Source organism: Faecalibacterium gallinarum, from assembly GCF_022180365.1.
In the GTDB taxonomy this organism is placed as follows: domain Bacteria; phylum Bacillota; class Clostridia; order Oscillospirales; family Ruminococcaceae; genus Faecalibacterium; species Faecalibacterium gallinarum.
The window spans coordinates 169493-225932 of record NZ_BQKV01000098.1 but is presented as its reverse complement, the minus strand read 5'-3'; the positions used below and the strand labels follow the sequence as shown (position 1 = coordinate 225932).

Below are 56440 nucleotides of genomic sequence, written 5' to 3'. Positions count from 1 at the left end.
TTTTCCGGGCCGCCCGCTCCCAACACAGGCCGCCGCCAACCCCAGATTACTCCGTTGATTTTGTACCCTCCTTTCCCATGATTCCGGGCCCGACCAGCAAGACCGCGCCCAGCCGCTCCATTTTGCGAGGCAGGTTTCGCCCTCATGCAGTCCGCACAAGCGCCCCGAATACCACTCCGGCCCCCGTAAGCAAAACCCTTTGTGATCCCACGGGCACGCATACATTTTGACCGGAGCCGCCTCCAATTAAGCAGCCTTTTTCTTCTATATTATAGAAATTGCAAGAAAAAGTCTCGGGTTTTCCTGCTTGAAACATAGTAAATCTTGCTGTGTAATCGACCTATGACCAAGAAAAAGAGGTAGATTTTGTTGAAACCTGACAAAGATAACTTTCATCTCACTTATTTTTCCGACCAATTGCCCACATCCCTGGATTTCCATTGGGGCGACGCTTTCAGCGTATTTTTTCTGATATCCGGCCGGGCCTCCTACACCATGGAAAAGTACACGAGGCGGCTGCACCCCGGAGAGCTTTGGCTGATCAGCAGCCATTACAGACCGCCTCAGCCCATATCATTTGGCTGTCAGCCGCCCTGCAAAGGGTACCTGCTCCAGATCGGCCCCGAGTTTCTTCACCGCGCTGCGCCCCTGATCGCCGACCTGACTTCCTGTTTTTCCAGCGGTGAACGGGGCTGCGTTCTGGTCCAGCCCGACGCCCCTACCCTATCCTGCCTGGAAGAGATCTGCGGCAAGATCCTCCTGTGCCAAAAGGAAGAGGCTTTCGGCAGCAATGCATTGTCTCACATCTACCTGCTGGAATTTCTGATCTATCTGAACCGGGCTTATTTTTCCCGGCCCAGCATGTTCCACAAAGAGTATCTGGAAAATGAAAAAGTCAACGAGGTGCTCGCCTACATTGACGAAAACCTTTCCAGCGACCTGACCTTGGAACGGTTGGCTGACCTGTGTTTTATCAGCAAGTATCACCTGGCCCACCAGTTTAAAGCCTGCACCGGTATGCCGGTTTATCGCTATATCATCAAGCAGCGGGTCACTGCCGCCCGAAACCTGATCTGCTCCGGCCTCTCTGCCACCGAAGCCTGCATGCAATGCGGCTTTAACGATTATTCCAACTTCCTTAAAGCCTTCAAGCGGGAATTCGGCTGCACCCCCAAAGCATTTCAAAAGCAGCGCTGAGTCCCTGCCGCCGGCCCCGGGAACCTATTTCCCGCAAAATAAAGCCCCCGGCCGTGAGCCCTGGCAAAACCGGGCCCCAGCCTGGGGGCTTTTCTATCAGCGCCTTTGCCGGAGGCCGCGCCGCGTTATTTTGTGGCAAAGCGGTTCATAAAGAAGTCGGTAAACGCCGCCAGCTCTTCCTCCTGGGAAACATAGACATATAGACTCTCTTCGTCGATCCAGTCAGAGGCGTTGATGGCAATATAGCCCTTCTTGTCCGGATAGATCACAAAGGCGTCGGTGGGGTATTTGTTCCGGTAGGCTTTCAGAATTTCGGCCCGCCGGTAGTAAACCGGCTCCCCGCAGGCAGAGAGATCGGGCACTGTGGGCACCACCACAATGGTCTGGGGTTCCTCCTTCCACCCCACCAAAAGGTTCCCGATTTGGGTTTTGCTGCCGTGGACAAAACCGTAGTTGAAACGGCTGACATCTTCGGTGTAGCCGAAAATCAGCCGATAGCCGGCCCCATTTTCCACGGCCTGGTCAAACAGGGCCCGCATCTTTTTGGCATTGGCGTCGCTTTTTTTCCGATCGACCTCGGGTCCCTTAAAAATTTTGCTGAAAAAGCCCATGGTTGTTTCCTCCTTTATCGATCAATCTTTATTTTTCCCCTGCGCTCCTGCACCAAAAAACAGGACCGCCGGGTCAATCCGCTCTCAAAATAAAAACGATTTTCTGTTTTTGTATTTATTCAAGGCCTAAAAAACCGCCCGAAGCGGGTACCGAACCCTATTGTTCGGGCGGAACGTACTATCCGTTTACGGGGCCGCTGAATCTTCCCGCCGAAACCCTTCCAACAGGTCTACAATCCCCCGGATTTGACAGGCAACGCTCTCGTCGGCGGCCTCCGGAACAAAAAAGGGCAGTGTTTCAGGGATGGCCCGCCGGATAATCAAAACCGTCAGACACAGATTGGTGAACAAAGCCACCCGGCGCTGATTTGGGTTTACCCCGAAGCATTCCAGCAAGCTCCCAAACAGCCGGATCTGCCGCTCCCGAAAGGCGCGGGCACTCTCCGGCGAAAGGCGGCGGAAAATTCTCTGCTGGTCCTCAATGGAGAGAACCGCAATACCGCTTTTCTCCCCGTAGCAGCAGGCATTTAAAAACTGGGTGATCCCCTGCCGCCAGCCGAGGGCCGGGTCGGACATCAGGCGGCGGGCCAACGCCAGCACCCGCGGCTGCTGAAAATAGAGGGTCTCTACCACCAAATCCTCTTTGGTGGGGAAAAAGGAATAGAAAAAGCTGCGGGAGATCCCCACTTCCTGGTAGATTTGTTCCACCGTGGTGTGCTGGATGCCCTGGCTGGATATCCGCTCCAGAGCGGCGAGGATCAGCCTCTCCCGGATTTTTTCCCGGTCTTCCTCCGAATAAGCGACCTTCGGCATCACGGCCCCTCCCCAATAAATACATCTTTAATAAATTGTATTTATTTTATCACACTGCCCCGTCAAACACAACAGAAAAATGTGACCCGAACGCCTTATGCCGGCTCCGGGTCACATTCTTTTTATCTATGGTTTTCTATTCCAGAAATTCAGGCCTGGGCCAGGTAGCCGCCCAGCAGATAGCCTTCGGTCAGGGTGCGGCCCACGGCCACGCCCACAATGTACTCGGGATAGTTATGGGCAAAGAAGCCGCCGCTGCAATCGCCCGCAGCGTACAGGCCCTCAATGGGCTCGCCCACCGTGTTCAGAACCTGCATCCGGGTATTGATCCGCAGACCGTCCAGGGTGCACAGCAGGCTTGCGCCCTGGCGGCAGCCATAGTAGGGCGGGTTCTGCAGGGGCAGCATTCGGCTGCTCTCCTTGCCGAAGTCCTCGTCCACCCCCTTGGCGCACAGCTCATTGTACCGCTGCACCGTGGCCACAAAGGCATCCACCGGCAGATTCAGCTTTTCGGCCAGCCCTTCCAGAGTATCCGACGACTGAATAAAACCTGCGGCCTCCATCCCTGCCAGCAGCCCCTGCTCAGCCTCCAGGCTGAAAATTTGCAGCTTGCCGCCGCTCTTGCTGGGGATGATCCGGGCACAGCCAATCTGCTGGAACTGCTCGATCTGCTCCGCCCAGCTGCTGTCGTAGATGGTGTTATAGAGGTGGTGGGGCTCCATATAGGCTGCATGCAGGATAAAATCGTAGGGCACACTCTCGTTGCAGAACCGTTCGCCGTTCAGGTTCACTTTCAGCCAGGGCTGGCTGCCCAGATGGAAGTAGCCGCTCTTGTCCCAGTTGCCGTCCGAGAGCTGGTCCGGGGCGATCACGCCGCGGTCAAAGAGCATGGCGGTGGGGTCCGGGTCTTTGTCGGCACCGATCCACATAGCGGCTTTGATTCCGTCGCCGGTGTTCAGGCTGGATGCGTCTGCCTCCACGGTGCTGATATAGGCGTCGGGGTTGAGAGTTGCCAGCATCTGTTTATTATAGGCATAACCGCCGCAGCACAGAGCCACGCCCTTGCTGGCCTCGATCCGGAGATAGCTGCCGTCTGCTGCCTTGGCGATGGCGCCGGTGACCCGGGCGCCGTCGTATTCCAGTTTCACCAGGGTCGTCTCATACATCACCTGGCCGTTGTTGTCCGTAAGCAGCTGGGTCAGGCTGGACAAGCCATAGGAACTGGTGGCCTCGCTGTAATCGTGCTCGGGGATGTCGTCCTGGAAGTTGTGCATGGTGGCGGGGACATAGTAGGTATCGTGGCCGCCCTCACCCACATCCCATTCCATGTGCAGCTTAACGTCGGGGTGATACTTCTGGACCTGCTCGGCGTACCAGTCGATGGCCTCGCCGCTGTTGTCCGCCCACAGCCGGATCAGCCGCTCATCGCAGCGATGGCTGGCATAACGGCACAGCTCGGCCACCAGTTTGTTTTTGTCCACTTCCACCCCGGCCTCTTTGGCGGCTTTGGTCCCGACCGCGCCCAGCCAGTGGCGCTCGTTCATGCTGCTGATGCCCTTTTCAATCACCAGAACTTCTGCGCCCAGAGCGGCGGCGTGGGCGGCGGTCATCAGGCCCGCATTGCCTGCACCCACCACAAGAATTTCAGTCTGGAGGGTCTGGGCAATTTCCGACTCGGCAATCTCCGGCGCCTGGCCCAGCCAGTCGGTGTTGCCGCCCACCGTGATTTCCTCCTGAACGCTGACGTCGCCCCCTTCAACGATGGCGCCGCCGCTGGCCTGAGAAATACAGTCGGCCACTGCGGCCTTCACGGCTTTGCTGGTGTTGGTGGCGCCGGTCACGCCGTCGATGGCGCTGCTCTGGGCGCTGAGAACCTGCTCCGCCAGTTTGTCGGCCGCTGCTGCGCCGACATTTGCGGTCTCTCCGCTGGAATCCACTACCACATTGGTGATGCGGGTCTCGTCAAAGGTCACGGTGACCGTCACCTCGCTGTCATACCCCTTGGCGGAAGCAGTATAGGTGCCCGGCGTATAAATGGCCTCCGCAGTGCTGGACGCCCCGGTGGAAGTGCTGCCGGCATTGCTGCACCCGGCCAGCGCCACCGCGGCGCCAGTCCCCAGGGCGCCCGCGACTGCCTTTTTCAAAAAGCTGCGGCGATCAATCTTGCTCATAGTTTGCTCTCCTTTTCTTCCTGGTTTGAAAATCCCGGGCAGCGTCTCCAAAACGCCGTCCGCTCTATTTGACAACAATATAACAAATTTTCCCTTGAAAATATAATACAAATAGGCTATTATTGATCAAGAAAAGTTATCAACTGGAGGGAGTTTCCGTGACGTTACAACAGCTGCGGTGTTTTACCGCCGTCGCCAAAAACCTCAACTTCCGTCGGGCCGCCGAGCAGCTGTATATCTCCCAGCCCGCCGTCACCCGCCAGGTTCAGCTGCTGGAAGCAGAGCTGGGCGTTCCCCTGTTTCAGCGGGTCCAGCGGCATATCGTCCTGACCGACGCCGGGCGCAACTTTTACAGTGATGCGGTGGACATCCTGGACCGGGTGGAATTTGCCCGGCAGCGGGCAAAGCAGGCCGCAGTCTCCGGGCCCACCCTCCACATCGGCTGTGAAAGCAGCATCCAGATCTACCGCCTGCCCCAAATCTATGCCCTCTACCGGCAGGCCTGCCCCGAGGTCTTTATCAGCAACACTGAGGTAACCCATACGGAACGGCGGGAGCTGCTGGCCAGCGGCCAGCTGGACGCCGCTTTTATGTCGCGGATCTGTGTTTCCGACACGGTGGGTCTGTCTTATGCCTCCTTATTCCACGGGCACTTTTGCTGCGTGGTACCGGTGGGCCACCGGCTGGCAGAATATCCCACTCTCTCTTCCCGGGATCTGGAAGGCGAGGTGCTGATCCTTCTGGATGCTGTCCACTGCCCGCCCGAAATGGACGCCATCCAGGCCCAGCTGCTCCGGGAGTGCCGGAACGTCACCCTGAATTTCAGCGGTTCCTCCCTTTACACCGTCCCCATGATCGAGGGCGGGCTGGGGATCGCCGTCATGCCCAACTTCGTCTGCCCGGCCTCTGATAAAATTCGCCTGATCCCCTTTGAAACGGAAAGTGATATCGAATATGGCATTGCCTGGCATTCCGGCGACCCCTCCGACAAAGTCCGAAAGTTCATCCATGCCGCCCGCACTGCCTATGGCACACTGTGAGAATCCATCCCAAAACAACAGAAAGCCCCCGGCCTTTTCAGCCGGGGGCGGGTTTGTTTATGCGATTTTAAATGATTTAATCTTCCTCCACCGCGAAACAGAGCCCCGAATAAGGGGCCAGGGTGAGCTCCACCCTCCCCTCCTCATCCAGCAGAACCGGGTCCAGGTCCTCCGGTTCGCTGCCGTTGAAGGGCTCCCAGTCGGTATAGAGCAGGGGCCAGAGGGCCCGGCAGTGTTCCACCTGCACCGGGCAGTCCTCCAGAGCCTGATTGGAGAAATTAAAGAGGAATACCAGCCGCTGTTTTTCGCACCGGCGCTCAAAGGCAAAATAACATTGCTCCTCCTGCCCACAGTCCAGCCAGGCAAAACCCTCGGGCTGATAATCCGCCTGCCAGAGAGCCGGGCAGCGCAGATAGAGGTGGTTCAGCTCCCGCATAAAATGGAAGAGCGCGTCGTGGATGGGGTATTCCAGCAGGTTCCAGTCCTGCTGGCGGCTCTCGTCCCACTCCCGGAACTGGCCGATCTCGTTGCCCATAAAGTTCAGCTTTTTGCCCGGGTGGGCCATCATATACAGGTAAAGGGCACGAACCTGGGGGAACTTTTCCTCATAGTCGCCGTGCATCTTCTGGAGGATGGTGGCCTTGCCGTGGACCACCTCATCGTGGGAGAGGGGCAGCAGATACCGCTCGTTGGGGAAGTAGTGCATGGAGAAGGTCAGCTGGTGGGCCAGCCCCGGCCGGGTTTCCGGCGAGCTCTGGAAATAGGAGAGGGTATCGTGCATCCATCCCAAATCCCACTTGTAGTCAAACCCCAGTCCCCCCTCGTTGGCCGCCCTGGTCACCCCCGGGAAAGTGGTGGAGTCCTCTGCAATCAGAATCGCATGGGGTTCCAGATGCTTGAGGCCGCTGTTCATGGTCTGCAAAAACTGGATAGCCCCTTTGTTCTCCCCCCGGGCGGGGTCGCCCTGCCAGTAGATCAGGTTGCTGACGGCATCCATCCGCAGCCCGTCGATGTGGAACTCCCGCAGCCAATAGAGGGCCGCCGACTGCAAAAAGCTGCGCACCTCCCCCCGGGAATGCATAAAGTTGCAGCTGCCCCACTCGCTGCGGCCCACGGCCGTATTGGGGTATTCGTAGAGAGCCGTCCCGTCGTAGTTCCAGAGGGCGTAATCATCCACCGCAAAATGGACCGGCACAAAATCCATAATCACGCCGATCTGGTTTTGGTGGCACTGGTCGATAAAATAACGCAGTTCGTCCGGCGAACCATACCGGGCGGTAGGGCTGAAAAACCCGGTGCTCTGGTAGCCCCAGGATTCATCGCAGGGGTGCTCCGCCAGAGGCATCAATTCCAGATAGTTGTAACCGTTCTCCTTCAAATACGGGATCAGCTGTTCGGCCATTTCGGCGTAGCTGTACCAGTCGTCCGGCTCATCGGACCGCCGCACCCAAGAACCAAAATGAACCTCGTAGATGTTCATGGGCCGGCCCAGGGTATCACCCCGGCTGCGTATCCACTTGTCATCCCCGAAGCAGTAATTTTCCAGCGGGCAGAGGACCGAGGCGGTAGCGGGGCGTTTTTCGCTGCCGAAGCCATAGGGGTCGCAATGGTCCAGGGTTTTGCCCCCTTTGCCGGTGATCCGGTATTTATACCGCATCCCAGGCTGGGCGCCCTCCACCCGGCACTCCCAGAAGTTGCCGTCGTAGACCCGCTCCATCTCCTGTTCCTGCCAGTCGTTGAAATCACCGATCAGAGCGATCCGCTCTGCTTCCGGCGCAAAGGTGCGGAACACTGTTTGGCCGTCCATCTCCGGGTGCGCGCCCAAATATTTGTAGGCTTCAAACTCCTGGCCGGTATAAAACCCGTAAAAATCCATCTATATTTCCCTCTTTTTCTGGACATCAGTTGGTTTTCAGACTATAATGCAAGTATAAAAACAGTTCTTTTATTTGTACACCGGCATTTTTCGTCACTCGTCGGAAAAACAACTCTTTTCTAAAATTGTCGAAGGAGGGCTTGGCCATGGATCCGCGGATTAAAAAAACGCGGCGCAGCATCATCAATGCTTTTCTGGAGCTGCGTGCCCGAAAGCCATTGGAAAAAATCACCGTTAAGGAGCTGTGCGAAAAAGCGGAGATCAACAAATCCACCTTTTACACCCATTTCACCGATGTGTTTGATCTCTCCAACCAACTGGAAAGCGACGTGATCCGCCAGATTGTGGAGAATCTCCCCCATCCCAACTATGTGGTGGAGCAGCCCAAGGTATTCACCGAGGAGCTTTTCGCCGCCTTCCGCTCCCAGGCATCCATCACCGGCACGTTGTTTTCGGGCAGTCAAAGCGGCCATCTGATTGTTCAGCTGAACGCCGCCCTGCGGGAGCTGATCTTTCAGGCCTACCCCCAATACCAGGACGATCCTTTCTTCAACATCTACCTGAGTTATGCCATCTTTGGGGGGTACTACGCCATGCGGGAGAGCCGCGCCTACGATGAGCGAACCATCATTTCCGCCATCAGCCGGATCACCGAAAGCAGTTCAAAGATTCTGTTTGAAGAAGCGGCAGGCGCCCGCCCTGCCGAACACCCATAAGACGAAAAACAGGCCGTTCTCCCCTGCGCTCTATGCAGAGGGAACGGCCCTTTTCTTTATAAACGCCTGTGGCGGAAAGTTCACTCTTCCTGCCGAACCGGCAGTGTTTTGACGCCAAAAATGAAATAGAGAATGTGGAACGCCCAGACGCCGCCCAGGACGATCTGGCCCACCGGCACCTGATGCATCAGGACAAAGCCAACGCTCATCAGGGCTGTGACTGTGACCATAATCCGGATCTTGGCTTTTTTGGTCATCCCCTTGCCCTGGACATAGCTTTCCAGGTTTTCTTTATAAAGCCGGGTGCCGGTAAACCAGCGGTGAAGCCGCTGGGAACTTTTGCCAAAGCAGCAGGCCGCCAGCAGCAAAAAGGGGAAGGCCGGCAGCAGGGGCAGAACCGCCCCCAGGGCCCCTAGGCCCAGGCTGAGGCAGCCCACCGCGATGTAAAAAAACTTTTTCAGCTTCATGGTTCCCTCTCCAGTCGTCTTTTTTCCCGTTTGGTTTCGATCATGTGGCGGAGCACCGCCCCCGGGTGGCGGAACAGCATCCGGGGGCCGGCAAACCGCATCACTTCCCGAATCCTGGCCCGCATTTCGGGCTGATAGCAGTGGACTTTGCAGTTGGAGCAGAAGGTCTTGGTCTCCATAAAGGGGCACTTGTCGCTCCGCATCCGGGCATAGGCGTCCAGGGCGGCACACGCAGGGCAGAGACCTTTGCCCCCATGCTTCTTTTCGCAATAGAGGGCGATCATCTCGGAGACCATCGCCTTTTCCCTCTCCCGCTTGGATTGCAGGTCCATCAGCTCACCCTCCCGTTTTCCACCGAGTAGATCCGATCGGCCACCCGCATGGTAGACTCCCGGTGAGACACCAGCACCACCGTTTTGCCCCGGCCCTCTTCCCGCAGGGAGCGCAGGATCACCGCTTCATTCAGGCTGTCCAGGTTGCTGGTGGGCTCATCCAGCAAGATCAGGGGCGCGTCGTGCAAAAACGCCCGGGCCAGACCCAGCCGCTGCCGCTCACCTCCCGAGAGGGTATCCCCCAGCTCGCCCACCGGGGTGTCATATCCCTGAGGCAGGCTGAGAATAAAGTCATGGATGGAAGCCTTTTTACAGGCCGCGGCAATTTCCTCATCGGTGGCGTCCCGCTTGGCAATCCGCAGGTTGTTGCGGATGCTGTCGTGGAACAGGTGGGTTTCCTGGGCCACAAAACCTTCCAGCGCCCGGAGGTTGGCGGTATTGATCTGGTCCACGTCCCGGCCCGACAGGGTAATCCGGCCGGACTGGGTCTGCCAGAACCGCATGAACAGTTTCAGCAGGGTGGATTTTCCGCTGCCGCTCCGGCCCACAATCCCAACGATCTCGTTTTGGGGCACGGTGAGGCTTACTCCCTGCAAAATCGGCCCGTCGCCGTAGGAAAAGCCTACCCCCTCAGCCGCAGCCCCGGCAAACCCGGTCTCGCTCTGACCGGTGACATCCTCCACCACCGGAGTTTCCTCCAGGATATCCAGCACCCGGTTCCCGGCAGCAAAGGTGTTCTGAAGGGTACTGCCCAGGTTGGCCAGAGCCACCACCGGGCCGAAAGAACTCATCAGGGCCAGGGTGGGGATCAGCACTCCGTCAAATCCCACAGCCTGCCGACCATAGAGGGCCGCCGACGCCAGCAGCATGGCCAGATCAAAGAGGAGCAGCAGCGCGCCGGTGGCCGCACTGTTCCGCCCGGCGGTCCGCTTCAAACGCGCTTCATCGGCGGCCAGCTCGTCGGTGCGGCGGTTCATTTCAGCCAGCCGGGCCGAGCCCTGGCCGTACTGCTGGGTTTCGGGCAAACCCCGCAGGCTGTCCAACACAAAGCTGCTCAGGGCTCCGGTTTTGGTCCGCAGATGCAGCCCGTCCGCTCCGCTGAAACGGGAGGTCAGCACCGGCACCGCCACCCCCACTGTCAGATACGCCGCCAGAGCCAGCAGCCCCAGAAGCCCATGATACTGGCCGATGAACAGACACATTATCACCGAAAACAGTGCAGCGATCAGCGCAGGAGAGATGGTGTGAGCGTAAAAGACCTCCAAAAGCTCAATATCGGAGGTAATGACCGAGATCAAATCTCCTTTGCCCCGGCCTTCCAGCTTGGCGGGGCAGAGCCGCCGCAGGGCCCGGAACACCTTATCCCGGATCAGAGCCAGAAGTTTAAAGGCGATAAAATGGTTGCAGGCCTGCTCCCCATAGCGCAAAACCCCACGCAGAACCGCAAAAATCGCCGCACAGGCAAACAGCGCCCATAAAGGCATCCGCAGTGCAAAGCCCAGAACCGACAACACCGCATAGCCGCCCAAAATCGTGATAAAGGCCGCGCACAGATGGCCCAGAAGACCCAGCAAAACCGCCAGGGTCATATACCCTCCCAAGGGACGGACAAGCCCAATGAGCCGGGCCATTACAATAAAACCGCTTCTCTGTTCTTTCTTCATACAGCGGCCTCCTTCCGGTAATTTTCCAGGGCCTGCTGGGCGTTCCAGAGCCGGGCATAGGCGCCGCCCCGGGCCAGCAGTTCCGGATGGCTGCCGTGTTCGGCCACCCGGCCCCCCGCCAACACATAAATCTGGTCTGCATCCGCCACGTTGGCCAGCCGGTGGGAAATCAGCAGCACCGTTTTAGTCCGGGCCAGGGCCCGAATCTCGGCCATGATGACATTCTCGCTCTCCACATCGATGTTGGAGGTAGCCTCATCAAAGAGATACACCGGGCTGTCGTGGAGCAGGGCCCGTGCCAGCGCCAGCCGCTGGCACTGACCACCCGAAAGGTTGGAAGCTTTTTCGGTCAGCAGGGTATCCAGCCCCTGTTCACTGCGGAGGAAATCCGCCAGCCGGACACGTTCCAAAACCGCCCAGAGGGCGCTGTCGTCTGCATCGGGGCAGCCCATCCGCAGATTCTCTCGGACGGTGCCCTGGAACAGATAGCTCTGGTGGCTGACATAAGTGAAGTTTTGCAGCAGGCTGGCCTCCGCGATTTTATCAAGAGACAAACCGCCTACCGTAATCTGGCCGGTATAGCCCCGGCTCCGACCCATGAGCAGGGAGGCCAGGGTGGATTTGCCGCAGCCGCTCTCCCCTACCAGTGCCGTGAAGCTGCCCGCCGGGCAGAGCAGGTCCACCCCCCGAAGGATTTCCCGCCCCGGTTCATAGCCGAAGTGAAGCCCGCTGCACCGGATGGTGCAATCTGCGGGCATCGGTTTACCTTCCCGATCCGGCTCAGACAATTCCAGCAGCCGGAAAATCTTATCGGAGGCGGCCATACCATTCATGGCAATGTGGAAAAAACTGCCCAGCAGCCGCATGGGGAGAAAGAAATCCGCCGCCAGCAGCAAAATTGCCAGGCAGCCTCCCAGCCCCACCCGCCCCGCGCGGAACTGGCTCACCGCCAGAATCATCCCGGCCGCAGCGCCGCCGTAGGCAATCAGGTCCATGATGGTAATGGAATTGAGCTGCATGGTCAGCACCTTCATGGTGATCCGGCGGAATTTCTCCGATTCCCGGTTCATTTCCTCGTTTTTAAAGGCATCCGCCTGGTAAACCTTTAAGGTGGTCAGGCCCTGCAAATTTTCCAGGAAGGTATCCCCCAGGGCTGTATACTGGTTCCAATATTTGCTCAGCAGTTTTTTCGCCCAGGTTTGGACCGCCGCAATGGCGGCCGGAATCAGCGGCACGCAGACCAGCAGCAGCAACGCCGAGGGCAGGTTGACAAAACTGAGGGCCGCAAAAAGGGTCAGGGGGGCCAGCATTGCATAAAAGAACTGGGGCAGATACGCTCCAAAGTAGGTTTCCAGCTGGTCCACCCCTTCCACCGCCACCTGAACAACCTCGCTGGTCTGGACATGCTGTTTATAGCCCGCACCCAGCCGCAGGAGTTTCTGGTAGATTTTCTCCCGCAGAACCCGCTTGACGGCCCTGCTGGATAAATAACTCATTCGGGCCGCGCCGATGGCACAGCCGAACCGAACTGCCACCGCCCCCAGCACCACGCCTGCTGTCAGAGTCAAATCTTCTGCCAGAACAGTCCCCCGGTAAAGCCGCTCCAGCAAACGGCAGATGCTGCCAATCAAAACAAGGTTTGCCCCCAGGGCGCACCACTGGAACGCCACATTGGCGGCAATATACCGCCTGCTCTCGCCGACCATCCCGATCAGCTTTTTATTGATCATCATATCCTGTTCTCCCTTTTCCGCCGGCCGCACACCCTGAGATTGAGGCTGTAAAGGCCGAATGTTAGTTATAGCTAACATCGCTCATAAAATAACAGCAGCCGCAATTAGCGGCCGCTAACCATGGATAGAATATCATATTTCCCCAGCGGCGTCAACCCTCCGGGGCCTTTTACCAAAAGCTGCTCTATCTCATTATCCCGGTGCTTTTCAAAACAGACCAGCAGAGATCCGAGAGGACTCGTTTCTCGGAGAGCCCCTCAACAGGCCGCCGGCTGCCGATGGTATGGAATTTTGCAAATTTTTCTTGACCTTCCCCTTAGTGGAAGTGGTAAAGTCAGAGTAGTCCCCCGTCCACCGAGCCGGCCCGCGACCGTAGAAACAAGCCTTGGAGCATGCAGGACTGACGGACCTTTATTCGTATTCTATGGTATAGTGCCAGAGTCCTCATCAAGGAATGGAGGTTTGAATGGATCCCGCTGCAAGAAAAACCCGCAACGCAGGCCCCGGCCCGCCGGGCCAAAGCCCCAAACGACTTCTTAATTTGTGATAGATTTGTATGAAAATACAGAAATTGGTGAAAAGCTGATTAAATAAGGATGAAAAATTCGGTGTTCGACTTGTTTTAAGGTGGGACCGTGGTATAGTTTTATCATCGGGTCGTGCGCGCCTTGCGGCGCAAACGGCCCGTTTATCCGGCGGCAGATCCTGCCGCCGCGCCAGAATAATCAGGAGGTTTGTATTAGAATGCTGCGCAAGAAAAAGCCGGAAGAGCGGAGCGAGCAGGAGGTCCAGATTGAAATCGCGGCCTCAGATGCCCGCACCAGCCGCCCCTCGTTGTTATCCTTTTGTAAAAAGAACTGGAAGCGCCTCGCCGCCGGAGCCTGTGTGCTCGCGGTTGGCGCGGCAATTCTGGTCCCCAAACTCCGGGCCAAGCCCGCAGCCACCACGGCGCTGGATTATATTGAAACCAGCCCCGAGCGGCGAAACATCACCAACACCCTGAGCAACTCCGGCACCATCACTGCCGCAGACAGCTACAACGTCACCTCTCTGGTGCAGGGCACCGTCCTGAGCGCCGATTTTGAAGTGGGCGATTATGTTGAACAGGGCGAAGTGCTCTATGTCCTCGACAGTTCCGATGCCTCCAACGAGCTCGAGACCGCCCAGATCTCTCTGGAGCAGGCCCAGCGCAGCTACGACGAGGCGGTGGACGCCCAATATGTCCGCGCCCCTTCGGCAGGCACTCTGGTTTCCTTCTCGGTGCGGGTGGGAGATACGGTCCAGGCCGGTCAGGAGTTGGCCGTCCTGCGGGATGACAGCGTTATGCTGCTGACTCTGGAGTTCCCGGCCGTGGATGCCGCCTCCTTTGCCGTGGGCCAGAACGCCATCGTCACCCTGAGCGGCACGTTTGAGACGGTGCAGGGTGTGGTGGAATCCATCTCGGGCGCCGACCAGCTCAGCAGCTCCGGCAGTATTATGGCCCGCACCGTCACCATTGCGGTGACCAACCCCGGCAGTCTGACCACCGCCCAGGCCGCGGCCGCCACCATCAACGGGGTAGGCTCCCTCTCCTCGGCACACTTCAGCTACCAGCGGGAACAGAAAATCACCGCCTCTGCCGGCGGCACTGTGGCCGCCCTCTGCGTCACCCCGGGCAGTTCCGTCCGCGCCAATGACGCCCTGGTTCAGCTGTCGGACAGCGCGCTGACCAAGCAGATTCAGTCTGCCTCCAACAACCTGCGCAGCGCCCAGCTCTCTATGGAAAAGACCCAGCAGCAGCTGGACAACTATACCATTACCGCCCCCATCAGCGGCATCATCGTGAAAAAGAACGTCAAAGCCGGTGAGAAGATCACCACCGGAAGCAGTACTGACAACGCCCTGTGCACCATCTACGACTTGAGCTATCTGGAGATGACCCTGAACATCGACGAGCTGGATATCCTCTCGGTATCCGAAGGTCAGAACGCCGTGATTACGGTGGACGCCGTCTCGGGCAAAACCTTCTCCGGCGTTGTGACCAGTGTCCTGGTCACCGGCAGCACCACCGGCGGCACCACCACCTACCCTGTCACAGTTCGGATCGACGACACCGGTGAGCTGATGCCCGGCATGAATGCCACCGCAGATATCACCGTGGCCAATGCCGAGAACGCCCTCTCCATTCCCAACGCAGCACTGGTCCGGGGCAGCTATGTTCTGGTGACAAAGGACTCCCCCAGCGCAGCCAACGCCGTTGCCGATATGGTCGCCCCGGAGGGTTATGTCTATGTCAAGGTAGAAACCGGCGTCAGTGACAATGACTATATCGAGATTACCAGCGGTCTTGAAGAAACCGACACCATCGCTTACAGCGCTTCCGCTGCCACAGCAACCCGGGACGGTGAATCCTTTGCGATGGCAATCGGCCCCGGCGGTCCGGGAGGTGACTTCTGATGAGACCTCTGATTGAGTTTGACTCGGTCTGCAAGTATTATCAGATGGGCGACACCACCGTAAAGGCAGCCGACCACATCTCCATGAAGATCAATAAGGGCGAGTTTGTGGCCATCGTGGGGCAGTCCGGGTCGGGCAAATCCACCTGCATGAACATCATCGGCTGTCTGGATGTCCCCACCGCTGGCCGATACCGTCTGAACGGCCAGGATGTGGGCCGGATGAAATCGGAACAGCTGGCCGAGGTACGGAACAACCAGCTGGGCTTTATCTTCCAGCAATACAACCTGCTGCCCCGGCTCACCCTGCTGGAAAATGTAGAAGTTCCGCTGGTATACGCCAACGTCCCCCGCAGCGAGCGCCGCGCTCGGGCCAAAGCCGCCCTGGAACAGGTGGGGCTGGGCAGCAAACTCTACAACAAGCCCAACCAGCTCTCAGGCGGCCAGCAGCAGCGGGTGTCCATCGCTCGGGCACTGGTTCACGACCCGGCAGTATTGCTGGCAGACGAGCCCACCGGCGCTTTGGACTCCCACACCAGCCGGGAGGTTCTGGGGCTTTTGCAGGACCTGCACCAGCAGGGGCACACTGTTGTCCTAATCACTCACGATAATTCCATTGCCGTACAGGCCGAGCGGATCATCCGGCTGGAAGATGGCCGGGTGGTCTACGACGGGGATGCCCATGCACCGGATGCTGTGGTGCAGCCGGGGGCCCAGCTCAGCCAGCCGGGACGGGAGGTACGCTCATGATCTATGATACCTTCCGCCAGGCGCTGCAAAACGTCTGGAGCAATAAATTCCGCACCTTTCTGACCATGTTGGGTATCATCATCGGCGAGATGGCCGTGATTGTGATTGTGGGTTTGGGCAACGGAATGACCACTGCCATGAAGGACAGTTTTTCTTCCATCGGCACCAATCTGATCACCATTACCATCATGGGCCACGGCCAGCGGACAGCCGCAGTGGAGGACGTGGTGGCCATTGCAGAGAATAACCCTGAGTACTTCTCGGCAATCTCCCCCATGGTCTCCATCACCGGCTCGGTCAAGGTAGGATCGGATACCTACAGCCGGACCTCGGTGAATGGAGTGAGCGAGGATTACCTCTCCATCGACAACTATACCGTGGCTGAGGGCCGGGGGCTGCTGTATGTAGACCTAATGGAAAACAAAAAAGTCTGCGTGATCGGCGATTACCTCAACCGGGTGGCCTATGGCGGCAACGCGGTGGGGCAAACCATTAAAATTGGTGCCGACCGGTTTACCATTGTAGGCGTTCTGAAAGCCAAGGTGACCGATCCCAGTTCCCAGGAAGGCAGCGAAGACGACTATGTTTACGTCCCCTACACCACCGCCCTGCGGCTCTCAAAACAAAACACGGCAAGTTCCTATATTGCAGTTCTCGCCGACGAGAGCAAAGCCACGCAGGCCAAGAAAGTTTTCGAGCAGGGGCTGTATAAAATCTTTAACTCTGACAACGGATACTTTATTACCAGCATGAGCGAGCTGCTGGAAACCATGACCCAGACCATCAACATGGTGATTACCGTTCTGACCACCATCGCCGGCATCTCCCTGCTGGTGGGCGGCATCGGCATCATGAACATTATGATGGTCTCGGTCACCGAGCGCACCCGGGAAATCGGCATCCGCAAGGCGCTGGGCGCCAAAGAGCGGGTGATCCTTCTGATGTTCGTTGTTGAAGCGGCCACCACCTCGGCCCTGGGCGGCACCCTCGGCATCGGGATCGGCTATCTGATCTCCACGGTGCTGAACGTATTCCTCCCCATGGCGATCCCGGACATGAACCTCTCGGTCCAGCCGTCCCTGAGCTCCATCCTGGTGGCGTTCAGTATCTCTGTGGGCATCGGCATTCTGTTCGGTTATCTGCCCGCCAAGCGCGCCGCCCGGCTCAACCCCATCGAGGCGCTGCGGTATGATTAAGGAAAGAGAGGATATAACCCCTATGAAAAAACGGTTTCTCGCATTTTTTCTGGCTGTATGTCTGGCCATCACCGCCCTTGCGGTGCCGGCCACAGCTGCCGGCAACAACACCGCCATCCAAACGGCCGTCTCTCTGGGCGGCTTGACCACCGAGCAGACCGCAGATCTCTCGGCTCCCCTCACCCGGGGGCAGCTGGCCCGGCTGCTGACGGCTTTTTCCGCTTACCGTACCAGCACCGGCAGCCAGAGCAGCATCGGCACCCTGTTTACTGACGTGGACAGCAGTTCGGCCTGGGCGCCCTACATCCGGATTGCTGTGCAAAACGGCTGGATGAGCGGCTATACCGACGGCAGCTTCCGTCCGGACAACACCGTCACTCTGGAAGAGGCCTGCACCGCGGCCCTCTGCCTGTTGGGCTATGACATCACCACCCTGAGCGGTTCTTTCCCGGCGGCACAGCTGAATAAGGCCGAGGCCCTAGGCCTGCGTGCCGGCCTGAGCCGGAGCCAGGGCGAAGCCCTGACCCTGGAGGATGGCGCTGTGCTGCTCTACAACGCCCTGACGGCCAACACCAAAGACGGCCAGGTCTACGCCACCACTCTGGGCTTTACCGTCAACAACGGCAAGGTGGACACCTCCTCGGTTCTGCTCAGCAACCTGAAAGGCCCCTTTGTGGCTGGGGCCTCCACTACCCTGCCTTTCGAGCCGGTGGCCATCTACCGGAACGATGAGATCACAACCTCGCTTGCGCTCAACCAGTACGATGTCTATTATTACAGCGAGAGCACCCGCACCGTCTGGATCTACACCCGTCGGGCGGCCGGCCGTGTGACTGCCGTCGCTCCCAGCGCCAGCGCCCCCACCTCGGTGACGGTCGCCGGCACCGAGTACACCATCGCTGACGCCTCGGCAGCGTACACCCTCTCCTCCCTTTCCGGCGGCGGTGTAGGCCAGGTGGTCACCCTGCTTCTGGGCATGAACAACGAAGTGGTTCAGGTTCTGACCGGCCAGCAGGCAGACGCCGCCTTTTATGGTGTTGTGCAAACCTCTACCCGCAATCTGGTAGAGAGCAACGGCGCCGACGTGCGGCAGGCTGTTTCCGTTCTCTGCACCGATGGCGTGACCCGGACCGTCAATGTAGACAAACAGCTCAACTACCCCGCCGGCTGGCTGGTGGAGATTACGGTAGACGCCGAGGGCGAGCACATCCAGGCCCTGGATCCCAAATCCATCGCGGGAACGATTTCCGCCGACGGCACTTCCCTGGGCAGCTATTCCTTCGCAAACGACATCGAAATTCTGGATACAACGTCGGAGGGTGTGGCTGGGACGATTCGTCCCAGCCGCCTATCGGGGGTAACTCTCTCTGAATCGGATATCCGGTATTATACCCTGAACGAAAACGGCGAGATTGACCGGCTGATCCTGGACGATGTGACCGGCGACCTGTGGGAGTACGCCACCCTGGACGATGTCAAAAACCTGACCACCGTTGTGGGCGATCAGATTGACTCCGCCATTCAGTCCGCCCTTGGCACCTCCACCGGCGGAGGCTCCACCGGTTCCAGCGCAGGCAGCTCGGTGAGCACCCTTGTCTCCACCCTCCTGCCCAGCACCAGCGATATCCTGTACGGCATCATCGATGGCAGCATCACCAGCACCCTCTGGAGCAAAATAACCAGCAGCACCAGCCAGCTGGCCAGCTGGCTGCTCAACCTGGGCGCCAGCAGCACCACCGGGCCTATCAGCGATATTCTGAGCTTTTTCGGCAGCGGCGCAACCTACGTCTGTTATGTGGACGGCAAGCAGGTCAGCTACCAGACCAGCGTTAAATACCCGGTGGTGGCGGGCGGTGTGGCCGTCAGCAAATCCACTTCCGGCGGCGTCAAAAATATGATCCAGCTGATGCCCACGATCATCGATCATCTGGGCCCCGCTTATGTGATGAGCGGCGACACCCGCTATGAAACCGCCGATGATATGCAGGTCTATCTCTGGTACAGCGGGCAGTATTTCCCCACCACCCTTTCCCAGGTGAACACCGAGGAATACACCCTGATCGGCTGGTACGACAATTTTGGCTGTGCCGCCGGCCAGAAGGTCCGTCTGTTGATCGCGGTGAAAAACAACTGATTCTCCGATCTCCCTTACATCACTGAAAAATAAGACCCGCCCACGCAAACCAGATGGTTTGCGTGGGCGGGTCTTTTGTTCCGCTGTGATTATTTCAGAACCCCATACTGAGCGTCGTCCACGGCCTCCAGCCACTCATTGGAGGTCTGCTCCCCGGGCACCTCAATGGCCAGGTGACTGAACCAGCTGTCCGGCGCGGCGCCGTGCCAGTGCTTGACCCCAGCCGGAATATTGACGCAGTCGCCGGGATGAAGTTCCACAGCCGGCTTGCCCCACTCCTGGTAATAACCGCGGCCGGCCAGGCAGAGAAGCATCTGACCGCCGCCCTGGGCGGCGTGGTGAATGTGCCAGTTGTTCCGGCAGCCCGGCTCGAAGGTCACATTAAAGACCCCCACCTGGCTGGTGGACACGGGCGCCAGGTAACTCTGGCCAATGAAATACTGGGCAAATCCATCGTTGGGCGCGCCGATGGGGAAAACCATCTCGGCGGCATGGCGGGCCTTGGCGTCCTCTGCTTCGGACCCGTCCGCCCAAACTTCCTTGGCCATATTGAACACCGCCCAGCCCTTGGGCCAGCCCACATAGAAGGCCACATGGGTGATCACAGCGGAGATCTCCGCCCGGGTCACCCCGGCCTTTTTGGCGTTTTCCAGATGATATTTCAGAGAGGAATCGGTCACGCCGGAGGACATCAGGGCCACCACCGTGATGATACACCGGGTTTTGTGGTCAATGTCCTGGTTATTCCAGTTTTCTCCAAACAGAACATCGTCGTTGTAGTGGGCGAACTCCGGGGCAAATTCCCCCAGAGAAGCCCGGCCTGCGGTCTGCACTATCTTTTCCATCGTTCCAAAACCTCCTCTAAATCTGTATCAAATGATTTGCTTTTTCGCTCAGCACAGAGAAAGAGTGATTTCCCGCTCCGGGCCCCGCAGAACCTCCGCCAGACGGGCCCCGGCAGGGTCTTCGATTCGGCCCAGCCGGGTATAGTCCCAGGCATTGGAACCATAGGACAGGACAATCGAATCCCCCTGAAACAGCAGGATATCCCCCGGCTGGGCGGTGAGCCAGTCGTCTGTCTGGGGCAGTCTCTGGGGCAGCTGCCCCACCTTTTCAAACCCGCCGTAGTTTTCCACCAGAACTTGTACCGGGCCAGAGGCCAGCATCGCCTCCAGCGCCCGGGCGGCCGCAGTTTGAGCCAGAGAGGCCTGCAACGCCACCGGACCAATTTGAATCTTGAGCATAGTGCCCTCCTTTCGTCTGTCATATAACAAAAAGTCTGTTTTTAGTGTAAACCCAATTTCTCCAGATGGCAAATGCCTGGGTTATATTTCATGAAATGCCTTGCAGGCATGGTTGTTTTCTTCTATAATAAGGGAAACGAGCCATCATTCCCAAGGAGGCGCCTTATGGAACTGCGTGTACTGCGCTATTTTCTCACAGTTGCGCAGCAGGGCAACATCACCAGCGCGGCCCGGCTGCTGCATATCACCCAGCCCACTCTTTCGCGACAGATTCGGGATCTGGAAGAGGAGCTGGGTCATCCCCTTTTTGAACGGAACAGCCACAGCATCTCCCTGACCCCTGAAGGGCTTTTGCTCCGCAGAAGAGCGGAGGAAATTCTCGACCTGGTTCAAAAAACAGAGGTGGAGCTGGCCCAGCCGGACAGCGTGGTGGCAGGAGACGTTTACGTCGGCGCCGGCGAAACCATAGGCGCTCACTTTTTGACCCAGGCAGCCTGCATCCTGCGGAAAAAATATCCCGATGTACATTTTCATATTTTCAGCGGAGACGGGGTGGATGTTTGTGAGCGGCTGGACAAGGGGCTGCTGGATTTCGGTCTTTTATTTGACCCTGTGGATCAGAAAAAATACAGCGCCCTGCGTCTCCCCCACCAGGATGTCTGGGGGGTTCTCCTGCGGCGGGATAGCCCTCTCGCCCAAAAGGATGCGGTCAGCCCGGAGGATCTGGCCGGGCAGCCCTTGATTGTCTCCCGTCAAACTCTCAAGCGGCCGTTCTTCCTGGATTGGTTCGGCAAAAACACCGAGGAGCTGAACATCGTCGGCACCTACAACCTGATTTTCAACGGCTCTTTGATGGTAGAAGACGGGATGGGCTGCGCCTTCTCTCTGGCGGGTCTGGTGAATGTATCCAGCCCCACGGGGCTTTGCTTCCGGCCGCTGGAGCCCCGGGTAGAGGCCAACATCTATCTGGTCTGGAAAAAGCACCAGGTATTCTCCCGCGCTGCCGAAAAGTATCTGGAGGAATTGCGGCGGCTGATCGTCTCTCTGCCCTCTGAATAATCCCATAAAAACACTGCCCCCGGCATCCACAAGGGATACCGGGGGCAGTGTTTTATAGAAGGAGGCGGATGTCCGACCGGCACACACTGTACCGGCGGTTTACCGGGGAATTACTGCTGGGCCAGGGTCTTGCCCACCACATAACCCAGGGTAATGGCCCGGGAAATGGACAGGCCGGGAATATCCAGAGGATAATCCACCGAGCCATAGAAGGGTCCGGAGCAGTTGCCCACGGCATAGAATCCCTCGATGGGCTGGCCGTTCTCGTCCAGAACGCGGGCGTCCTTATCCACTTCCAGGCCGGAAGTAATGGCAGACACCGCGTACTCATAGTGCAGACCATAGAAGGGGGCCTGCTTGATGGGGCCATGTACTTGGCGGGCTTGCCGAACTCCAGGTCAAAGCCCTGCTCGCACATCTCGTTGTAGCGCTCCACGGTAGCCACCAGAGCCGCTGCGTCGATGCCCATCTGCTCGGCCAGATCCTCCAGGGTATCGGCCACAAATGCACCGTCGCTCTCGGCGATCTGATCGGGGGTGCTGATATCCCGGCCGGAGTAACCCATAGCCGCGTACTGCTCCTGATAGTTTGCGTCAAAGATGGACAGCCAGCAGAGGCCCGGCTGGTTCTTGACGAAGTTGTTGCGCAGGTCGTAGGGGATGTCCTCGGAGGTGAAGCGCACGCCGTTCTTGTTGACCGCCATGAAGGGTAGGCTCTTCATCAGGGTGCAGCAGCCGCCCCAGTTCTTGGTATGGATCATTTTGGTGTGGCCGATGTTCTGCATCTTTGCACCCGCCATCAGGCCCATCAGGTGGCCGTCGCCGGTTCTGCCAAACTGCTTCTTATCGAAGATGGCAGCATCGGGCAGATACTTCTGGACCATGGCGTCGTTGTTCTGGTAGTCGCCGGTGGCCAGGACAACGCCCTTGTTGGCGGTCACCTTGAGGATGGTGCCGTCTTCCTTCTTGGCGTAGACGCCCACCACCTTGTCGTTCTCCTTAATCAGCTGGACCGCCGGGGTCTTGAAATAGATGGTGAACTTTTCTTTGAAGTACTCGCCCAGGGAGTTGATGGCTGCGGTGTAAGAGCCGGTGCACATGCACAGCTTGCCGTAGGCCTCGCCGCCGCCCTCGTAATGGTACTCGCCCTCGCTGAAGATGTTGAAGTCCTGGCCTTCCACCATGCCGCTCTCGGTCAGCTTCTTCACAAACCAGTCCATGGCCTCAGAGCAGTTGTTGGCCCAGGCCAGGTTCAGCTCGGAGTTGGAGCGGTAGTTTCACCATTTTCTCAGGTCATACAGCAGGCCGATCTTGCCTGCCTCGTTGGTGCGCTCTGCGTCCAGAATGAAGGACACCCAACCCTGGCTGGTGGCGGTGGACTCCTTCTGCAAAACGCAGACCGAAGCGCCGCCCTCGTATGCGGCAATGGCGGCGGGCATGCCGCTGGCGCCTGCGCCGATCACAACCACGTCATAGTTCTCCTCAGCGTCGAACTTCTCGATGGGCTCTGCCACAGCCGCCGAAGCCTCAAATTCGGACATGGACAGTTTTCCGCAGATATCGTACTGGAGATAGGGGCCTTCTGCTGTGGTCTGGGCTGCTTCGCTGGCCGCAGTGCTGCTGGCTGCGGCGCTGCCAGCGGCTGCGGAGGAAGCGGTCTGGCTGCACCCGCCCAAGGCAGCGGCCGCGGCCAGCGAAGCCGTTGTCGCCACAGCGCCTTTCAGGAAATTTCGTCTATTCAGTTCCGACATATCCGTTACTCCTTTTTATCTTGCGTCTCGATTGGTTTATATTCCCAGTTCTCTCCGGCGGCTCAGATCCCGCAGGTTGCGGCAATCCGGCCGGCGCGGCGGCCAAAGGTCACGGTACGGCCACAGGCAGCGCCAGTGGACAGGTTGGGGTAAGTGGCCGAGAAGTAAGCGCCCGAGTCATTGCCCACCACATACAGGCCGGGGATGGGCTCGTTGTTGGTATCCACAGCGTTCATGTTCTGGTCGATCTGGATGCCATCCATGGTGCAGAGGATAAAGCCGGTATTTTTGACGCCATAGAAGGGTGCTTTGCGGACGGCGCTCAGACGGAAAGACTCCTTGCCGAAATCTTCATCCACGCCCTTGTCGTACAGCTCGTTGTACCGCTCCACCGTGGCCTCCAGAGCATCGGCGGGCAGACCCAGCTTCTCGGCCAGCTCGGCGATGGTGTCGCACTGGAACAGAACGCCCTTCTCGATCATGCCGGGGAAGGATTCCTCCATGGACTGATAGGTCCGGTTGGGCTCTGCGCCGTTGGGGAACGGGAACATCCGGCTGCAGCCATGGGTCTTGAAGGACTGGATATAGGTTGTCCAATCGGAGTCAAAGATGGTATAATGGCAGTGGTCCTTATTGAACTCGTCGGCGTGGAGGATGCCCTCGTAGGTGCCCGATTCGTTGAAGAACCGCTCGCCCTTGGAGTTGACCTTCAGGAACGGCTGGCTGCCCATCCAGAACATGCTGGTTTCACCGCTCTCGATCTGGGCGCGGCCAGGAACAGCGTCCGGCTTGAGGGCCGCACGGTCGAACATCATCATGCTGTGGGTCTCGTCGAACTTGCCGCCCGCCCAGATGCAAGCCTTGATGCCGTCGCCGGTGGCGCCGGGAATGGAGCCATTCAGGCCCACAATGGCCAGGTTCTCGGGCTGGAGCGCCTCCAGCATATCATAGTTCAGAGAGTAACCGCCGGTGGCAACGATGACACCCTTGGATGCGTTGATCCGTACATAGCCGCCGTCCTCATTCTCGGCGATGGCGCCGGTGACCCGGCCATTTTCTTTGATCAGCTTGACCATCGGGGTATTGTAGCGGAACTCCACCCCCAGGGTCAGGGCATAGTCGGTCAGAACCTTGGCGCCGTTCAGCTGGTTGCCCTCGCCGTCGTCGCTGCCCTCCCACTTGGGAGAATGGCCGGTGGCAAAGTGGATGTAGCGGGAGCCTTCGTCATCGCCGCCCGCCTCGTGCCAGAGCTCAACGCCCCGCTCGGCCAGCCGGTCGCCATACCAGTCGATGGCCTCGCCGGACTCCTCGGCCCAGAGCTTTACCAGCCGCTGATCCAGACGGCCTGCGGCGGTCTTGGTCATCTCGGTAATATAATCAAACTTGTCGATCTTGGTGCCCCATTCCTTCTGGTAACGGCTGTCGATGGCGCCCAGATCGTCCCGCACACCGCCGGAAGTCAGCTTGTCAATGACCAGGGTCTTGGCGCCGTTCTCCCCCGCGCTGCATGCAGCGAACAGACCGCCAGTGCCGCCGCCCACCACCAGGACTTCGGTGTCCAGGGTCTCGACGATCTCGCTGTCGGCGATCTCCGGCTCGTGGCCCAGCCAGGCCGGGGTGCCGTCGTCCACGGCAACCGTCTCTTCCTCTTCCACAGCCAGGCCCATAGCCTGCTCGATGCAGCTGGCCGCCGCCTTCTTGACCGCTTTGGAAGTGATGGATGCGCCCGAAACGCCGTCGATCTCGGCGCTCTGGGCGGCCATCAGAGCCTCCTGGAACTCCTCGGCAGAGTTGACAGCCACATCAATGGTCTCCTTGGAGGTGTCTACCTTTACCTCGGTGATGGCGCTGTCGCTGAAGGTCATGGTAACGGTAACTGTGCCCATGCCAGTCTCGGTAGCGGTATAGGTACCAGGGGTGTAGATGCCGGCGTTGCCCGAGGCTGCGGAGGAAGCTGCTGCTTCACCGCTGTTCTGGCAAGCGGCCAGGGCCGCTGCGGTGGTGGCGCTCCTAGCCGTCATGGCAGCAACGCGCAGAAAACCTTTGCGGGAAATCTTTTTCATTGTTTTTTCTCCTTCTTTTTAATGATTTGTCGGCTTACACAGTCAGCCGCAGATGGTTTGTGATTTTTTTACCATCCCATTGTTGTTATTGTACACTTGACAGCAGCCCGCAGGTCAAGTGTACGGACCGTTTCGTTTTGTAACCCAAATTTCACGGGAGGTCTCATGGAAAAGCAGTTTACGTTAAAGGATTATCAAATCGGCGAGTTTGCAAAACGGATGGGTGTCTCGTCCCATTTTCTGAAATACTACGAGGAAACCGGCATCCTGCAACCCGAAACCCATGAAAACGGCTATCGTTTTTATAATATGTGGGACGCCAGCATTGTTCTGGAATGCAAACGGATGAAGAACATCGGGTTTTCTGTCAAAGAGAGCCGTAAAATTTTAACAGACAGCACTGCTCCGGAGCTGGACCACCTGTTGCAGGAACATCAGAGCCGGTTATTAGAGGAAATCCGGCAGAAACAGCGCACCACCGCAGCCATTCAAAACCTGAGGGCAGACCTCAAGTTTTGTCTGAAAAAAGAATGGCAGATCTGCTCTTCAAAACCCGTATGGTTTTTGCCCCATACAGTGGGGCAGCAATTTTCCGGGGACAAGGGTGTATACCAGCAGCTGACCCGCTGAGTCGACGCTATGCCCACCGTCCGGTCCACCCAGCGGCTCACCTTCTTGGGTGACGATCAATGGCAGGCGGAATGGGGATTTTCGGTTCCTGCTGAAGAGGCCGCCGCTATCGGGCTGAAAACTTCCTCCCCTGCCGTTTTGATGTCCACAGAAAAAACCTTCATCCAGTACACCAACTATCCCGTCAACCGGGAACGGGCAAAAGAGCAGCACTTTCACCAATACAACCAGCTCGTTGCGCACATTCGCCGCATGAATTTGGTTCCCGGGCAGGTCATGTTGAAAGAAGTGGTTGCCTACACCTTAAAAAACGGCACCCGGCAGGTATATTGCATCCTGCGGATCCCGGTAACAGAAAACTGATCCCAAAACAACAAAAGCTCCGCGGCCGTCCCCTGACTGAACAGGAACGGTGCGGAGCTTTTTATTTCCCCTTATTCTGTAATTTTTGCGCTGGTTTTTCTTTGGCTGCGGGCCGCCAGTTGTTCCAGAGGCAGCAGTTCTTCCTCCGAATCAGCCGGAGCAGCAGCGGACGGCTGTACCCCTCGGATCAGCATGGGGTCGAGGATCGCCCCGGTCTTGAGGATCTGACCACTCTCGGCCAGCCGGCGCCGAAGCTCGGCCTCAAATTCCAGATGCAGCCCCTTTTTCTCCAAAAGCTGGCGGAATTTCAGAAGGGTGGTGGCATCCGGCACGCCGCTCTCCATAAAATCCACCCCCATAAACCGGCGCAGGGCGTAGCTGTCATAGATGGCCTCTTCCAGCGCCGCCGCCGACAGCTGGAACCAGTTTTGCAAAAGGTACATCCGCAGCATTTTCTCCACTCCCACCGGCGGGCGGCCCCGGCGGCCGTGGGGGTAATAGGGCTCGATGGCCGCGACCCAGGCCTCCCAGGGGACAAGCTGGTTCATTGCTTCCAGAAACTTCTCCCGCCGGGTTTTCTTTTTTCGTCTGCTGTACTCCAGATCGCTGAAGGTCATTTGGGCCATGTTGGACATCCTCCCCGTCGCTTTTCTCCATTATACTACAAATTCCCGCCAATGGGCAGAGAAAATGCGTAGTCCGGGGAGAAAATTCCGCCGAGGTTTTCTTTTCTTCAGAAAAGGCCAGGTTCTCAGACCGGCCAGAACCCCACCGTAGTCTCCACCCCCTCCCAGAGGGTTCCATCTGCCCGGAGGTAGTATCGCACAGTTCCTCCAGTGAACATGATGTAATCCGCCGCAAACACCTGGCCTTCTTCCACCGGAACCGGGAAGTTTTCATAGGGCAGAACCGCGCCGGTGGTCCGGGCGCTTTCAAAGTCCGCGAAAGCCCCTTCTTCCAGCTGCCAGAAAACCCGGGCCAGGTACTGCCCGCCGGTCAGTTCGCGAATGTCCTGCCAGCCAACACAGACCGCAGAATAGGTTTTCCCGCCCAGATTAAAGCTCTGGGTCTCCCCTTCTGCCGGAAGTTCCAGCTGGGACAAGGTTGGGAAGTTTTCTCCCACCAAATCCTCCATAAACTCGGTGTGGAGGTGCTCACCGTAAGTCTCTTTTAGCTGCCCGGCCATGCAGGGGACAGTCTGGGTGTAATAATCCAGCCCCTCCGGGTCCACATGGGCTGAGCCGTAGATTCCCATAATATCCTCGCCGTTCAGGGCAGCGTACTCGGTGAGGAAGTTCTCCACCATCATGTTCTCCCGATAGATGCTATCCGAATTCTCATAATAGTATTTCCCCTGCTCCATGACCTCCTGGGCTCGGGCGTACTGCTCCGAGTCCGCCAGGCCCTGTTCTTTCAGATAGGCAAGATATCGTACCCCAGTAGTCTGGTACTGGTGGCCTACATCCGTCCCGTGAAAAACCGTCTCGGGGCACTCGGCTTTGATCCGATGGAAAAAATCCCATTTTTCCTGCACCGCATCCTGTGTGCCGGCAATCTCCCCGAACCACTGCCAGAGGATGGTATCGTCCTTTTCATTCATCCAGAGGTTCAGAAGCTCAGCGGTATAGTAGGGGTATTCCACAAACAGATGCCGCATTCCCTCTTCGTGGTAGTATTGGCTCCAGAGCTCAAACTCCTCGTCGATGTATTCCGGCACACCATGGCCCTCTCCGTACAGGTAAATCTGGCTGATCCGTGGCCGGGTGAACCATTTATACCCCACCCAGAGACAGAACACCGCCGCCAAAGCCAGCACAAACAGGGCAATATATTTCAGCCCGCGGGATTTTTTCGGTTTTTCATTCATTTTATTTGCCTCCTTTTTTATAATTATACGCTCTGATCCGATCCTTTGTCCAGAAAAACCCGCTTTTCGGCAGTCGATGCGCGGGAGACTAAGCAGTATTTCTCATAGAGTCAGTGGCACAGAGGCGGCTCTCTGGGCGAATTATCAACGCTTTTCTGTACAAAGTTCCTGATTCTGTGTTATACTTCCTTTAAGTACACTGGGGAGGCGAAAAATGCTCGGCCAAATTGTAAAAATCATTGTGGACCGCCCCCTGGGGAGCTGCCACCCGAAATACCCGGCTCTGCGCTACCCTATAAACTATGGGTTTGTCCCGGGAACCTTGGCGCCGGACGGCGAAGAACAAGATGCCTATCTTATGGGCGTTAACCACCCGGTGACAGAATACATCGGCAAGGTAATCGCGATCATCCAGCGCGCTGACGATGTGGAAGAAAAATGGGTAGTGGCCCCGGAAGGAATTTCTTTTTCCAAAGAGGAAATTCAAGAACAGACTGATTTTCAGGAACGATTTTTTCGTACCGAAATCATCGTGGAGCCCGCAAAAGTGACGTAAAACCATTAAAACATAAGGAGGCATTTGTATGAAACATTCCCGATTTTTGAGCGTACTCGTTGTCGTTTGTGTTTTTTGGGTTTTCCTCGCCTCCTGCGGTGCTGCGCAGCCGAGTAGCGACCAATCTGTTGAGGAACTTGTGTCAACTCTCGCCTCCCCTGCGTTTGAAGGCCGTATCAGCGGCAGCACCGGCAACCAGAAGGCCGCAGAATATATAGCAGAGTATTTTAAAGAACAAGGGCTTGAACCCTATTTTGAGACATTCTATCAGGAATATGAGGGCCCGGTGTATCGGCCCGAACAGGCCGAGCCGGAAGTCATTTTGACCACCGCCGCAGGCGAGACTATTTCCCTGAAAGCTGGAGAAGATTATTTTTGCTCTCTGCCGGAAATGGATCTAAACCGGACGCTGCCCGTCTTTACAGATCCCGCGTCCTGCCAGGACGGCGCCGGCATCTACTTTGCCCCCGACCGGCTCACCTGCCTGGACTGGCTGGCCGAAAATCCCGATTCAATCGCGGTATTCTGCGATGCTGTCCGCGATGGCGAAGTTACCACCATTTCCATCCGGAAGGAAACCGACCGAGTCCTCCTGATTCTGGATCAGGCATTTTCAGACCAGCTGGCAGAGGGGGCCCAACTTGCCATTAAAATAAAGGCTTCCTATTCGGAGGGCACGCTGCAAAATGTCGCTGCGGTCCGCCGGGGCAGCGAGGGCAAAAGCGCCCTCATATTCAGTGCACACTTCGACGGCAGCGGCATCTTTGGAGATCAGCTTTTCCCCTCGGCTCTGGACAATGCCTCTGGCACAGCGGCCATGATGCGGATTGCTGCGCTGGTCCAGCAGCAAGCGCCCCAGCTGAAAAACGACCTGATTTTCGTTACATTCAACAGCGAGGAGGCCGGAATGGGCGGCGCCATCGCTTTTGCCAAAGAAGTTGCGGCGCAGTACGAGACCGTCAGTCTCATCAACATCGACTGTGTCGGACTGAAGGGCGAGACTACCTATCTGATGGCAGAAAAGCGGGGCCAACCCCTTCAAGAAGCTCTGAGCGGGCTGAACTTCTCTGACGGCATCCAGGCCAGCGACGAAACCTATACCAGTGACCAGATCCAGTTCAATGGATATAACAACTGTTTCCCGGTGGTCTTTGGAAACGTGCACACTTATCTTGAGCCCGGCAACGCCCATTCACCCAAAGATCAGGCCGAACAGCTGGATTATCCTCTTATAGAAGAACTGGCCGCGCAGTTGGCCGGGTTCGCCGCAGAACACGGGGACGATGATTTCAGCCCAGATCCCCAGCAGGATAGCGGATTCGACTTCGAACAAGCAATGGATGCGTTCTGGGAAGAAACTGCTCTTCTCCGCGCTCAGCTCACCCAGGAATACGGCCTGGCTTATAACCAGGGACTTTGCGTCACCCTCAATCCCCCGCAGGAGAACGGCAAAACCTTTGAATCTGATTATCTGCTGTATGGGATGCAGCCCTTTGAAAGTCTGGATGAATTTGCTGAGCAGTTCCCCTTTGTTTCCCTGCCCGAAGCACTAAGCGATGAATATACATTTTATCGGGCGGCTATCCGGCTGGATCATCTCGCAGAGGAACCTGTTTCGCACGCTGCCATCCTGGATGGACCAACAGCAACCTTTACACCGGGAGAAATCTATGAATTCGAGATCGTTCCGGAAAAGACAGAGCTTGTGACCGCTGAATACCTCGCCCCAGACGGCTCTGCGGTTCATCTGATGCTTTCCGTCGGGCGGGACTTTTTCACAGTGGAGCCCACTGCTCTGGGAGAAGATCTCGACCCAGCGCTCAGCGGATGGGAATTTTTAGGCCTTGAAAACGACCTGTATTACGCTGCAAAATTCCGCCAGGGCGAGAACGTCCTCCTTTTGCTCTTTGAACAAACCCCCGGCGGGGAATCTCCCGATCCCACCATCCTTTCATCGGGGCGGATGGCTCTCCTCAATATGGAGGAAATCTCCTCCCGCCTCACCCAAATGGATCTTGCCGGACTGATTCAAAATCTGCTCTCCTCTTTCGGGTAAGCCCCTGAAATCTTGTTCTATTTTTGCAGCAAAACCGGAGGAGTATAAACCACACAGGTTTGTACTCCCCCGGTTTTTATAATGGAAATCAAAAATGGTTCAGCCCTTTTGCAGAGAGTACAGGGCCAGACAGGCCAGGCCCACCCCCAAAAGAGAAATTGCGGCTTTCCCGTCCAGCACATCCAGCACTGAAAGGGCCACCACGGCCACCCCCATAGCAAGTGCCACTGCCCGCAGGATGGTATTCACCAGGGCAATGGGCGCCTCCTCCTGGTGTGGGGGGTCATTCTTGCCCTGCATCAGTTCTTCCAGCGAAAGGCCCAGCACCTCCGCTAAAGTGGGCAGCGACTGGATATCCGGGCAGGACAAGTCTCTCTCCCATTTTGAGACAGCCTTATCGGTAACTCCTAGCTTCTCGGCCAGTTCCAGCTGGGTCATCCCTTTTTCTTTGCGGGTCTGTGCGATCAGCGCACCGAGGGTTTTCTTCATGGTGATTCGCTCCTTTGCTGGTTTTGCACCAGGTTTCTTTTCTGCTCTCATTGTACCTTCTGCGTCAAAACTTCTCAACCGAAAACTGGTTTATCCGGCTCGACCAGGAGTTAAGCGGCAGTAGACCGGCGATGCATCGTCTTTTTGAGCCCAGCATCTACTCCTCAATCGCCTCAGAAAATATGCGGATGATGTGGTTCTGATATTGCTGAAAGCATTTCATGGTGTTTCTCCATTTGAATCGCCTCTCGGACCAAACCCTTTTCTGTTTAGACCAAAACAGACTTTTCTTTGAAGATGGGCCTCATCCCTCCCCGTTCAACAGGTTGCTGACATAGGGCTGTCTTCCCGCCAAAACGTCGTCGTAGAATTTTTGCTTCTGATCAACATATGCCACCGCGTCTTCCAGCTGGGCAATTTGTTCCAGAAGCGCTTCCCTCTTTTGGGCCAGAATCACCTTCCGCTCCGGGATGGAAGCCGTCCCCTGCTGGCACAGCTGCACATAGTAGCGCATTTCCTGAATACTGAGTCCGCACCGCTTGAGACAACCCAGGCTCTCGATCCAGGCGATATCCCGTTCGTCAAAAACACGGCGGTTGCCGGCATCCCGCTTCACGTTGGGCACAAGGCCCTGGTTGCAGTAGAATTTCAGCGCCTCGTATGTCATCCCTGTTTTTTCACAGGTTTGCTTCATCGAAAAAAGCATGAGTTTTCCTCCTCTGGATGTTTACAATAAATTCACAATCATCCTCTTGACCGGTAGTAACAACCGGATGCTACACTGAGGATACCACAGACCCCGCTTCTGCACAAGAGGCGGTCGAAACCATTCAAACGGAGGAACAGACGATGGAATATGTTACTCTTTCCAACGGAGTGAAAATGCCCATGGTGGGTTATGGTGTCTATCAGGTGACGCCGGACGAGTGTGAACGATGTGTTCAGGACGCCCTGAAGGTGGGCTACCGCTCCCTGGACACCGCCCAGAGCTATTACAACGAGGAGCAGGTGGGCAACGCCATCCAAAAATCCGGCGTGCCCCGCCAGGAGATTTTTCTGACAACCAAGGTGTGGGTAGAGCACTACGGCTACGACGCCGCCCGGGCTTCGGTGCTGAAATCCATGGAGAAATTACAGACAAATTATCTGGATCTGGTGCTGCTCCACCAGCCTTTTGGCGATTACTATGGCGCCTACCGCGCCCTGGAGGACCTCTACAACGAAGGCAAACTGCGGGCCATCGGCGTATCCAACTTCTACCCCGACCGGTTGGTGGATCTGGCCAGCTTTGCCCGGATCCGCCCCATGATCAACCAGGTGGAAATCCATCCCTATCACCAGCAAACCGAATCCCTTGTGTGGATGGACAAATATCACATCCAGCCGGAGGCCTGGGCTCCGTTTGGCGAGGGCCGCGGAGGGTTATTCAGCGACCCGACCCTGGCGGCCATCGGCCAGAAATACGGCAAATCCTCTGCACAGGTGATCTTGCGATGGCACTTGCAGCGGGGTGTAGTGGTCATCCCCAAATCCACCCATAAAGAACGGATGGAGCAAAATCTGGATATTTTTGACTTCACCCTCAGCTCTGAGGATATGACCGCCATTGAGGGGCTGGACAAAAAGCAGAGTGCCTTTTTCTCCCACCAGGACCCCCACATGGTGGAGTGGTTTGTGCAGCTGGTAGAGCAGCGCAAGGCCAAACAGGAGTAACCCTCGGCAGGGCAGCCGATGCTTGTCCGGCAAAGAGAAATGCGGTACAATAGACTCAAACACAGGAAACAGGAGGTATCTCAAATGCGCAAAAATTTCGGAGCCAAACCCTGGACCTATCCGCAGCCGGTGTTTATCCTGGCCGCTTATGATGAAGACGGCAAGCCCAATGCCATGAACGCCGCCTGGGGCGGGATCAGCGATGACCAGGAGCTGTCTCTCTGCATCAGCGCCGGACACAAAACCACCGCCAACATTCTGGCACGCAAGGCGTTTACAGTCAGCATGGCCACCGCGGCGCAGCTGGCTGCCTGCGACTATGTGGGTATCGTCTCGGGCAACGCCGAGCCCAACAAGCTGGAAAAAGCAGGCTGGCACACCACCCGTGCCGAGACTGTGGACGCCCCTCTGATCGATGAGCTGCCCATGGCCGTGGAATGCCGTCTGGTCAGTTATGATCCGCAGTCCTGCCGCCTGGTGGGTGAGATCGTCAACATCAGCGCCGACGAGTCCGTTCTGGACGAAAACGAGAAGATCGACCCGGCTAAACTCCAGCCCATCACCTTCGACCCCATTCATAATGTATACCGCGTTCTGGGTGAGGTCGTGGGCCACGCTTTTAAGGACGGTCTCCAGCTGAAATAAAACCAAAATACCCCCGGAAGTTCAACCGCTCCCGGGGGTATTTTACCTTCTGTTCTGCCCAAGACACGGAAAAGGACGGAGCCCGCCGGCTCCGCCCTTTTGTTTTGGAGAATGCTTTAGTGCTTGCGATTACGCCTGAATGTACTTGGCTGCTTCTTCGGCGCAGATGTAGCCGCTGTCGATGCACAGACCATAGCAGTAGCCGGGGATATCATAGTAGGGGCTATAATAGAGGCTGCCGCTGTCGGTGCCGGCCACATACAGGCCGTCGATGGGCTGGTTGTCCAGGGTCAGGGCACGGCAGCAGTCGTCGGTGCGGATGCCACCGAAGGTGCTCCAGGCGCTGGGTTCGCACTGAACCGCGTAGAAGGGCCCCTGCTTGACCGGGCTCAGGTACCATTTGTTGGTGCCGAACTGCTCGTCCACGCCCTTCTCGCAGTACTCGTTGTACTGGGCCACCGTCTCGGCCAGATGGGTCAGACCAAAGGCCTCGCCCAGCTCCTCCAGGGTGTCGGCTTTTGCCAGCCATCCCTCGGCCAGGCCCTCTTCGATATCCTCGGGGAGCTTGTCCAGGATACGGCCCTTGAAATAGTTGCCGATAAACCAGTTCTCGCTGGTGGCGCCCCGAGCCGTAGTATACTCATACAGGCCCTGGGTGGCCATGGCGTCCACATAGGCCTGGTCCACAATGCCGTACCAGGGGGCGTTCAGCAGGATCTGCTCGGAACCATAGCTCATGGGATAGTCGCAGAGCAGGCCCTCGTTGATGAACCGTTTGCCCTCGGCATCCACCAGCAGGTTGCCGTAGAGGCCGAACTTAAAGCAGTAGTTCTGATCGTACTTATCCTGCTTGGCGGGGCGGCTGGCCTTGCTGTTGGTGCCGCCGTACTCACAGGGGCAATAACCGAAGGTCTTGCAGAGGACGGCGCCCGCGTCGTTGGCCATCAGGATGCCGTCGCCGGTGCAGAGGCTGTTGCCGCCGGCAGCTGCATTCAGCTTGCGGGTGTGGAGGAATTTTTCCTGCAGATCCCGGTTGCCCAGGAAGCCGCCCGAGGCAATGATGACCGCCGAAGCATGAACGGTGATCTGGGTGCCGTCCTCCTTCTCCGCGGTAAAGCCGGCGATCTTGCCGTCCTCCACGATCAGGCTCTTGGCGGCGCAGTTGTAGATCACCTGGACGCCGTTGTCGTCCAGTGCCTTCTCCCACAGTTCGATCCGCTCGTCCAGGGAGTTATTGATGAGGTGGAAACCGCCCTTCTCATCCTTAAAGGGAGTCTCAAAGCGGAAGGTTGCCTCCTGCATGTTGTAGCCGATCTTAACCAGCTCCTCCACCGCATACTTGGAGGTTTCCAGGCAGCGGCGCATCAGGCTGGGGTTGGGGGTCCAGTGGGTGTACTCCATGGCGTGGTTGAAAACCTCGTCCACGGTCAGGGTGGTGCCGCCCTCCCGGTTGTGGAGAACGCTGGTATCCACCGCAAAGGGGCCGGAAACCTTGATGCCGTTGACGCCCGCAACGCTGCCCGCCTTTTCGACGGTCAGGACCTTGAGGCCCTTCTGGGCCGCCACAATGCTGGCCATGAAACCTGCGGCGCCGCAGCCGATGACCGCCACATCCACGCCGTATTCTTCATCTGCTCCGGCGGATTTTTCCACCGTCTTGGCCAGCCAGGCCTGGCGGTCGCCGCCCGCCTGGGCCACGCAGTCGGCAATGGCCTCCTTAACAGCGCGGCTGGAATTGGTGGCACCGGTGATGCTGTCCACACCGCCCGCCTGGTTGTCGATGATGGCGGGGATCAGCTCCTGCTCCACCTGGCTGAACAGGGCCGCCGTCTCATTCTGGCTGACAATCTTGACGTCGGTCAGGGCCGTATCGGTGAAAGTGCACTCTACCGTCACATCCGACAGGTTGCCGTAGGCAGTAGCCGTATAGGTGCCCGGCTTAAAGGAGAAGACCGCCTCGGCGGCCGAGCTGGCCGCAGAAGACGCGGTAGAACCAGCTGCACTGGACGAAGCAGAAACCGAGCTGGCGGTTTCGCCGCAACCGGTCAGAACGCCGGCCGCAGCAGCGCTGACTGCACCGGCAGCCGCAGTTTTCAGGAAATTACGGCGGGAAATGCGGTTGGACATGGGAATTCCTCCTTGGTTTACAGAGAATTTTACCGCGATGCTGGGATGATTTTTTGCACGCCCGGCATCGTTTGACATTTCACGAACGCATCTTAGCGCATAAACCAAGTTGAAGGTCAAGGGCTGTAACCAGTTTGTCACTTTGTCTGTGACAGGGCACAAAGAACCCCCTGCGGATTTGGCAATAATCCACAGGGGGCAACTGTTCGGTCCTTTGAAAGAGCCAGTTTTTTCTCAGTAAACCGGCAGGATTACGGTTTCCATATCGGTCCCACATCCATCCAGATTCAAAAAAGCGGGTAAAATCAACATTTTGCCCCGCATCCGATAGCCGTGCCCCGTCAGCCATTCCAGCATAGGGGCAAAACTTTCTTTCCGGACACTTTCCTCCCGGGTGAGGCTCCTGTGATAGACCAGGCATTTTCCCAAGTTCAGCCGGTGCACGTGGGTCGGGTCGTAATCCCCCAGCCGCCACTCCTCTGAGGCCGGAATAGCGCTGACATAGCTGGGGTTAATCTCCGGCTCCGCATTGGAAAACTGGGCTGTATCCACAATCCGCGCGTAGTTTGAGATGGGGAGCAGCTCCACAAAAAGGGTAATGGTTTCACTGGCCTGCGCCGCCACGCTGAAGTCCCGCCCGCGGGAGGCGTAAACATACAATTTGTCCGGCACATCCTGAATCGAAAAGTCTAAACCAGGTTTCAGGTTGAGAAGTTCCAGGGCATCGTCCAAGGCCTGGAGCCTGTATTCCAGCAGCTGTTTTTCTTTGGTCAGAGCTTTCCGCTGGGTTTTTAATGACTGCTCAAACTGGGCGGTCTGCTGTTTTTCGTCCAGCATCCGGATCGCCGCTTCAATGCTGAACCCGTATCGCAGCAGCGAGCGGAAGGCGTTGACCCGAAAGGCATCTTCCGGCGTGAACCAGCGATACCCGTTTTTCATCCGCTTGACCCGAAACAAACCGATTTTTTCATAATAGCGGATCTTACTCTGGGGCAAACCGGTCATGCAGGCAAACTCCCGGATATAATATCCTTTTTCGGCTGCATCCATTTTTATCTCCCCCTCTAATCAGCCTGGTCGGTTGGCTGTCGTGGTATCCTTAGTGTATCATATTTTTCGAAAAAACAACAGCTCTTGTGCATTAACCTGAATCGGCCCAAAAAGAGAGGACGCCCAAAAGGCGTCCTCTCTTTTTTCCTCTAAAAACTTATAACAGGGACTCCGGCTTTCCCCCAAGGGAAAAGGTAACTTCCACCCTCCCCTGTCCCAGTTTTCGCTGCAAATCGGATGGATCCTGAATTTTGGCCAATCGGGTAAAGTCCCATGTATTGGTGCCGTAGTAAATCGTAATTTGATTTCCTTGATAAAGAATCACATCCCCCGGCTCTGCTGTGATCCGGGTGTCGTTTCGTTCCAGTGTAAGACCCAGCGATCCCACTTTCTCAAAGCCGCCATAATCGGACATTTCAACGGTCAGCGGCCCCTGCTCCAAAAGTTCCTGGAACGCCTGGGCGGAAGAATTCTCCTCCCAATCTGCCGAAAACTCATACTCCCCCACCTTGATTTTGAGGAAAGTTTCTTCCTCGGCCAGTGCCTCACTTTTAACGGAAGTGGCCGTGGTAACTGAGACCGAAGCAGTGCCGCCGGGTTCTGCCAAAAGCCGCCCCTGCCCGCAGGCAGACAGGGAAAAAACCAGCAGAAAGACCGCCAGGATGTTTTTCATACCGCTCCCTCCCGAATCACTTCAAATAGGTGAGGAAAAACTGCTGGATTTTGTCAAAGGGAATAATCTCCTTCTGATCGTAGAGATCGGTGTGAACTGCGCCCGGCAGGATCAGCAGCTCTTTGTTTTCAGCATAGGGATTATCCTTTATCATCCCGGCAAAGGCACCCCGGCTGAAATAGCAGGAATGGGCCTTTTCTCCGTGAATCATCAGCACGGCGCTGCGGATCTCGTTGCTGTAACGCAGAATCGGCATGGTGAGAAAAGACAGTGCGGAAGTCACATTCCACCCGTCGTTGGAGTTGAGCGACCGCTCAGCATAACCGCGCTCGGTTTTATAGTAGGCATAGTAATCTTTCACAAAAAAGGGGGCGTCCTCCGGCAGGGGGTCCACCACGCCCCCGGCCCGGGCATAACTCCCGTTTTTATAATCCGCCGTCCGCTGGGCGTTGAGGGCCTTTTTGGTCTCATACCGGGCATCGGCATTGTCTGCGGCATCAAAGTACCCCCGGGCATTCACCCGGGTCATGTCGTACATGGTAGAGGTGACCGTCGCTTTAATGCGGGTATCCATGGATGCAGCGTTGAGGGCCATGCCGCCCCAGCCGCAGATCCCCAGAATTCCGATCTTCTCCGGGTCGATAAAGTCGCGGGTCGAAAGGTAATCCACCGCCGCCGAGAAATCTTCGGTGTTGATGTCCGGAGAAGCCACATTCCGCACTTCGCCGCCGCTCTCGCCAATGAAAGACGGATCAAAAGCCAGGGCAGCAAACCCACGGCTGGCCAGCTCTTCGGCGTACAGGCCGGCGCACTGCTCTTTGACCGCGCCAAATGGCCCCGCTACGGCTACCGCCGCCAGAACCCCGGCACGATCCCGGGGCAGGTACAAATCCCCCACCAGCGGGATTCCATAACGGTTATGGAAATGCACCTTTTCCCGCTGGACACTGTCCCGCAGAGGGAAGGTATAGCCTTGATATTTGGATTTCATCTTCTCTGACCTCCTCTAAATCTTCTTTGGCCCTCAGGCCGGTTTTGTGAGATGGTTTCTTCCCTTTCTATTGTACCGTTTCCCTGGCATAACGCAAATACCTATACAGAATGGTTTTCCATGCCCGAAACCTATACCACTATGGAGCCAAAAAGGGGGCGCCTATCAGGCGCCCCCTTTGAAACAATCCGTTCTAATTTAGACCCATTATATAGATCTGGCAGGGATTCCATTCATCCCATAAAGTCGGAAACACTTCCAGTTCCTTGAACCCCAGCGAAAGATAAAACCGGTTTGTTCTGTCATAGCTCTCGTACTTTCCCATCTGAACGGTCTTTACCTGGAGGAAAGAATATCCCTGCCGGATTGCCATTTCCTTTGCACAGAGAAATAAAGCCCGGCCCACGCCTTTTCGGTGAAAGGACTTTAAAACGCCCAGAACATACAGCTCCAAAGTATCTTTGCTTGTCTCTTTCAGGCTCAGAAAACCAATGGGGTTGCCGTCATCGTATGCGCAGAACATCTGTTGATGGGCACACTCCGCGATATATTCTTCCCGCGCCTCTGGAATTCCAAACCATTCTGGAAGATCCTCCAGAATACTCCGGCTCACCTTTTGCCGTTCGGAAGGGTCCTTGAGCTGCTGAATCACCATAGCGGACTGCGCCCCCAACTCTTTATTTCTCGATTTCATAGGGCCAGGTGTTGATCCCACCAAACTCATAAATACCGGTATACCCCAGCTCGGCCAGAGCTTCGGCTGCTTTCTTGCTCCGGTTGCCGCTGCGGCAATAGACCAGCACCACGGTGTCGGTTTCCGGAATAATATTGGCGGCCGTTTCCGCATCAATGGAGCCCACCGGCAGCAATACCGCACCGGGGATATGGCCGCTGTCGTATTCCGACTGTTCCCGCACGTCCAGGATCAAAACTTCTCCGGCGTCCATCATTTCTTTGGCTTCTTCCTGACTGATTTTCTGGTAGCCAGCCTCCGAAGAGCCCGCGCCGCAGGCGGTCAGCAGCATTAGAAAGGAAAACATCAAAGCCAGAATGGTTTTCTTCATAGAGCAATCTCCTTGCATAGTTTCTCCTAAGAGCTCCGGGCTTTTCCCCGGCAGGCTGGCTTTAGTATACCATGGTCAGGAACCGCCCACAACCTTTCTCCCTTTTGACTGTGACTGAGACACCTTTCTCCCCCTGAATCCCCGAACGTTATTCTTCAATGGCCCGGCGGAACAGCGCCCAGGTGCTGACGAAGTAACACCCCAGCAAAACCGCCAGAATCGCGGCCATCACCCCCAGCTGAACGGCCAGAGCCCCAAAGCCGACATAGGCGTTGATCTCAGCTTCCAGTGCCCCTACAAAGCAGCCTGTTACAATGGTCCCTACCAGAACCGCCGCCCCCACCGGAAGACCGAACCAAACTCCCAGCTGCCGCACCACCAGATGGTGGATTTCTGTTTCTTCCACTCCCAGCCTGCGCAGCACCTGAAACCGGGCCCGGTACTGCCCGGCGTCCAGAAGCTGCTGCAGCGAAAGCACCGTCAGGCAGATCACCATCAGCACCACCGCACCATAGAGCAGGGTGGTTTGGAGGACAAAATTGCTGGCCCGGGCGCTGTTGACCTGCAAGGTCCGCAGCCGGATAGAATAATTCACGCCGCCGGGGGTCTGTTCGGGATAATACTCCTCAAAAAGATGTTCCAGAGCCCGAGCTGTCTCATAGGGCAGGGGCTGGGCGGTCATGAGATAACGGCACTCCATCACCGGCAAAAGCTGCCGGCAGACCTCGTCCGGGAACACATACAGCACATCCGTGTAGCTGTTGTAGAAGCTCTCCCCCATGGGGTCGGTATAGTACGCCCGCTGTGCAAGGGTTAGTTCCCCCGCATCGGTGGAGACCGCCGGGTGCTGTGCCAAAAAGGCGGCCCGATCTGCGGCGGAGGCAATGGTTCTCCACTGGGTGGTGAACTCCCCCTCGGCCAGGGCCACGGGTTCCAGCCCCAGCATCGCCCGGATGGCGTTGTAGTCGCTCAGGGCGATGGCCGCCACTGGAAAATCGTATTTCCCCCGGCTGCGGAACTCCTCCCGCCGGGGCAGATAGAGGCTGAAGGCGCAATCCGCCTGAATCCCGATCTTTTCTTCCGCCAGGAATTGGGTCACCTGGTCGTAGCCGCCCCGGGGCAGGTCGGCCTCGTCATAGACATCGTTATACCGGGAGAAAATCTGGATGTCGTACATCGAGCGGGCCTCGAGATACCCTTCGGCCCAGCCCACCAGAACAGGAGCCGCCCCAAAGAGAAAGATCGCCAGTACCAGCGTCACGCTGACCAGGGCCATGGTTTTGCTGGTGGTGCGGAGCTTGGAAATCATCTGCCCAAAAAAGAAAAGATTGGTTCCCCGGTAGCGGCAGGCGGGGCTGTGGTCTTTTTTCCAAACAAGCAGAGTACTGGAAAGCCAGATTCCCCCGCAGAGCAGAAAAATCAGGTCAACCAGAAGAAATCCCAGCGCCTGGTTGGTTCCCCCGGCCCCAAAGACCAGAAGATACTTTCGCTGCATCACCGGCACAGAGACCGACGAAAGACCGCAGAGCACCGCCCCCACCATCAGACCCAGCACCAGAACCGGGAAGCCCCACTTCCTGCGGTGCATGGCCCAGGCTGCCGCCCACGCCAGCAGTCCCGCCGGGGCCAGAATATTGGCCCAAAACATGAGCTGAACCGGCAGCGCTAGCCGGATGTCCCCATAAAAATAGAGCATCCGCGTGCCCTGAACCACCCGAACCAGGGCCAACAACAGATAAAGAGCGGCTCCCGCCTGCATCCAGCGGCTGGTTTGAAAGGGCGCTTCGTTTTCCCTGCTGGCGGTCAGCATGGAAAGAATCTTGGTCCGGCGGATGGTCCGGGTGTTGAAAATTCCCACTGCCAAAAAACTCAGGAAGAAAAAGCCCACCGTCCAGAGCATTGTATCCGGGAAGAGAGTCCAGACGGGATGGTAGCTCTGGCCGTAATTGGTCAGCAACAGGGCGGTGATGAACTGGGAGCACACCGCCCCGAGACCAATCCCCAATAGCACCGCCACGCCCCCCATCAGGAGGGTTTCGGCAAAAAACAGCCAGGCGATGGTCCGCTGTTCCATCCCCAAAACCGCCTCGAGGGCAAATTCCTTTTGACGGCTGCGGAGCATGTATCGGTTCACAAACTGGATGAGGAAGAGCAAAATCAGGGTCACCCCGCAGATGGCCAGCTTCATGCCATCGCTGAGAAGGGTGAAATCGTATTCCACCCCGATGTCCGGTTGATAATAGCGGCTGGACACCGATAAAAAAGCATAAAACAGGGTCACGCAGAGGGTCAGGGTGACAATATAAACCAGATAATCCCGAACCGACCGCCGGGCACTGCGAAGAATCAGTTTAGCGTACATCCTGCGCGCCCCCTCCCAGCATGGTCAGCACCTGCAAAATCTGCTCAAAGAAGGCCCCGCGGGAGGCGCTGCCCCGCCGCAGCTCGGTGAAGATCTCGCCGTCCCGCAGAAACAAAATCCGCTGGGCATAGCTGGCGGTGAAGGCGTCGTGGGTTACCATCAAAATGGTAGCGCCCATCTGGGCGTGGATACCCGCAAAGGCGGAAAGAAGCATCTGGGCGGAATGGCTGTCCAGGGCGCCGGTGGGCTCATCTGCCAATAGCAGCCGGGGCCCATGAATCAGCGCCCGGGCGCAGGCGCACCGCTGCCGCTGCCCGCCCGACACCTGATAGGGGTACTTATCCAGGATTCCCTGGATATTGAGAGTCTGGGCCATGGCCCGGACCTTGGGTTCCACCCGATCGGCGGGGGTCTGGTTGATGGCAAGGGCCAGGGCGATGTTCTCCCCGACGGTCAAGGTATCCAACAGGTTAAAATCCTGAAAAACAAAGCCCAGCTTCTCCCGGCGGAACCGGGCAAGGGCCCGGGGACGGATCTCGGTCACATCCTCGCCATCCAGATAGATATGACCGGCGCTCACGGTGTCAATGGTGGAAACGCAGTTCAAGAGGGTGGTTTTACCCGAGCCGGAAGGGCCCATGATCCCCAGAAACTCCCCTTCCTCCACCGTGAAGCTGATATCCCGGATGGCCTTTGTCAGATTGCCCCCGTTGCCGTAGTATTTCTGGATGTGTTCCAGTTTGAGTATTTCTTTCATCTCGTTCACCTCTGGACCTATTGTAAGAGATCCCACGCCCGGAGTGTATCGGTTTTTCTTGCAGAGTTCTTACAAAAACGAAAGAAGTGCAGCGCCTTTCAGCCCTGCACTCCGGTGATATAGTCGTTGACGGTAAAAACCAAGCGGGCGGTGGTGCCCTCCCCTTCTCGGGAGTCGAGGGCCAGCCCGATGCCCAGCTTGTCGCAGAGCCGCTTGCAGAGATAGAGCCCCAGCCCGGTGGAACTTTGGACGGCCCGGCCATTGGCACCGGTAAACCCCTTTTCAAACACCCGGGGCAGGTCGGCCGCCGGGATGCCGACGCCATTATCCTCCACCAAAAGGGAGATCTCCCCCGGCCCTGATACGCAGGAAAAACGCAGAGAGGGATTCTCCCGGCGGTATTTCACCGCGTTGCCGATCAGCTGGTCCAGAATAAAGCGCACCCACTTGTCGTCGGTGCTAACCAGGCCGGGCATCTCCTCCACCGTCACCGCCACCTGGTTCTGGCGCAGCAAGTATTTGTTTTCTGCAATGGCCCCATGGACCAGATCGGCCAGAGGGATTTCCCGGATCAGATAATCTTTCTCCGTATGCTCGCTGCGGGCATAATAGAGCGTTTGTTCGGTGTAGCGGGTAATGCGTTCCAGCTGGGCCAAAAGTTCCCGGGTCAGTTCACTGCGGTGATTCTCGCAGAGCAGTTTTCCCGCTGTGATGGGGGTTTTAATCTCGTGAACCCAACGCTCGATGTATTCCCGGTATTCTTTCCTCTCCCGCTCTGCGGCGGCAATTTTTTCCAGCATAGATTTTTCCGCCAGCTGCATCAGGCGGCGGTAGACCTCTTCTTCCGCGGTCACCGGCGGGGGCAGGATTTCAGGCAGAAGATACCGTTCTTCCAGCTGCTGGGCTTGTTTGAGCAGCCCTTCCAGCCGTCGTTTTTCCAAACAGCAGCGGACCGTCAGCCAGGCCGCCAGAACCATCAGCCAGACCACCGCAATCCACAAAACCACGCCCAGCCCGCTGCCGCTGGCCAGCAAAAAGAGGGTCAGCGCCACAAGACCCAAGAGATTTGCCGCCACCGCCGGGAGGCGATCTTTCCAGTATTTCATATCCGATACCCCTGCCGGTGTTTGGTCTGGATAAAGCCCTCCAGGCCGATGGAAGATAGTTTTTCCCGAATCCGGCTCATATGGACGCTGAGGGCATTATCGTCAATGTAGAGTTGGTCGTCCCAGAGGGCATCGATCAGATCCGCTCGGGGACAGATGCTGCCCGGGTGCCGGAAGAGATAACAGAGGATTTTCTGCTCGTTTTTGGTCAGTTCCACTGCCCGCCCCTGGTACTCCAGCTTCCCGCTTTCGGGGTGGAGAACAGCGCCTTTCCAGCAGAGGATATCCTCCCCCGCGGCAGGATACGCCCGGCGCAGCAGAGCGGCAATTTTTGCCATCAGGATGGCCGGGTTATAGGGTTTAGTGAGAAAGGCGTCGCCCCCCAGCAGGATACTGTTCAGCTCATCCAGGTCGGTGTTGCTGCTGGTGACAAAGACGATGGGAATTTGCGAAAAAGAACGGATTTGAGCGCAGAGCTCAAACCCGCTGGCCCCCGGCAGACCAATATCCAAAAGCAACAGGTGGGGCGCAAAAGCCTCAATTTGTGGGACCACAGCCGAAAAATCGGTGACAGCGGCCGCCTGATAGCCGCTGCCGGTCAGCAGGGTCAAAAGCTGGGCCTGGATCACCGGGTCATCTTCCACAACAAAAATTTTATAGGGCATGGGCCGAAACTCCTCTTCGGGTTTATGTCGTTGGTTTCTATTATAGCAAGCCCCGCCGGCTGTGGCAAACCGGCCGGCGATTGTTTTAGAAAGCGATGGTCAGCTCTGCCCTTGCCCCCTGCCCGGTGTTAGAAAGGCGAAGCTCCCCGCCGTGCTTCCGTGCGGTCTGGTCCGCATAGAAAAGACCCAGCCCCAGGTGGCCCTCCTTGGGGCGGCTGGCGTCACTGGTGAAAAAGGCCTGGGGGCCTTTGGCCAGAGCCTCGGCAGAAAAGCCCGGCCCGGTGTCCTCGACAAAAATATGCAGCTGTTTTTCTTCCGCTGAGATTCCCAGGCGCACCTTCCCGCCAGCGGGGGTGTAGCGCACCGCATTGTCCAAAAGATTGCTCACCGCCCGGTCAAGATCGGCACGGCAGACCATCGGGGTACAGTCCGGCAGTTCTGAACAGACAAAGGAAATCTTTTTGGGGGCGCAGAGACTCCGCCCGATCTCCTGCCAGCCCTCGGCCAGCGCCGCCAGAGGCACGGGTTCTTTGACCGGTTCCGATCCCCCTTCCGGAGCGGTCAACGCCCGCAGCTGGGCCACATAGTCCTGCAAACGAGTGGTGCTGCGCAGAATCGTCTCCACCATCTCCCGCTGGGCTGGGGGCAGATTGTCCTCCTGTAGCAGCTCAGCGTTCCCGCTGATGAGAGTCAGAGAGGTTTTCAGGTCGTGGGTCAGGGCCGCCAGTTCCAGGCGGCGCTGCTGCTCCATGGCCCATTGACGCTCCAAAGACCGGGCCAGCTGCTCCCGCAGCTGCTCCATGGCCGCCAAAGTCTCCCCCAATTCCCGGACCCGGGCCCGGCCGGTCAAGGGGGCATCCAGTCTCTGCTGGGCGATGGCATGGGTGGCAGCGGTGAGAAGGGCGGCATCCCGCCGCAAGAGCCCCGCAAAATGTCGGGTGGAAACCGCTCCCGCCAGCAGGCAGGCCAGCGCCAGAACCACCGTGGCACAGGTCTGGAATTCCGGCAGCCGGTTCTGAAGTTCCGGCGAACCGTAGGGCATGGAGTAATCGTACTGCACCACACAGGTCAGCCCCCCAGGCAGGCGAGCGATCCGGTGGTACTGGGAATATAGCATCCCTTGAGGTGTCGAGTCACCTGCTATCGCCGCTTTTGCATAGTCCAGAAAACGGCCGTTCATATTCCCTTCATCCACCACCTGCCCGGCGTCAAACAGGGCCCAGCGGTAATAATAGGGAATCTCCGCTGGGGTGATCTCGCCGGATTCCAGCTTTTGGACCACCCCAGAAACCTGATCCGCCGCCGTACTGGCCGGGCGAACAACCCCCTGCCGCAAGAGCATAGTCAGCCCCATCCACCAAAGAATGATCAGCAGCAGGAGCACCCCGCCGGTGGTGATCAGATACCGCCAGAACAGAGCCGTCAGGCCTGGCCGGCGCTCACGTCTTTTTTCCATTTATAGCCCACTCCCCAAACGGTCTCAATGGGGCTTTCGCCAGCGGGACGCAGCTTGGCCCGGATGTTTTTGATGTGCTCGGTGACAGCCGATGCGTCCGCCGTTCCCTCGTATCCAAAGGCCGCCTGGTAGAGCTGCTCTTTGGAAAAAGTCTGCCCCGGGTACATTGCCAGCGCTTCGCAGATCAGATACTCGCTCCGGGTTAGTTTGAGGGATGTACCCTGAAAGTACACCGCCTGTTCCCCCAGGTCGAAATCGAGCGGACCGCGGCGAAGCCGCCGGCAGGGGGTGCGCTGTTCCCGGCGCAGGTGGGCCGCCACCCGTGCCCGGAGTTCCGCTACCCGGAATGGCTTGGTCAGATAGTCGTCCCCGCCCAGGCCAAGACCCATAAGGACATCCGATTCCTCGGTTTTGGCCGTCAAAAAGAGAATCGGACAATCCGCCAGAGAGCGAATTCGGCGGCAAAGGGTAAAGCCATCCTCCCCCGGCATCATCACATCCAGCAGGATGCAGTCCGCCCAGCGGCAGGCTGCCTCATCCACTTCCTGCCCCGAGCGATGGACGGACACCTGATGCCCGTCCCGTTCCAGGGCAGTTTTTAAAAGCGTGCAGAGATCTTTGTCATCGTCCACCACCAAAAGATGGGCCATCGCACTCCCTCCTTTAGTTCAGCACCAGGTACAGCCCCCAGGATAACCCGTAAAGAATATAAACATGGGCGGGATAAAAGGCATAGAACAACAGTTTGTGTCCCCCGCCGCGCTCCCCATTATACCACAGCATCAGCGGAGCGGCCAGAATCCCGTAGATCTCATAATATCGGGTGAACAGCTGAAACCAGGTAAAATCCGGCAGCCGGGAAGCCATCAGCCCCATAAACACCACACCATAAAGGATATAATAGACGCAGTATGCTCCTACCTGTAACCCCCGGCGTTTGCGGAACAGATAGAGAACCAGGCCCATTACCAGAACGGGCAGGCTGCTGTCCCCCGTGATCCCCCACATGGGCAAGAACGAATAGCAAATAAAGCCCAGGGGGTTCGTCAGCGAGGGGAACTGAATGGCAATCCAGGAGGCCAGGAAGGGCCACGCCAGGGGCAGAATCACCGCCGCCAGGCCCCGGAAAAGTTTTTCTTCTCCCAGCCAGTCCAATCCCTGCCAGATGACCATCAAAATAACAAAGGTGGTCATCATGCCGTTGGTGGGGTAAAAACCGTCCGGCCGAACCAAAATGCCCCCGTAGGCCATGAAGAAGAGCAGCCCCGACATGGCTGCTGAGATCAGATATACTTTGGCAAAATATCGTTTTCGGCTATGGGTATGGGTAAAGCCCTCCACCAGACAAAACAGGAACAACGGCGCACCCAGACGCCCCACCATACTGAACCACTCCGGAATCACCCCGGTAAAGCCGAAAAAGTAGTGGATGTGGTCCAGCACCATGGTGCCCAGGGCAATCCATTTCAGGCCGGTTTCGGTGAGGCCCGTGTGTTTTAGCGTAGTACAGGCAGTTTCCATTGCAAACATCTCCTTTTTTGTTTTCTGATGTCATGGTAGCAGATAATCCTAAGGAAAGTATCAGGAAAACAAAAAAAGACAGCACCCCTGCAAACGGGCAACGGGCGGACTTATCTGGGCCGCTGCCAGAGGGTATAATAAAAAGCTATAAGTGGACGAGGTGATTCCGGACGCTCTGAAACGCCAAGGATAAGCCCCCTGTCTGCGCAGTCCGCTTATTGATACATCATCAGTTTGCATCCCAGGGAAAGGACCTGTCTTATTCCCAGATCCTTTAAATCCGTATGGAGGATTTTCTCGATTCTGCGCAACCGATAAATTAGGGTATTTCGATGGATGTACAGTAGACTGGACGCCTCGTTTAAGTCGCAGTTTTTGCTCAGGAAAACGCAGAGGGTATTCAGCAGGTCTGTATTATTTTCTTCGTCGTACCGTTTCAGTTCCCAAAGCATGGGGTGTATAAAACCACTCAGGGCAGCCTCCTGGGACAGTGTTTTAAAGAAGACCTGCTCAAAAAAATCCGCGATTCTTTTGCAGCCAGGCCGGTCGTCCCAAGCGTCCGCCAGCTGAATCGCCCGAGTATCGAACTCCCACACCTGTTTTAGGTCAAAGAGAGAGTGAACCGGCATGCTCAGAAAAAACGTCTGGCCCATTCTCTCTCCTGTTTTGGAGAGGCGCTCAGCCATTTTTATCTCACTGTCCGTGGGTTCCAGCGCAGGCAAAACCAAAAGCAGCTGCTCCTCGGTCAGGATACACCACCCCTCGGGGTACTCATCGGTCAGCAGAGTGCGCAAGTTAGAACTGGTGATCCGCTGGGAAGTTTTGCTGAGGGGGAGAACGGCCAGAAAGTAGAACCTATCCTCCTGAAAACTGCCAAGCTGGCGGATGCGGCGCTCCAGTTTTTCCCGCTCCCGCGGGGCATACAGCAACAGATCGTACAAAAGTTGTTCTTCCATCCGGGTCACCCGGGCGGGTTCCGGCGCCCGCAGGATATGATGGCAGAGCAGCTGACAGATCCGTTCCGCCAACTGGCGGTCCTGCGGCGCAAAGGGGCGCTCCAGCTCAATAATTTCCATCCCTCCGCAGGGGGTTTTCTGGCCCGTGCCCACTGCCGCCGCGATCATCCGGCGCACGTTTCTGCCGTCGGCTTCCTGATACGGGATGATCTGAGGACTGGTGATATTCTTTTTGGAAAAATGGTTGATAACTTTCTGGGCCTGTTTCAGATCCCCCAGTTCCACCCCTTCCCCTTGCAAGAGGCGGTCCCAGCTGTCAATCCCCAATTTCCGTTGGGGGGCCATTGCCAGCGCGTTAAATGCCTGGTCCACCAGCATCACCGGGTTCGCCAAATATTCCTGGGCCTGTAGGATGAGCTGTTCGAGCCCGCCGGAAAGATAGGCCCGGTCCAGCTGCGCCAGCTGGCGGTCAAGGCGCCGCTCCGGTTCCAGCAAGCGATAAATCTCCCGGTAGATTGGCAGGGTGAGCTCGGGCACCGGATAGACAATGACGTTTTTTCCCTGGGGCTCCCCGGCTTCCGGCATAAAATAAAGGCACTGCTGCGAGAAGTTTTCTGCCTGGCCCACAACGACGGTGCCCTCCCGAAGCTGCTCCGGTTCGTCTAAGACAGCACCACAGCATGCAAAGCAGGGCAGCCCCGCAGGAATTTTGATCGGGAATTTTGTCTGAAGTGCAGCGCACAGTTCTATGGTAAGCATCCTTTTGTCCTCTGCGGCCGACGGCCGCCCATCTCCTTGTGTATTGTCAAAAATGTAAATTTAAGGCATTCTTTTTGTTCTCAAAATACAATATACAAGCAGGTTCGTCAATGATAAAATTATGTCAACGGCCGAATGACGAAAAATTAACAAATCCCCCGGGGAGAAAAACAAGAAGAAAAAGGAGAACCCATCCATGCGTAAACTGTCTCGCAGAGCTTTTCTGAAGGGCACCGCCGCCGGCGCTGTGGGCGCAGCAGCCCTGGGCCTGACCGCTTGCGGAAGCACTTCTTCCACCGCTGCTTCCTCTGTTGCTGCCTCCTCCCCTGCGGCGTCCTCTCAGACTACCGTCCAGACCCCTGCTGCCGAAACTGGCAAGCCCAGCTTCTTTACCGACCCATACAATTACAGTGTCTCGGATGCCGTACAGCTGGTCACCACTGAAGTTGTCATCGTGGGCGCTGGCAACGCCGGCTGCGCTGCCGCCTGCTCCTGTGTGGAGAACGGCAACGAGGTCGTCGTCATCGAGGCCCAAAACGTGATCCACGGCCAGGGCGGCGGCGTCGGTATGGCCAACACCAAGTTTGTTCAGTCCCTGGTGGACGAGGGCAAGCTGGACCACCTGACCGATGTGGTGGAGCACCAGAACATCTGGATCCAGCGCTGCGGCAGCCGCGTGAACGAGGCCCTAGTCTCCCTGTGGTTCAACAACTCCCCCGAGGCTGGCAACTGGCTGATCGACAAGTGCGCCGAGTTCGGCGTGGTGCCTGCTTCCTTCCGCGCACACGCCCCCAACGCCATCATCCCCGAGTCTTACGACTACCACATGTTCGTCAACACCGGCGACCATGTGTTCGACTCCAAGTGCGGCTACTTTGCTGCCACCAACGTCCTGTACGAGGACAGTAAAAACGCTGAAAAATACGAGCACCCCGCCACTTATTTCTTTAACACCAAAGCCCAGGAGTTGCTGGTGGAGGATGGCAAAATCACTGGCGTCTTTGCCCAGCGGGACGGCGAGCTGTGGCTCTTCCGTGCAACCAAGGGCGTTATCCTGGCCACTGGCGGCATCCACGAGGACACCGAGATGACCGACTACTACTGCGACGAGAATATCAAGCGGGTCCAGCGCTGCGAGCACGGTCCCGCCGGCTTCTCCACCGGCGACGGCCACAAGATGGGCCTGTGGGTCGGCGCTCACATGCAAGATGGGCCCTTCCCCCTGATGCTGCACCCCCAGGCAAACGCCATGTTCCACGGCTGCTTCCCCTTCCTCAATCAGGAGGGCTACCGTTTCATGAACGAGGGCACCTGGGTCCAGGGCAAGAGCATGAACGTGATGCATCAGACCGGCAACATCGCCTGGTCCATCTTCGATGCAGATTACGGTAAATACAACCGGATGTCCCTGGAAAACGGCACCGGCGGCGGTATGTTCTGGGATACCATGTCGGCTGCCATCGGCCAGGAGTTCACCGATGACGACATCACCTCCACCGTGGAGAGCGATGTGGCCGTGGGCAACACCTTCAAGGCCGACACTCTGGAAGAGCTGGCCGACCTGATCGGCGTGCCTGCCGACGTAATGCAGCAGTCTATCGACCGCTACAATGAGCTGGTGGCCAAAGGCGCAGACGACGACTTCCACAAGCCCTCTGAGTTCCTGTTCCCGGTGGCCAAGGCCCCCTTCTACGCTGCAAAGGTCGGTGTGGCCCTGCTGGCTGTGGTGGGCGGTCTGTCGGTGAACACGGATCTCCAGGTTCTGGACGACAACAAGCAGCCCATCCCGGGCCTGTATGCCACTGGCAACACCTCCGGCGACCTGTACGCCATCGATTACCCCATCAACATGGCCGGCAACTCCAATGGCCGCTGCGTGATCTGGGGCTACCTGCTGGGCAAAACCATGGCCAAGGTAACTGCTTCCGGCGAGGCGCTGACCAGCCGGGACGAGCTGGCCGAGCTGTCGGTGGACAACAACCAGATCGTTGCCTCCGATACCGTTTACAAAGACGGCAGCTACACCGGCCAGGGCACTGGCCGCGGCGGTCAGATGAACGTCACCGTCACCATTAAGGACGGCAAAATCTCTGACATCGTGGTTGACAACCACGCCGAATCCTCCGACATCGGCGCCCCCGCCCTGGACAAGCTGATTCAGGACGCCATCGCAGCCAACTCTGCCGAGATCGACGGCGCTTCCGGCGCAACCATGACCTCCGACGGCTTCCGCGAGGCCGTGGCACAGGCCCTTTCCAAGGCACAGTAAAATTCCTTTGTAAAAAGTGCGGCAGGCTCCCCCTTCGCGGGCGGAGCCTGCTTTATTTTTATCCCATTCCCGATTTCCTTTATCAAGCCGAAAGTTCGGCGGCAGCCTCTCATACAGTAAAACAACCCCATTTCAAACAGGAGGCAAGAACCATGCTGTTTTTACTGCTGCAATTTTTTGCAACCAAATTTCTCTACCTCTCCCTGCATCTGGAATCCAGCAGCTTCCCCCGGCCGCTGAACGCCAAAGAGGAAGCCGAGGCTTTCCGGGCCATGCAGTCGGGCGACTCTGACGCCGCGGAAAAAATCATTCGGCACAATTTGCGGCTTGTGGCACATATCGTCAAAAAATATTATACTTTCCCCAGCGACCAGGACGACCTCATCAGCATCGGAACCATCGGTCTGATCAAGGCGGTGAGGACCTTCGACGGCAAACGCCAGGCCCGGTTCTCCACATATGCCAGCAAGTGCATTGAAAACGAGATCCGAATGCACTTTCGGAAAGACAAAAAGAATGGCTCCACCGTTTCGCTGCAGGAAACCCTGGAAACGGCCAAAGACGAATCCGCCCTCACACTTTCTGATGTTTTGCAGGATCCGCTGTGCATGGAGGAGGACTACGAAAAGCAGGACGACGCCTGCCGGCTGCGGGGACTGATCGAACAGTTGGACGCCCGCGAGCGCCAGATCATCCTGCTTCGGTATGGTCTGGGAGGTCAGCCGCCCTTAACACAGTTGGAGACCGCCCGAATCGTGGGAATCAGCCGAAGCTATGTATCCCGTCTGGAAACCCATGCCCTCACCCAGCTGAAAAAGCACTGGCAGACAGACGGCTGAACTCCGCCTGTGTTTCATTGCAAAGTTTCTCCATATGCCACACATTGACATAAAGATGAATATTCCGCCCCGTCGTTTGACCAGAGTGGCAACCGTGGTGTATACTGAACAGAGACCTCATAGAGCATCCGCATTCCATTGACCATTCCCCTGCCTGAAAGGAGTTTTTCATGAAAGAGACTCTGTTCACCGCCGCCGGTGAGGCGCTGCCCACCCTGCCCTGGCCAGATTATCCCCGGCCGCAGCTGCAGCGCGCCAGCTTTTTGAATCTGAACGGCCGCTGGCAGTTTGCTGTAAGTCCAAGCGACGAGCTGCCTGACCGGTACAATCAGGACATCCTGGTACCTTTTTGTCCGGAGAGCGTTCTCTCCGGCATAGGGAAACATTTTCCTGAGGGCAGCCGTCTATTTTATCATCGAAGTTTCTCCCTCCCGGCCAAGTTTAACCGCGGGAAGATTCTGCTACACGTGGACGGAGCAGACCAGCAGGTGGACTGTTTTTTAAACGGTCAGTTCCTGGGTGGTCACACCGGCGGCTATGATGCAGCCACCTTTGACATCACCGCTGCAGTGCTGCCCGGCGAAAACCAGCTGGTCCTTCGGACCAGGGACGATCTGCGGGGCAGGGTGCTGCCCTGCGGCAAACAGGTAGAAAAACCCGGCGGAATGTGGTACACCCCCGTTTCCGGCCTGTGGCAGACGGTCTGGCTGGAAAGCGTACCGAAACGGTACATAAAGCGGCTGGACTTCGCCTGCGACCTGGAAAAAGCGATACTGGATGTGGGAGACGAGAGCCTTTTCGGTACGGTGACGGTAGCCGATCCTTCGGGGAATTTTACGGTCCCTCTGGAAAAAGGCCGGGCCGTTCTGCGTCCGCCGCAGCCCCGTCTCTGGAGCCCAGAAAGCCCGTTTCTCTACTCGATCCTCATTCAGGCAGGCGAAGACCAGGTAGAAAGTTACTTTGCTCTGCGCACCCTGGAGATCAAACAGATAGGCAAGTATAAACGCCTTTGTCTCAATGGCAAGCCCTACTTTTTCCATGGAGTCCTGGATCAGGGTTACTGGAGCGACGGAATCTTTACCCCCGCCTCCCCTGCCGCTTACGAGGAGGACATCCGGGCAATGAAAGCCCTGGGCTTCAACACTCTGCGAAAGCATATTAAGGTAGAACCACCCCTTTTCTACTACGCTTGTGACTGTCTTGGCATGGCCGTATTTCAGGACATGGTGAGCAATGGCGACTACAGTTTTCTTCGGGACACAGTTCTGCCCAATCTTGGTTTTCGGACCCGCAGAAGCGACAAAACCATACACCCGGATCCCGTTACCCGAGCCGCTTTTCTCGCTGGAATGGAAGCCACGGTGACGACTCTGAAAAACCACCCCTGCATTGTCTACTGGACCATCTTTAACGAGGGCTGGGGCCAGTTTGATTCTTCCGCTGTTTATAAAAAACTGAGGGCCCTGGATCACAGTCGTTTCATTGATTCTACCTCCGGGTGGTTTATCTGCGGTGAAACCGACGTGGACAGCCGCCATATCTATTTCGGCCCCTGGAAACTGAAGGTCGGGAAAAAACCTCTGGTACTCACAGAATTTGGCGGAATCTGTTTGCCGGTAAAAGGACACCTGCAATGCCCTGGCCGCAGTTACGGCTACGGGGCCTGTAAAACCCCTGAGGCACTGGAGACAGCTGTGCTCACCCTTTACGAACAGCGGGTGCTCCCACTGGTGGAACAGGGGTTATGTGCCGCAATTTACACCCAGCTTTCGGATGTAGAAGAAGAGGTAAACGGATTGCTTACCGCTGACCGGAAGGTCTGTAAATTGGCCGCCGCGCCTATGGCCGCGATGGCCAAACGGCTGACGGAAGCCTGCCGGTAAGAGCGAAGTTGGTCTTTGGCATTCGGCAATCGAGTTTGGCTCGAAATCCCATAGGCCGGATAGTCGGTTCTTGCGTTCAAATGATTTCACTCTCCAAATTGTTCGAATGTGTTTTAGCCAAGCTCTTTATAAAACAAAACCTCCTGCAGCAGCTTTATGCCGCTATAGGAGGTTTTGTGTCGAGATGATTCAGACCTATTAAAACTTGCTTATTCAGGGGCAATACCGATTTATTGCCCATACATTCGAAAGATGGTCACAACTGTTTTAAAAATGATTTTCCAGTCCACCCAGAAACTGCGTTCCCTTATGTACTTGAGGTCCAGTTCCATCCATTCATCAAAGCTCAGCTCGTTTCGATTGGGCTGAACCTGCCAGTAGCAGGTCAGACCAGGCGTCACGTTAAGTCTCTGACGTTGATAATCGGTATACTGCTCTACCTCACGCGGGAGAGCGGGACGCGGACCAACAAGGCTCATTTCACCTTTTAAAACATTCACCAACTGCGGCAATTCGTCGATGCCCGTTTTGCGAATAAAGCGTCCCACCCGGGTAATCCGGGGATCATTCTTCATTTTGAAGGCCGGTCCGTCCATCTCATTTTGCGCCAGCACTTCCTTCAGTTTTTCTTCCGCGTTGGGAATCATCGAGCGGAATTTGTAGAATTTAAAAATCTTCCCATCCCGTCCCACTCGATTCTGGGAGAAAATCGGGCTTGCCCCCGGACTATCAATCCAGATAATAATGGAAATCAGGGCAAAGAACGGAAGCAGAACAATCAAAGCAATACACGACAAAACAATATCCTGCGTCCTACGCCCCAGCCAATAACCCCACTTAGGGTTTCGGATTTCCTCTAAGTCAAACAGCTGCTCTTTGGGTATTGCCGCAACACTTCCCATTTGACTGTTTCGATCTTCAGAATAATTTTCCATGAAAGTCCCTCATCGTAAATTCACTTTAAAAAAGCAGCCTGCCTTTGCTCAGAAAACAAAGGCAGGCGCTTTTTGAGATTGTCCTATGCCCGATTCTGTAATGCCGGTCAAAAACGATCTTAGACCTTCTTCATGATCATGACGGTCGCATTGTTCGGGGCAGTGAACTGGATCTTGCCCTCAGCATTGACGGTGGCCTTGACCACAGTGGACTTGCCGTTCACAACGCAGACCACCAGGACAGAATCGCCAGCGGAAACGCCGGGCATCTCCATGGAGACGCTGATCGCGCCATTCTCGCCAACCACAGCAACAGCAGCAGTGTTGTAGTTGATCTCGTAGATGCCAGCAGCCTGGTAGCTGTTGGCGTCCTCGACAACTGCATCAACACCCAGGGTAGCCAGCAGCTCTTCGGTGTTGGCAGCCTTCTGGAGAGTCTGATACACTGCGTTGTCAGTGGTGGAGGCCGCAACCATAACGGCGGGGTTGGGAGAAGCCATAAACTCCTCCACGGAAGCGGTGGAGCTAACCACACCAACGCTCACAACCTCACCCGTGCTGGTGACAACCTCGGCACCGGCCTGCACGCTCTGCGAAACACTGGGGACAAAGGCAGCGAAAGAAGACACTGCCGATGCCACCATGATTGCAGCAGTAGCCGCAAAGCACAGTACCACATTCATTTTGTTTTTCATAGGGTTTCTTCCTTTCTTTAAAATTATTTAACAGCCCTTTCAAGCTGCTAAACCATTGTTGGAGCGAAACAGCTTAGGCATGGTCCTTGTCATAACCATAGTAGCGCTTGTAATAATAGCCACCGCTGTTTACCTTATACTCGACTCGATTCAATACCACACCCAAAAGAGGAATGCCAATTTTTTGAGCCATCTGTACGGATCGGTCCACAAGCTTGCGGGATGTCACACCACCCCGGACAACCAGAACAGTTCCATCGCAGTAAGGGCCAATCTGCATTGCATCTGCCACCACCGTAAGAGGCGGCGTATCGACCAGAATGTAATCGAATTGATCCCGACAAGTTTCGATGATTTTCCCCAAACGTCCATTGCTCAGAAGGATGGGCGGATTTGCTGCGGGTACCGTCATGGGAATCATATACCCGTTGGCAACATTGGTTTTGTAAATTGCGTCATCCAGCTCAATTTTCCCTGCAAGATAATGGGTGATGCCATGTAACGTCGAGTTGCTGCGGATTCCATATTTGGTCCGCATTTCCGAGTTGCGGATATCCGCATCGATCAAGAGCACCCGATGGCCCATGTTGGCGATCGCGCGCCAAAGGTTCAGGGAAACGTAGCTTTTTCCTTCGTTCGGGGTACTGCTGGTAATCATGATAGTTTTTACTTCACTACCACAAAACTCCAAGTTAACACGCAGCTGGTTCAGCGCCTCTGTCACATCAAAGGGCAGCTCCGGCAACGTTTTCAGCTCTAATG

The 56440-nt window shown here is 56.9% G+C and carries 49 protein-coding genes and 1 pseudogene (1 of these 50 only partly in view); 17 read left to right on the top strand and 33 right to left on the bottom strand.

Translation table 11 applies throughout. From position 1 onward, the window contains the following. Positions 1-495: 495 nt before the first annotated feature. Complete coding sequence (locus JCM17207_RS11645; protein WP_238317797.1) at positions 496-1197, top strand: helix-turn-helix domain-containing protein; 702 nt, start codon at positions 496-498, stop codon at positions 1195-1197. Between the two features lie 125 nt (positions 1198-1322). On the opposite strand, the gene JCM17207_RS11640 is transcribed toward JCM17207_RS11645, so the two are convergent. From JCM17207_RS11640 to JCM17207_RS11630, 3 genes are all read right to left on the bottom strand, one after another. Then, positions 1323-1808: a hypothetical protein gene (locus tag JCM17207_RS11640; RefSeq protein WP_238317796.1), complete on the bottom strand. Its 486-nt coding sequence runs from the start codon at positions 1806-1808 to the stop codon at positions 1323-1325. Positions 1809-1994: 186 nt separating this feature from the next. After that, positions 1995-2621: a TetR/AcrR family transcriptional regulator gene (locus JCM17207_RS11635; protein ID WP_238317795.1), complete on the bottom strand. Its 627-nt coding sequence runs from the start codon at positions 2619-2621 to the stop codon at positions 1995-1997. 149 nt (positions 2622-2770) lie between these two features. Beyond that, positions 2771-4792: an FAD-dependent oxidoreductase gene (locus JCM17207_RS11630; RefSeq protein ID WP_238317794.1), complete on the bottom strand. Its 2022-nt coding sequence runs from the start codon at positions 4790-4792 to the stop codon at positions 2771-2773. 158 nt (positions 4793-4950) lie between these two features. On the opposite strand from JCM17207_RS11630, the gene JCM17207_RS11625 reads away from it, so the two are divergent. Then, on the top strand, positions 4951-5832 hold the full coding sequence (locus JCM17207_RS11625; protein ID WP_238317793.1) for a LysR family transcriptional regulator: 882 nt from the start codon (positions 4951-4953) through the stop codon (positions 5830-5832). A 76-nt stretch (positions 5833-5908) separates the two neighbouring features. Here the strand turns inward: JCM17207_RS11625 and glgB are convergent, their stop codons facing one another. Then, a complete protein-coding gene (gene glgB / locus JCM17207_RS11620) occupies positions 5909-7708 on the bottom strand; it encodes a 1,4-alpha-glucan branching protein GlgB (RefSeq protein ID WP_238317792.1) in 1800 nt (599 codons plus the stop codon). Between the two features lie 146 nt (positions 7709-7854). Here glgB and JCM17207_RS11615 point away from each other — a divergent pair, with 146 nt between their 5' ends. Beyond that, positions 7855-8424 (top strand): TetR/AcrR family transcriptional regulator, encoded by a 570-nt coding sequence (locus JCM17207_RS11615; protein ID WP_238317791.1) that lies wholly within the window; start codon positions 7855-7857, stop codon positions 8422-8424. 80 nt (positions 8425-8504) lie between these two features. Here the strand turns inward: JCM17207_RS11615 and JCM17207_RS11610 are convergent, their stop codons facing one another. The 4 genes from JCM17207_RS11610 to JCM17207_RS11595 are packed head-to-tail and all read right to left on the bottom strand — an operon-like array spanning position 8505 to position 12617. Then, positions 8505-8891: a YbaN family protein gene (locus tag JCM17207_RS11610; RefSeq protein WP_238317790.1), complete on the bottom strand. Its 387-nt coding sequence runs from the start codon at positions 8889-8891 to the stop codon at positions 8505-8507. Further along, entirely contained in the window at positions 8888-9223 is a 336-nt protein-coding gene (locus JCM17207_RS11605) for a nitrous oxide-stimulated promoter family protein (protein WP_238317789.1), read from the bottom strand. The genes JCM17207_RS11610 and JCM17207_RS11605 overlap by 4 nt, the downstream gene beginning before the upstream one ends. Beyond that, positions 9223-10887, bottom strand: a complete 1665-nt coding sequence (gene cydC, locus JCM17207_RS11600; RefSeq protein ID WP_238317788.1) for a thiol reductant ABC exporter subunit CydC — start codon at positions 10885-10887, stop codon at positions 9223-9225. Before cydC ends, JCM17207_RS11605 begins: the two co-directional genes overlap by 1 nt. Then, the gene (locus JCM17207_RS11595; protein ID WP_373871965.1) at positions 10884-12617 is read right to left on the bottom strand and encodes an ABC transporter ATP-binding protein/permease; all 1734 of its coding nucleotides are present in this window, start codon (positions 12615-12617) and stop codon (positions 10884-10886) included. The genes cydC and JCM17207_RS11595 overlap by 4 nt, the downstream gene beginning before the upstream one ends. Positions 12618-13364: 747 nt before the next feature. Between JCM17207_RS11595 and JCM17207_RS11590 the strand changes: the two genes are divergently transcribed. From JCM17207_RS11590 to JCM17207_RS11575, 4 genes are read left to right on the top strand one after another with little or no spacing between them, the layout of a single operon-like run. Continuing rightward, positions 13365-15056: an RND family efflux transporter gene (locus tag JCM17207_RS11590; protein ID WP_238317786.1), complete on the top strand. Its 1692-nt coding sequence runs from the start codon at positions 13365-13367 to the stop codon at positions 15054-15056. Then, positions 15056-15805 (top strand): ABC transporter ATP-binding protein, encoded by a 750-nt coding sequence (locus JCM17207_RS11585; protein ID WP_238317785.1) that lies wholly within the window; start codon positions 15056-15058, stop codon positions 15803-15805. The genes JCM17207_RS11590 and JCM17207_RS11585 overlap by 1 nt, the downstream gene beginning before the upstream one ends. Then, positions 15802-17001 carry an ABC transporter permease gene (locus JCM17207_RS11580; protein ID WP_238317784.1) on the top strand — a complete coding sequence of 400 codons (1200 nt, stop codon included), beginning with the start codon at positions 15802-15804 and terminating at the stop codon, positions 16999-17001. The genes JCM17207_RS11585 and JCM17207_RS11580 overlap by 4 nt, the downstream gene beginning before the upstream one ends. Positions 17002-17023: 22 nt before the next feature. Further along, positions 17024-19135, top strand: coding sequence for an S-layer homology domain-containing protein (locus JCM17207_RS11575; protein ID WP_238317783.1), 2112 nt, complete (start codon positions 17024-17026; stop codon positions 19133-19135). Positions 19136-19224: 89 nt separating this feature from the next. On the opposite strand, the gene JCM17207_RS11570 is transcribed toward JCM17207_RS11575, so the two are convergent. Together JCM17207_RS11570 and JCM17207_RS11565 are read right to left on the bottom strand one after the other, a co-directional pair. Next, on the bottom strand, positions 19225-19980 hold the full coding sequence (locus tag JCM17207_RS11570) for a carboxymuconolactone decarboxylase family protein (protein ID WP_238317782.1): 756 nt from the start codon (positions 19978-19980) through the stop codon (positions 19225-19227). A gap of 48 nt (positions 19981-20028) precedes the next feature. Further along, positions 20029-20379 carry a cyclophilin-like fold protein gene (locus tag JCM17207_RS11565; protein WP_238317781.1) on the bottom strand — a complete coding sequence of 117 codons (351 nt, stop codon included), beginning with the start codon at positions 20377-20379 and terminating at the stop codon, positions 20029-20031. 165 nt (positions 20380-20544) lie between these two features. Between JCM17207_RS11565 and JCM17207_RS11560 the strand changes: the two genes are divergently transcribed. Then, entirely contained in the window at positions 20545-21438 is an 894-nt protein-coding gene (locus JCM17207_RS11560) for a LysR family transcriptional regulator (RefSeq protein WP_238317780.1), read from the top strand. Positions 21439-21490: 52 nt separating this feature from the next. On the opposite strand, the pseudogene JCM17207_RS11555 reads toward JCM17207_RS11560, so the two are convergent. Together JCM17207_RS11555 and JCM17207_RS11550 are read right to left on the bottom strand one after the other, a co-directional pair. Further along, positions 21491-22978: pseudogene (locus JCM17207_RS11555) on the bottom strand (FAD-dependent oxidoreductase). A gap of 272 nt (positions 22979-23250) precedes the next feature. After that, on the bottom strand, positions 23251-25251 hold the full coding sequence (locus JCM17207_RS11550; protein WP_238317779.1) for an FAD-dependent oxidoreductase: 2001 nt from the start codon (positions 25249-25251) through the stop codon (positions 23251-23253). 165 nt (positions 25252-25416) lie between these two features. Between JCM17207_RS11550 and JCM17207_RS11545 the strand changes: the two genes are divergently transcribed. Both JCM17207_RS11545 and JCM17207_RS11540 read left to right on the top strand, forming a co-directional pair. Next, positions 25417-25881 carry a MerR family transcriptional regulator gene (locus JCM17207_RS11545; protein ID WP_238317778.1) on the top strand — a complete coding sequence of 155 codons (465 nt, stop codon included), beginning with the start codon at positions 25417-25419 and terminating at the stop codon, positions 25879-25881. A 9-nt stretch (positions 25882-25890) separates the two neighbouring features. Then, positions 25891-26244, top strand: a complete 354-nt coding sequence (locus JCM17207_RS11540; protein ID WP_238317777.1) for a hypothetical protein — start codon at positions 25891-25893, stop codon at positions 26242-26244. 71 nt (positions 26245-26315) lie between these two features. On the opposite strand, the gene JCM17207_RS11535 is transcribed toward JCM17207_RS11540, so the two are convergent. Next, a complete protein-coding gene (locus JCM17207_RS11535) occupies positions 26316-26870 on the bottom strand; it encodes a transposase (RefSeq protein ID WP_238317776.1) in 555 nt (184 codons plus the stop codon). Between the two features lie 125 nt (positions 26871-26995). After that, positions 26996-28111 carry a hypothetical protein gene (locus tag JCM17207_RS11530; RefSeq protein ID WP_238317775.1) on the bottom strand — a complete coding sequence of 372 codons (1116 nt, stop codon included), beginning with the start codon at positions 28109-28111 and terminating at the stop codon, positions 26996-26998. 214 nt (positions 28112-28325) lie between these two features. Here JCM17207_RS11530 and JCM17207_RS11525 point away from each other — a divergent pair, with 214 nt between their 5' ends. Both JCM17207_RS11525 and JCM17207_RS11520 read left to right on the top strand, forming a co-directional pair. Continuing rightward, entirely contained in the window at positions 28326-28667 is a 342-nt protein-coding gene (locus tag JCM17207_RS11525) for an inorganic diphosphatase (protein WP_238317774.1), read from the top strand. Positions 28668-28695: 28 nt separating this feature from the next. After that, positions 28696-30723, top strand: coding sequence for a M28 family metallopeptidase (locus JCM17207_RS11520; protein WP_238317773.1), 2028 nt, complete (start codon positions 28696-28698; stop codon positions 30721-30723). A gap of 99 nt (positions 30724-30822) precedes the next feature. Here JCM17207_RS11520 and JCM17207_RS11515 read toward each other — a convergent pair whose 3' ends face one another. Together JCM17207_RS11515 and JCM17207_RS11510 are read right to left on the bottom strand one after the other, a co-directional pair. After that, positions 30823-31212, bottom strand: coding sequence for a helix-turn-helix domain-containing protein (locus JCM17207_RS11515; RefSeq protein WP_238317772.1), 390 nt, complete (start codon positions 31210-31212; stop codon positions 30823-30825). A gap of 304 nt (positions 31213-31516) precedes the next feature. Beyond that, complete coding sequence (locus tag JCM17207_RS11510) at positions 31517-31918, bottom strand: MerR family transcriptional regulator (RefSeq protein ID WP_238317771.1); 402 nt, start codon at positions 31916-31918, stop codon at positions 31517-31519. A 143-nt stretch (positions 31919-32061) separates the two neighbouring features. On the opposite strand from JCM17207_RS11510, the gene JCM17207_RS11505 reads away from it, so the two are divergent. Together JCM17207_RS11505 and JCM17207_RS11500 are read left to right on the top strand one after the other, a co-directional pair. Then, positions 32062-32925 (top strand): aldo/keto reductase, encoded by an 864-nt coding sequence (locus JCM17207_RS11505; protein WP_238317770.1) that lies wholly within the window; start codon positions 32062-32064, stop codon positions 32923-32925. 84 nt (positions 32926-33009) lie between these two features. Then, positions 33010-33570 carry a flavin reductase family protein gene (locus tag JCM17207_RS11500; protein ID WP_238317769.1) on the top strand — a complete coding sequence of 187 codons (561 nt, stop codon included), beginning with the start codon at positions 33010-33012 and terminating at the stop codon, positions 33568-33570. 129 nt (positions 33571-33699) lie between these two features. Here the strand turns inward: JCM17207_RS11500 and JCM17207_RS11495 are convergent, their stop codons facing one another. The 14 genes from JCM17207_RS11495 to JCM17207_RS11430 form a co-directional block, all read right to left on the bottom strand. Next, positions 33700-35697, bottom strand: a complete 1998-nt coding sequence (locus JCM17207_RS11495; RefSeq protein ID WP_238317768.1) for an FAD-binding protein — start codon at positions 35695-35697, stop codon at positions 33700-33702. Between the two features lie 234 nt (positions 35698-35931). Further along, complete coding sequence (locus JCM17207_RS11490; protein ID WP_238317767.1) at positions 35932-36747, bottom strand: MerR family transcriptional regulator; 816 nt, start codon at positions 36745-36747, stop codon at positions 35932-35934. A gap of 157 nt (positions 36748-36904) precedes the next feature. After that, positions 36905-37354: a cyclophilin-like fold protein gene (locus JCM17207_RS11485; RefSeq protein WP_238317766.1), complete on the bottom strand. Its 450-nt coding sequence runs from the start codon at positions 37352-37354 to the stop codon at positions 36905-36907. Between the two features lie 82 nt (positions 37355-37436). Then, positions 37437-38411, bottom strand: a complete 975-nt coding sequence (locus JCM17207_RS11480; protein ID WP_238317765.1) for an alpha/beta hydrolase — start codon at positions 38409-38411, stop codon at positions 37437-37439. Between the two features lie 193 nt (positions 38412-38604). Further along, the gene (locus JCM17207_RS11475; RefSeq protein ID WP_309295411.1) at positions 38605-39066 is read right to left on the bottom strand and encodes a GNAT family N-acetyltransferase; all 462 of its coding nucleotides are present in this window, start codon (positions 39064-39066) and stop codon (positions 38605-38607) included. 22 nt (positions 39067-39088) lie between these two features. Then, positions 39089-39475, bottom strand: coding sequence for a rhodanese-like domain-containing protein (locus JCM17207_RS11470; RefSeq protein ID WP_238317764.1), 387 nt, complete (start codon positions 39473-39475; stop codon positions 39089-39091). 148 nt (positions 39476-39623) lie between these two features. Further along, on the bottom strand, positions 39624-41837 hold the full coding sequence (locus JCM17207_RS11465; RefSeq protein WP_238317763.1) for an FtsX-like permease family protein: 2214 nt from the start codon (positions 41835-41837) through the stop codon (positions 39624-39626). After that, on the bottom strand, positions 41827-42594 hold the full coding sequence (locus JCM17207_RS11460) for an ABC transporter ATP-binding protein (RefSeq protein ID WP_238317762.1): 768 nt from the start codon (positions 42592-42594) through the stop codon (positions 41827-41829). Before JCM17207_RS11460 ends, JCM17207_RS11465 begins: the two co-directional genes overlap by 11 nt. 98 nt (positions 42595-42692) lie before the next feature. Further along, entirely contained in the window at positions 42693-43700 is a 1008-nt protein-coding gene (locus tag JCM17207_RS11455) for a sensor histidine kinase (protein WP_238317761.1), read from the bottom strand. After that, the gene (locus tag JCM17207_RS11450) at positions 43697-44365 is read right to left on the bottom strand and encodes a response regulator transcription factor (protein ID WP_238317760.1); all 669 of its coding nucleotides are present in this window, start codon (positions 44363-44365) and stop codon (positions 43697-43699) included. The genes JCM17207_RS11455 and JCM17207_RS11450 overlap by 4 nt, the downstream gene beginning before the upstream one ends. Positions 44366-44450: 85 nt before the next feature. Continuing rightward, positions 44451-45821 carry a sensor histidine kinase gene (locus tag JCM17207_RS11445; protein WP_238317759.1) on the bottom strand — a complete coding sequence of 457 codons (1371 nt, stop codon included), beginning with the start codon at positions 45819-45821 and terminating at the stop codon, positions 44451-44453. Then, on the bottom strand, positions 45788-46471 hold the full coding sequence (locus JCM17207_RS11440; RefSeq protein ID WP_238317758.1) for a response regulator transcription factor: 684 nt from the start codon (positions 46469-46471) through the stop codon (positions 45788-45790). The genes JCM17207_RS11445 and JCM17207_RS11440 overlap by 34 nt, the downstream gene beginning before the upstream one ends. A gap of 13 nt (positions 46472-46484) precedes the next feature. After that, the gene (locus JCM17207_RS11435; protein ID WP_238317757.1) at positions 46485-47342 is read right to left on the bottom strand and encodes a TraX family protein; all 858 of its coding nucleotides are present in this window, start codon (positions 47340-47342) and stop codon (positions 46485-46487) included. A 215-nt stretch (positions 47343-47557) separates the two neighbouring features. Continuing rightward, positions 47558-49057 (bottom strand): PucR family transcriptional regulator, encoded by a 1500-nt coding sequence (locus tag JCM17207_RS11430; protein ID WP_238317756.1) that lies wholly within the window; start codon positions 49055-49057, stop codon positions 47558-47560. A gap of 196 nt (positions 49058-49253) precedes the next feature. Here JCM17207_RS11430 and JCM17207_RS11425 point away from each other — a divergent pair, with 196 nt between their 5' ends. The 3 genes from JCM17207_RS11425 (at position 49254) to JCM17207_RS11415 (ending at position 54048) form a co-directional block, all read left to right on the top strand. Next, the gene (locus JCM17207_RS11425; protein WP_238317755.1) at positions 49254-51326 is read left to right on the top strand and encodes an FAD-binding protein; all 2073 of its coding nucleotides are present in this window, start codon (positions 49254-49256) and stop codon (positions 51324-51326) included. A 152-nt stretch (positions 51327-51478) separates the two neighbouring features. Continuing rightward, positions 51479-52165 (top strand): sigma-70 family RNA polymerase sigma factor, encoded by a 687-nt coding sequence (locus JCM17207_RS11420; protein ID WP_238317754.1) that lies wholly within the window; start codon positions 51479-51481, stop codon positions 52163-52165. Positions 52166-52335: 170 nt separating this feature from the next. Next, positions 52336-54048: a glycoside hydrolase family 2 protein gene (locus JCM17207_RS11415; protein WP_238317753.1), complete on the top strand. Its 1713-nt coding sequence runs from the start codon at positions 52336-52338 to the stop codon at positions 54046-54048. A 230-nt stretch (positions 54049-54278) separates the two neighbouring features. Here JCM17207_RS11415 and JCM17207_RS11410 read toward each other — a convergent pair whose 3' ends face one another. The 3 genes from JCM17207_RS11410 to JCM17207_RS11400 form a co-directional block, all read right to left on the bottom strand. Further along, positions 54279-54983, bottom strand: a complete 705-nt coding sequence (locus JCM17207_RS11410; protein ID WP_238317752.1) for a sugar transferase — start codon at positions 54981-54983, stop codon at positions 54279-54281. A 119-nt stretch (positions 54984-55102) separates the two neighbouring features. Continuing rightward, the gene (locus JCM17207_RS11405) at positions 55103-55678 is read right to left on the bottom strand and encodes a hypothetical protein (protein WP_238317751.1); all 576 of its coding nucleotides are present in this window, start codon (positions 55676-55678) and stop codon (positions 55103-55105) included. Between the two features lie 73 nt (positions 55679-55751). Then, positions 55752-56440: the 3' portion of a CpsD/CapB family tyrosine-protein kinase gene (locus tag JCM17207_RS11400; protein WP_238317750.1), read on the bottom strand. Its footprint extends 7 nt past the window's final position; the window shows 689 of its 696 coding nt (coding positions 8-696); its start codon lies beyond the right edge, outside the window — the gene reads right to left on this strand; it ends in the stop codon at positions 55752-55754.

What these genes read in the sequence shown, in the direction of transcription:
- JCM17207_RS11490 (WP_238317767.1), bottom strand. Translation starts at nt 36,747, where the DNA reads ATGGATGCAGCCGAAAAAGGATATTATATCCGGGAGTTTGCCTGCATG.
- JCM17207_RS11460 (WP_238317762.1), bottom strand. Translation starts at nt 42,594, where the DNA reads ATGAAAGAAATACTCAAACTGGAACACATCCAGAAATACTACGGCAAC.
- JCM17207_RS11430 (WP_238317756.1), bottom strand. Translation starts at nt 49,057, where the DNA reads ATGCTTACCATAGAACTGTGCGCTGCACTTCAGACAAAATTCCCGATC.
- JCM17207_RS11455 (WP_238317761.1), bottom strand. Translation starts at nt 43,700, where the DNA reads ATGAAATACTGGAAAGATCGCCTCCCGGCGGTGGCGGCAAATCTCTTG.
- JCM17207_RS11405 (WP_238317751.1), bottom strand. Translation starts at nt 55,678, where the DNA reads ATGAAAAACAAAATGAATGTGGTACTGTGCTTTGCGGCTACTGCTGCA.
- JCM17207_RS11595 (WP_373871965.1), bottom strand. Translation starts at nt 12,617, where the DNA reads ATGATCAATAAAAAGCTGATCGGGATGGTCGGCGAGAGCAGGCGGTAT.
- JCM17207_RS11445 (WP_238317759.1), bottom strand. Translation starts at nt 45,821, where the DNA reads ATGGAAAAAAGACGTGAGCGCCGGCCAGGCCTGACGGCTCTGTTCTGG.
- JCM17207_RS11420 (WP_238317754.1), top strand. Translation starts at nt 51,479, where the DNA reads ATGCTGTTTTTACTGCTGCAATTTTTTGCAACCAAATTTCTCTACCTC.
- JCM17207_RS11410 (WP_238317752.1), bottom strand. Translation starts at nt 54,983, where the DNA reads ATGGAAAATTATTCTGAAGATCGAAACAGTCAAATGGGAAGTGTTGCG.
- JCM17207_RS11425 (WP_238317755.1), top strand. Translation starts at nt 49,254, where the DNA reads ATGCGTAAACTGTCTCGCAGAGCTTTTCTGAAGGGCACCGCCGCCGGC.
- JCM17207_RS11550 (WP_238317779.1), bottom strand. Translation starts at nt 25,251, where the DNA reads ATGAAAAAGATTTCCCGCAAAGGTTTTCTGCGCGTTGCTGCCATGACG.
- JCM17207_RS11535 (WP_238317776.1), bottom strand. Translation starts at nt 26,870, where the DNA reads ATGGCCCAAATGACCTTCAGCGATCTGGAGTACAGCAGACGAAAAAAG.
- JCM17207_RS11630 (WP_238317794.1), bottom strand. Translation starts at nt 4,792, where the DNA reads ATGAGCAAGATTGATCGCCGCAGCTTTTTGAAAAAGGCAGTCGCGGGC.
- JCM17207_RS11565 (WP_238317781.1), bottom strand. Translation starts at nt 20,379, where the DNA reads ATGCTCAAGATTCAAATTGGTCCGGTGGCGTTGCAGGCCTCTCTGGCT.
- JCM17207_RS11500 (WP_238317769.1), top strand. Translation starts at nt 33,010, where the DNA reads ATGCGCAAAAATTTCGGAGCCAAACCCTGGACCTATCCGCAGCCGGTG.
- JCM17207_RS11545 (WP_238317778.1), top strand. Translation starts at nt 25,417, where the DNA reads ATGGAAAAGCAGTTTACGTTAAAGGATTATCAAATCGGCGAGTTTGCA.
- JCM17207_RS11480 (WP_238317765.1), bottom strand. Translation starts at nt 38,411, where the DNA reads ATGAAATCCAAATATCAAGGCTATACCTTCCCTCTGCGGGACAGTGTC.
- JCM17207_RS11585 (WP_238317785.1), top strand. Translation starts at nt 15,056, where the DNA reads ATGAGACCTCTGATTGAGTTTGACTCGGTCTGCAAGTATTATCAGATG.
- JCM17207_RS11530 (WP_238317775.1), bottom strand. Translation starts at nt 28,111, where the DNA reads ATGAATGAAAAACCGAAAAAATCCCGCGGGCTGAAATATATTGCCCTG.
- JCM17207_RS11505 (WP_238317770.1), top strand. Translation starts at nt 32,062, where the DNA reads ATGGAATATGTTACTCTTTCCAACGGAGTGAAAATGCCCATGGTGGGT.
- JCM17207_RS11470 (WP_238317764.1), bottom strand. Translation starts at nt 39,475, where the DNA reads ATGAAGAAAACCATTCTGGCTTTGATGTTTTCCTTTCTAATGCTGCTG.
- JCM17207_RS11605 (WP_238317789.1), bottom strand. Translation starts at nt 9,223, where the DNA reads ATGGACCTGCAATCCAAGCGGGAGAGGGAAAAGGCGATGGTCTCCGAG.
- JCM17207_RS11450 (WP_238317760.1), bottom strand. Translation starts at nt 44,365, where the DNA reads ATGCCCTATAAAATTTTTGTTGTGGAAGATGACCCGGTGATCCAGGCC.
- JCM17207_RS11415 (WP_238317753.1), top strand. Translation starts at nt 52,336, where the DNA reads ATGAAAGAGACTCTGTTCACCGCCGCCGGTGAGGCGCTGCCCACCCTG.
- JCM17207_RS11515 (WP_238317772.1), bottom strand. Translation starts at nt 31,212, where the DNA reads ATGAAGAAAACCCTCGGTGCGCTGATCGCACAGACCCGCAAAGAAAAA.
- JCM17207_RS11525 (WP_238317774.1), top strand. Translation starts at nt 28,326, where the DNA reads ATGCTCGGCCAAATTGTAAAAATCATTGTGGACCGCCCCCTGGGGAGC.
- glgB (WP_238317792.1), bottom strand. Translation starts at nt 7,708, where the DNA reads ATGGATTTTTACGGGTTTTATACCGGCCAGGAGTTTGAAGCCTACAAA.
- JCM17207_RS11440 (WP_238317758.1), bottom strand. Translation starts at nt 46,471, where the DNA reads ATGGCCCATCTTTTGGTGGTGGACGATGACAAAGATCTCTGCACGCTT.
- JCM17207_RS11575 (WP_238317783.1), top strand. Translation starts at nt 17,024, where the DNA reads ATGAAAAAACGGTTTCTCGCATTTTTTCTGGCTGTATGTCTGGCCATC.
- JCM17207_RS11495 (WP_238317768.1), bottom strand. Translation starts at nt 35,697, where the DNA reads ATGTCCAACCGCATTTCCCGCCGTAATTTCCTGAAAACTGCGGCTGCC.
- cydC (WP_238317788.1), bottom strand. Translation starts at nt 10,887, where the DNA reads ATGAAGAAAGAACAGAGAAGCGGTTTTATTGTAATGGCCCGGCTCATT.
- JCM17207_RS11570 (WP_238317782.1), bottom strand. Translation starts at nt 19,980, where the DNA reads ATGGAAAAGATAGTGCAGACCGCAGGCCGGGCTTCTCTGGGGGAATTT.
- JCM17207_RS11465 (WP_238317763.1), bottom strand. Translation starts at nt 41,837, where the DNA reads ATGTACGCTAAACTGATTCTTCGCAGTGCCCGGCGGTCGGTTCGGGAT.
- JCM17207_RS11560 (WP_238317780.1), top strand. Translation starts at nt 20,545, where the DNA reads ATGGAACTGCGTGTACTGCGCTATTTTCTCACAGTTGCGCAGCAGGGC.
- JCM17207_RS11610 (WP_238317790.1), bottom strand. Translation starts at nt 8,891, where the DNA reads ATGAAGCTGAAAAAGTTTTTTTACATCGCGGTGGGCTGCCTCAGCCTG.
- JCM17207_RS11520 (WP_238317773.1), top strand. Translation starts at nt 28,696, where the DNA reads ATGAAACATTCCCGATTTTTGAGCGTACTCGTTGTCGTTTGTGTTTTT.
- JCM17207_RS11475 (WP_309295411.1), bottom strand. Translation starts at nt 39,066, where the DNA reads ATGGTGATTCAGCAGCTCAAGGACCCTTCCGAACGGCAAAAGGTGAGC.
- JCM17207_RS11640 (WP_238317796.1), bottom strand. Translation starts at nt 1,808, where the DNA reads ATGGGCTTTTTCAGCAAAATTTTTAAGGGACCCGAGGTCGATCGGAAA.
- JCM17207_RS11510 (WP_238317771.1), bottom strand. Translation starts at nt 31,918, where the DNA reads ATGCTTTTTTCGATGAAGCAAACCTGTGAAAAAACAGGGATGACATAC.
- JCM17207_RS11540 (WP_238317777.1), top strand. Translation starts at nt 25,891, where the DNA reads ATGCCCACCGTCCGGTCCACCCAGCGGCTCACCTTCTTGGGTGACGAT.
- JCM17207_RS11615 (WP_238317791.1), top strand. Translation starts at nt 7,855, where the DNA reads ATGGATCCGCGGATTAAAAAAACGCGGCGCAGCATCATCAATGCTTTT.
- JCM17207_RS11590 (WP_238317786.1), top strand. Translation starts at nt 13,365, where the DNA reads ATGCTGCGCAAGAAAAAGCCGGAAGAGCGGAGCGAGCAGGAGGTCCAG.
- JCM17207_RS11635 (WP_238317795.1), bottom strand. Translation starts at nt 2,621, where the DNA reads ATGCCGAAGGTCGCTTATTCGGAGGAAGACCGGGAAAAAATCCGGGAG.
- JCM17207_RS11435 (WP_238317757.1), bottom strand. Translation starts at nt 47,342, where the DNA reads ATGGAAACTGCCTGTACTACGCTAAAACACACGGGCCTCACCGAAACC.
- JCM17207_RS11645 (WP_238317797.1), top strand. Translation starts at nt 496, where the DNA reads ATGGAAAAGTACACGAGGCGGCTGCACCCCGGAGAGCTTTGGCTGATC.
- JCM17207_RS11580 (WP_238317784.1), top strand. Translation starts at nt 15,802, where the DNA reads ATGATCTATGATACCTTCCGCCAGGCGCTGCAAAACGTCTGGAGCAAT.